50 protein-coding genes (1 of these 50 running past the window's edge) are annotated in these 57,671 nt (G+C 49.3%); 17 read left to right on the top strand and 33 right to left on the bottom strand.

The genetic code is table 11. The features are described from left to right. On the bottom strand, nt 1-2,305 hold the 5' portion of the coding sequence (locus tag OYT88_RS08385; RefSeq protein WP_274399275.1) for a heavy metal translocating P-type ATPase. It extends 95 nt beyond the left edge of the window; only the first 2,305 of its 2,400 coding nucleotides appear in the window; the start codon lies at nt 2,303-2,305; its stop codon lies beyond the left edge, outside the window. 512 nt (nt 2,306-2,817) lie between these two features. On the opposite strand from OYT88_RS08385, the gene OYT88_RS08380 reads away from it, so the two are divergent. Then, entirely contained in the window at nt 2,818-4,422 is a 1,605-nt protein-coding gene (locus OYT88_RS08380) for a multicopper oxidase family protein (protein ID WP_274399274.1), read from the top strand. 188 nt (nt 4,423-4,610) lie between these two features. Here the strand turns inward: OYT88_RS08380 and OYT88_RS08375 are convergent, their stop codons facing one another. Both OYT88_RS08375 and OYT88_RS08370 read right to left on the bottom strand, forming a co-directional pair. After that, nucleotides 4,611-4,856 (bottom strand): SHOCT domain-containing protein, encoded by a 246-nt coding sequence (locus tag OYT88_RS08375; protein WP_274399632.1) that lies wholly within the window; start codon nt 4,854-4,856, stop codon nt 4,611-4,613. A gap of 279 nt (nt 4,857-5,135) precedes the next feature. Continuing rightward, entirely contained in the window at nt 5,136-5,657 is a 522-nt protein-coding gene (locus OYT88_RS08370; RefSeq protein WP_274399272.1) for a hypothetical protein, read from the bottom strand. Between the two features lie 375 nt (nt 5,658-6,032). Here OYT88_RS08370 and OYT88_RS08365 point away from each other — a divergent pair, with 375 nt between their 5' ends. Beyond that, nucleotides 6,033-7,277 carry a type II restriction enzyme NmeDI-related protein gene (locus OYT88_RS08365; protein ID WP_274399271.1) on the top strand — a complete coding sequence of 415 codons (1,245 nt, stop codon included), beginning with the start codon at nt 6,033-6,035 and terminating at the stop codon, nt 7,275-7,277. 339 nt (nt 7,278-7,616) lie between these two features. Next, on the top strand, nt 7,617-8,891 hold the full coding sequence (locus tag OYT88_RS08360) for an ammonium transporter (protein ID WP_274399269.1): 1,275 nt from the start codon (nt 7,617-7,619) through the stop codon (nt 8,889-8,891). Nucleotides 8,892-9,035: 144 nt separating this feature from the next. Here the strand turns inward: OYT88_RS08360 and rnz are convergent, their stop codons facing one another. From rnz to OYT88_RS08345, 3 genes are all read right to left on the bottom strand, one after another. Further along, on the bottom strand, nt 9,036-9,968 hold the full coding sequence (rnz, locus tag OYT88_RS08355; RefSeq protein ID WP_274399267.1) for a ribonuclease Z: 933 nt from the start codon (nt 9,966-9,968) through the stop codon (nt 9,036-9,038). 93 nt (nt 9,969-10,061) lie between these two features. Next, the gene (locus OYT88_RS08350) at nt 10,062-11,279 is read right to left on the bottom strand and encodes a DNA polymerase IV (RefSeq protein WP_274399265.1); all 1,218 of its coding nucleotides are present in this window, start codon (nt 11,277-11,279) and stop codon (nt 10,062-10,064) included. A 29-nt stretch (nt 11,280-11,308) separates the two neighbouring features. Beyond that, nucleotides 11,309-12,439: a M20/M25/M40 family metallo-hydrolase gene (locus OYT88_RS08345; protein WP_274399631.1), complete on the bottom strand. Its 1,131-nt coding sequence runs from the start codon at nt 12,437-12,439 to the stop codon at nt 11,309-11,311. 186 nt (nt 12,440-12,625) lie between these two features. Between OYT88_RS08345 and prli42 the strand changes: the two genes are divergently transcribed. Next, the gene (gene prli42, locus OYT88_RS08340) at nt 12,626-12,721 is read left to right on the top strand and encodes a stressosome-associated protein Prli42 (RefSeq protein ID WP_274399263.1); all 96 of its coding nucleotides are present in this window, start codon (nt 12,626-12,628) and stop codon (nt 12,719-12,721) included. A 17-nt stretch (nt 12,722-12,738) separates the two neighbouring features. On the opposite strand, the gene OYT88_RS08335 is transcribed toward prli42, so the two are convergent. Continuing rightward, the gene (locus OYT88_RS08335; RefSeq protein ID WP_274399629.1) at nt 12,739-13,497 is read right to left on the bottom strand and encodes a sulfite exporter TauE/SafE family protein; all 759 of its coding nucleotides are present in this window, start codon (nt 13,495-13,497) and stop codon (nt 12,739-12,741) included. Nucleotides 13,498-14,125: 628 nt separating this feature from the next. On the opposite strand from OYT88_RS08335, the gene OYT88_RS08330 reads away from it, so the two are divergent. After that, nucleotides 14,126-14,848, top strand: a complete 723-nt coding sequence (locus OYT88_RS08330; RefSeq protein ID WP_274399261.1) for a phosphatase PAP2 family protein — start codon at nt 14,126-14,128, stop codon at nt 14,846-14,848. A 206-nt stretch (nt 14,849-15,054) separates the two neighbouring features. Here the strand turns inward: OYT88_RS08330 and OYT88_RS08325 are convergent, their stop codons facing one another. The 4 genes from OYT88_RS08325 to lpdA are packed head-to-tail and all read right to left on the bottom strand — an operon-like array spanning nt 15,055 to nt 19,817. Continuing rightward, nucleotides 15,055-16,362: a dihydrolipoamide acetyltransferase family protein gene (locus OYT88_RS08325; protein ID WP_274399259.1), complete on the bottom strand. Its 1,308-nt coding sequence runs from the start codon at nt 16,360-16,362 to the stop codon at nt 15,055-15,057. A gap of 17 nt (nt 16,363-16,379) precedes the next feature. After that, the gene (locus tag OYT88_RS08320; RefSeq protein ID WP_274399258.1) at nt 16,380-17,363 is read right to left on the bottom strand and encodes an alpha-ketoacid dehydrogenase subunit beta; all 984 of its coding nucleotides are present in this window, start codon (nt 17,361-17,363) and stop codon (nt 16,380-16,382) included. Between the two features lie 13 nt (nt 17,364-17,376). Then, nucleotides 17,377-18,402 (bottom strand): thiamine pyrophosphate-dependent dehydrogenase E1 component subunit alpha, encoded by a 1,026-nt coding sequence (locus OYT88_RS08315; protein ID WP_274399257.1) that lies wholly within the window; start codon nt 18,400-18,402, stop codon nt 17,377-17,379. Beyond that, nucleotides 18,399-19,817: a dihydrolipoyl dehydrogenase gene (gene lpdA / locus OYT88_RS08310; RefSeq protein WP_274399256.1), complete on the bottom strand. Its 1,419-nt coding sequence runs from the start codon at nt 19,815-19,817 to the stop codon at nt 18,399-18,401. The genes OYT88_RS08315 and lpdA overlap by 4 nt, the downstream gene beginning before the upstream one ends. A 257-nt stretch (nt 19,818-20,074) precedes the next feature. On the opposite strand from lpdA, the gene relB reads away from it, so the two are divergent. Next, entirely contained in the window at nt 20,075-20,296 is a 222-nt protein-coding gene (relB, locus tag OYT88_RS08305) for a type II toxin-antitoxin system RelB family anti-toxin (protein ID WP_443029692.1), read from the top strand. Continuing rightward, nucleotides 20,277-20,771 carry a hypothetical protein gene (locus tag OYT88_RS08300; RefSeq protein ID WP_274399253.1) on the top strand — a complete coding sequence of 165 codons (495 nt, stop codon included), beginning with the start codon at nt 20,277-20,279 and terminating at the stop codon, nt 20,769-20,771. The genes relB and OYT88_RS08300 overlap by 20 nt, the downstream gene beginning before the upstream one ends. On the opposite strand, the gene OYT88_RS08295 is transcribed toward OYT88_RS08300, so the two are convergent. Beyond that, on the bottom strand, nt 20,740-21,741 hold the full coding sequence (locus OYT88_RS08295) for a DUF4003 family protein (RefSeq protein ID WP_274399252.1): 1,002 nt from the start codon (nt 21,739-21,741) through the stop codon (nt 20,740-20,742). The genes OYT88_RS08300 and OYT88_RS08295 overlap by 32 nt on opposite strands. 482 nt (nt 21,742-22,223) lie before the next feature. On the opposite strand from OYT88_RS08295, the gene OYT88_RS08290 reads away from it, so the two are divergent. Both OYT88_RS08290 and OYT88_RS08285 read left to right on the top strand, forming a co-directional pair. Further along, nucleotides 22,224-22,649, top strand: a complete 426-nt coding sequence (locus tag OYT88_RS08290) for a VOC family protein (protein ID WP_274399251.1) — start codon at nt 22,224-22,226, stop codon at nt 22,647-22,649. Between the two features lie 757 nt (nt 22,650-23,406). Continuing rightward, nucleotides 23,407-24,555, top strand: a complete 1,149-nt coding sequence (locus OYT88_RS08285) for a mechanosensitive ion channel family protein (RefSeq protein ID WP_274399250.1) — start codon at nt 23,407-23,409, stop codon at nt 24,553-24,555. 450 nt (nt 24,556-25,005) lie between these two features. Here the strand turns inward: OYT88_RS08285 and OYT88_RS08280 are convergent, their stop codons facing one another. Beyond that, nucleotides 25,006-25,404 (bottom strand): hypothetical protein, encoded by a 399-nt coding sequence (locus OYT88_RS08280; RefSeq protein ID WP_274399249.1) that lies wholly within the window; start codon nt 25,402-25,404, stop codon nt 25,006-25,008. Between the two features lie 656 nt (nt 25,405-26,060). Between OYT88_RS08280 and OYT88_RS08275 the strand changes: the two genes are divergently transcribed. After that, on the top strand, nt 26,061-26,354 hold the full coding sequence (locus OYT88_RS08275; protein WP_274399248.1) for a hypothetical protein: 294 nt from the start codon (nt 26,061-26,063) through the stop codon (nt 26,352-26,354). 270 nt (nt 26,355-26,624) lie between these two features. On the opposite strand, the gene OYT88_RS08270 is transcribed toward OYT88_RS08275, so the two are convergent. From OYT88_RS08270 to OYT88_RS08250, 5 genes are all read right to left on the bottom strand, one after another. Further along, nucleotides 26,625-26,936 (bottom strand): hypothetical protein, encoded by a 312-nt coding sequence (locus OYT88_RS08270; RefSeq protein WP_274399247.1) that lies wholly within the window; start codon nt 26,934-26,936, stop codon nt 26,625-26,627. Nucleotides 26,937-27,083: 147 nt separating this feature from the next. Beyond that, nucleotides 27,084-28,901, bottom strand: coding sequence for an ABC transporter ATP-binding protein (locus OYT88_RS08265; RefSeq protein WP_443029693.1), 1,818 nt, complete (start codon nt 28,899-28,901; stop codon nt 27,084-27,086). Next, nucleotides 28,898-30,655, bottom strand: coding sequence for an ABC transporter transmembrane domain-containing protein (locus tag OYT88_RS08260; RefSeq protein ID WP_274399245.1), 1,758 nt, complete (start codon nt 30,653-30,655; stop codon nt 28,898-28,900). The genes OYT88_RS08265 and OYT88_RS08260 overlap by 4 nt, the downstream gene beginning before the upstream one ends. Nucleotides 30,656-31,023: 368 nt before the next feature. Further along, a complete protein-coding gene (locus tag OYT88_RS08255; RefSeq protein ID WP_274399243.1) occupies nt 31,024-31,458 on the bottom strand; it encodes an Hsp20/alpha crystallin family protein in 435 nt (144 codons plus the stop codon). Nucleotides 31,459-31,601: 143 nt separating this feature from the next. Further along, nucleotides 31,602-32,873: an APC family permease gene (locus OYT88_RS08250; protein WP_274399241.1), complete on the bottom strand. Its 1,272-nt coding sequence runs from the start codon at nt 32,871-32,873 to the stop codon at nt 31,602-31,604. Nucleotides 32,874-32,994: 121 nt separating this feature from the next. Here OYT88_RS08250 and OYT88_RS08245 point away from each other — a divergent pair, with 121 nt between their 5' ends. Together OYT88_RS08245 and OYT88_RS08240 are read left to right on the top strand one after the other, a co-directional pair. Then, the gene (locus OYT88_RS08245) at nt 32,995-33,885 is read left to right on the top strand and encodes a LysR family transcriptional regulator (RefSeq protein WP_274399239.1); all 891 of its coding nucleotides are present in this window, start codon (nt 32,995-32,997) and stop codon (nt 33,883-33,885) included. 124 nt (nt 33,886-34,009) lie between these two features. Continuing rightward, entirely contained in the window at nt 34,010-36,118 is a 2,109-nt protein-coding gene (locus OYT88_RS08240) for a DNA topoisomerase III (protein ID WP_274399237.1), read from the top strand. A 106-nt stretch (nt 36,119-36,224) separates the two neighbouring features. On the opposite strand, the gene OYT88_RS08235 is transcribed toward OYT88_RS08240, so the two are convergent. The 4 genes from OYT88_RS08235 to OYT88_RS08220 form a co-directional block, all read right to left on the bottom strand. After that, nucleotides 36,225-36,917 (bottom strand): SGNH/GDSL hydrolase family protein, encoded by a 693-nt coding sequence (locus OYT88_RS08235; protein ID WP_274399235.1) that lies wholly within the window; start codon nt 36,915-36,917, stop codon nt 36,225-36,227. A 418-nt stretch (nt 36,918-37,335) separates the two neighbouring features. Continuing rightward, nucleotides 37,336-38,043: an acyl-[acyl-carrier-protein] thioesterase gene (locus OYT88_RS08230; protein WP_274399234.1), complete on the bottom strand. Its 708-nt coding sequence runs from the start codon at nt 38,041-38,043 to the stop codon at nt 37,336-37,338. Nucleotides 38,044-38,449: 406 nt separating this feature from the next. Continuing rightward, nucleotides 38,450-38,929: a threonine/serine exporter family protein gene (locus OYT88_RS08225; RefSeq protein WP_274399233.1), complete on the bottom strand. Its 480-nt coding sequence runs from the start codon at nt 38,927-38,929 to the stop codon at nt 38,450-38,452. A 12-nt stretch (nt 38,930-38,941) separates the two neighbouring features. Further along, nucleotides 38,942-39,727, bottom strand: coding sequence for a threonine/serine exporter family protein (locus OYT88_RS08220; RefSeq protein ID WP_274399232.1), 786 nt, complete (start codon nt 39,725-39,727; stop codon nt 38,942-38,944). 420 nt (nt 39,728-40,147) lie between these two features. Between OYT88_RS08220 and gpmA the strand changes: the two genes are divergently transcribed. After that, nucleotides 40,148-40,891: a 2,3-diphosphoglycerate-dependent phosphoglycerate mutase gene (gene gpmA / locus OYT88_RS08215; protein WP_274399230.1), complete on the top strand. Its 744-nt coding sequence runs from the start codon at nt 40,148-40,150 to the stop codon at nt 40,889-40,891. Between the two features lie 395 nt (nt 40,892-41,286). Here the strand turns inward: gpmA and OYT88_RS08210 are convergent, their stop codons facing one another. Continuing rightward, nucleotides 41,287-42,681 (bottom strand): amidase, encoded by a 1,395-nt coding sequence (locus OYT88_RS08210; protein ID WP_274399229.1) that lies wholly within the window; start codon nt 42,679-42,681, stop codon nt 41,287-41,289. A gap of 468 nt (nt 42,682-43,149) precedes the next feature. Between OYT88_RS08210 and OYT88_RS08205 the strand changes: the two genes are divergently transcribed. Next, entirely contained in the window at nt 43,150-44,208 is a 1,059-nt protein-coding gene (locus OYT88_RS08205) for an ATP-binding protein (RefSeq protein WP_274399228.1), read from the top strand. A 398-nt stretch (nt 44,209-44,606) separates the two neighbouring features. Here OYT88_RS08205 and OYT88_RS08200 read toward each other — a convergent pair whose 3' ends face one another. The 3 genes from OYT88_RS08200 to OYT88_RS08190 all read right to left on the bottom strand — a co-directional run bounded on the left by OYT88_RS08200 (nt 44,607) and on the right by OYT88_RS08190 (nt 46,883). Further along, entirely contained in the window at nt 44,607-44,900 is a 294-nt protein-coding gene (locus OYT88_RS08200; RefSeq protein ID WP_274399227.1) for a YxcD family protein, read from the bottom strand. Further along, on the bottom strand, nt 44,888-45,337 hold the full coding sequence (locus OYT88_RS08195) for a hypothetical protein (protein WP_274399226.1): 450 nt from the start codon (nt 45,335-45,337) through the stop codon (nt 44,888-44,890). Before OYT88_RS08195 ends, OYT88_RS08200 begins: the two co-directional genes overlap by 13 nt. A gap of 355 nt (nt 45,338-45,692) precedes the next feature. Beyond that, on the bottom strand, nt 45,693-46,883 hold the full coding sequence (locus tag OYT88_RS08190) for an MFS transporter (protein WP_274399224.1): 1,191 nt from the start codon (nt 46,881-46,883) through the stop codon (nt 45,693-45,695). Nucleotides 46,884-47,056: 173 nt separating this feature from the next. On the opposite strand from OYT88_RS08190, the gene OYT88_RS08185 reads away from it, so the two are divergent. After that, the gene (locus tag OYT88_RS08185) at nt 47,057-47,698 is read left to right on the top strand and encodes a hypothetical protein (RefSeq protein ID WP_274399223.1); all 642 of its coding nucleotides are present in this window, start codon (nt 47,057-47,059) and stop codon (nt 47,696-47,698) included. Nucleotides 47,699-47,753: 55 nt separating this feature from the next. Here OYT88_RS08185 and OYT88_RS08180 read toward each other — a convergent pair whose 3' ends face one another. The 3 genes from OYT88_RS08180 to OYT88_RS08170 all read right to left on the bottom strand — a co-directional run bounded on the left by OYT88_RS08180 (nt 47,754) and on the right by OYT88_RS08170 (nt 50,186). Continuing rightward, nucleotides 47,754-48,938 (bottom strand): MalY/PatB family protein, encoded by a 1,185-nt coding sequence (locus tag OYT88_RS08180; protein WP_274399221.1) that lies wholly within the window; start codon nt 48,936-48,938, stop codon nt 47,754-47,756. Between the two features lie 158 nt (nt 48,939-49,096). Then, complete coding sequence (locus OYT88_RS08175) at nt 49,097-49,702, bottom strand: thioredoxin family protein (RefSeq protein ID WP_274399219.1); 606 nt, start codon at nt 49,700-49,702, stop codon at nt 49,097-49,099. Between the two features lie 241 nt (nt 49,703-49,943). Continuing rightward, nucleotides 49,944-50,186 (bottom strand): hypothetical protein, encoded by a 243-nt coding sequence (locus OYT88_RS08170; protein WP_274399217.1) that lies wholly within the window; start codon nt 50,184-50,186, stop codon nt 49,944-49,946. Between the two features lie 347 nt (nt 50,187-50,533). On the opposite strand from OYT88_RS08170, the gene proB reads away from it, so the two are divergent. Together proB and OYT88_RS08160 are read left to right on the top strand one after the other, a co-directional pair. After that, nucleotides 50,534-51,676, top strand: coding sequence for a glutamate 5-kinase (gene proB, locus OYT88_RS08165; RefSeq protein ID WP_274399625.1), 1,143 nt, complete (start codon nt 50,534-50,536; stop codon nt 51,674-51,676). Further along, entirely contained in the window at nt 51,676-52,941 is a 1,266-nt protein-coding gene (locus OYT88_RS08160) for a glutamate-5-semialdehyde dehydrogenase (RefSeq protein WP_274399216.1), read from the top strand. The genes proB and OYT88_RS08160 overlap by 1 nt, the downstream gene beginning before the upstream one ends. An 86-nt stretch (nt 52,942-53,027) precedes the next feature. On the opposite strand, the gene pheA is transcribed toward OYT88_RS08160, so the two are convergent. The 4 genes from pheA to OYT88_RS08140 form a co-directional block, all read right to left on the bottom strand. Beyond that, nucleotides 53,028-53,846, bottom strand: a complete 819-nt coding sequence (gene pheA, locus OYT88_RS08155; RefSeq protein WP_274399214.1) for a prephenate dehydratase — start codon at nt 53,844-53,846, stop codon at nt 53,028-53,030. Nucleotides 53,847-54,006: 160 nt separating this feature from the next. Continuing rightward, entirely contained in the window at nt 54,007-54,705 is a 699-nt protein-coding gene (locus tag OYT88_RS08150; RefSeq protein WP_274399213.1) for a LutC/YkgG family protein, read from the bottom strand. Then, the gene (locus OYT88_RS08145) at nt 54,702-56,171 is read right to left on the bottom strand and encodes a LutB/LldF family L-lactate oxidation iron-sulfur protein (RefSeq protein WP_274399212.1); all 1,470 of its coding nucleotides are present in this window, start codon (nt 56,169-56,171) and stop codon (nt 54,702-54,704) included. The genes OYT88_RS08150 and OYT88_RS08145 overlap by 4 nt, the downstream gene beginning before the upstream one ends. After that, nucleotides 56,162-56,908: a (Fe-S)-binding protein gene (locus tag OYT88_RS08140; RefSeq protein WP_274399211.1), complete on the bottom strand. Its 747-nt coding sequence runs from the start codon at nt 56,906-56,908 to the stop codon at nt 56,162-56,164. The genes OYT88_RS08145 and OYT88_RS08140 overlap by 10 nt, the downstream gene beginning before the upstream one ends. Nucleotides 56,909-57,671: the final 763 nt, after the last annotated feature.

The following is a 57,671-nucleotide window of genomic DNA, read 5'->3' as shown; positions in this document are numbered from 1 at the left end:
CGAGAGCGGCCACCGGGATGCCGACCGTGTTATAAAACAGCGCCCAGAACAAGTTCTGGCGAATATTCCGCATCGTTTTCCGGCTGAGATCAATCGCCTTCGGAATATGCATCAGATCGCCGCCGACCAGCGTGATATCGGCTGCTTCAATCGCAACGTCCGTACCCGTGCCGATCGCCATGCCGATGTCTGCTGTAGCTAACGCCGGGGCGTCATTGATGCCGTCGCCGACCATGGCTACCTTCAGCCCTTCATTCTGTAAAACTTTAACTTTTGCCGCTTTCTCCTCGGGAAGAACCTCGGCAAAAACATGGTCGATACCGGCCTGCCGGGCGATCGCCCGGGCCGTGCGTTCATTGTCGCCCGTAATCATGTAAACGGAGAGACCGCGCGCTTTCAATTTTTCAATCGCCTGTTTCGAAGAGTTCTTAATCGTGTCCGCTACGGCAATGATTCCCTGAAGCTTGCCGTCATAGGCGACAAGCATCGCCGTTTTCCCATCGGATTCAAGCCGATGCATCTGTTCTTCCGTGTCCAGATAAGGAATACCCTCTTCTTTCATGAGCCGGCGCGTGCCGATCGCCAGTTCTTTACCGGAAACAGCTGCCTTGATCCCATAGCCGGCGAGCGCATGAAATTGATTCGGAACAGCGATATCCGTACTGCCTGTCTTTCCGTAGGCAACGATCGCCTGGGCGAGCGGATGTTCACTCGCAGATTCGGCAGAAGCGGCAAGGGCCACTAATTGCTTACGGTCAGCCCCATTGAGCGGGATGACGTCGGTGACTTCCGGTTTCCCGTTAGTGACGGTCCCCGTCTTATCGAAGAGAATCGCCTGCAGATTTTGCGTCGTTTCCAGATACTCACCTCCTTTAAAGAGAATACCGTTCTCCGCTCCTTTGCCCGTGCCGACCATAATCGATGTCGGTGTCGCAAGGCCGAGCGCACACGGGCAGGCGATGACCAGTACGCTGATCGCCGCGATGAGAGCCGGGGCAAACTGGCCGGGCGTGACTAAGAAAATCCAGGTCAGAAAAGCAAGGACAGAGATGCCGATAACAATCGGGACAAAAATACCCGAGATGCTGTCGGCCAGACGCTGGATCGGCGCCTTCGATCCCTGTGCTTCCTCGACAATTTTAACGATGCCGGCCAAGGCCGTCTCTTTGCCGACTTTTTCAGCCTTCATCGCCAACATGCCGTTGGCGTTCACAGTCGCACCGATCAGTTTGTCACCTTTCTGTTTCTCGACGGGAATCGATTCTCCCGTAATCATCGATTCATCGACCGATGAATGGCCATCTACAACCTTGCCGTCCACCGGTATTTTTTCGCCGGGCTTCACTCTTAACAAATCACCGACGGCCACCTGATCAATCGGCACCTTGCGCTCCTTCCCGTCTTCTATAAGGGTCGCTTCCTTTGCCTGAAGGCCCATGAGCTGGGTAATCGCCGCAGTGGTCTGCCGCTTTGCCCGGGTTTCAAGATATTTGCCCAAGAGGACGAGCGTAATTAAGATCGCACTGGTTTCAAAATAAAGATCAGGGCTGGCCAGTCCGCCGAACTGATAACGGAACGTCTCAAACGCACTGTAAAAATAGGCGGCGCTCGTTCCCAATGCGACCAGCACATCCATATTGGCGCTCTTGTTTACTAACGCTTTTGTCCCGCCGACATAAAATTGCCCGCCGATGTAGAATTGAACGATGCCGGCCAGCACGAGCTGGAACCACGGATTCATCAGCAGCTGCGGAATCGGCAGCCCCGTATTAAAAGGAAGATGAGCAATCATTGTGTAAAGAAGGGGCAAAGAGAGAATAACGGACGCGATCAATTTTTGCCGCTTTCTCCTCAGTTCCTTGTCCTTTTCATCTTCCGCCTCTGTCCGTTTCGGAACGGCTTTATAGCCGAGCTTCTTGACTCGATCGTAAATTGCCTCCGGTTCTGTGATCCCCGGCTGGAAAATCACGGTACCCGATTCAGTCGCCAGATTAACCTGTGCGGACACGACGCCGGCCATCCGCTTCAGCCCTTTTTCGATACGCGCGGCGCAGGAAGCGCAGGTCATCCCGAGAATATCGGCGTCCAGTCGCTGCGTCCGTACCCCGTACCCCAACTTCTCAATCTTCTGCACAATATCCGTGGGTTTTGCCTTTTCTTCGTCTATCGTTACTTTCGCTTTCTCCAGAGCGAGATTGACGTTTGCTTGGACGCCGTCCATCCTATTCAGAGATTTTTCTATTCTTGTCGAGCAGGAAGCACAGGTCATTCCTGTAATCCCGATCTGCAAGGCCTTTGCATTCATAAGCCTCATCCCCCTATATCAAACTCACATGGAAAACATGTGAACGATAAGAAAAGTAGTCGGACTTGCCGTCCGCAAATCCAGTTGCTGCCCAGAAGCCCGTGTGGAAGCTATTACCATCTCCCTTCTTCAGCTTTGATTATACCCATAGGGGGTATAATTGTCAAATTTAAAATCGCACTATTTGCTTTAAGAAATGATTGCCGCGCTTTTCGCTCTTTATTCTAATAAGGAAATGTGTTGTTTCTATGTTGAAAATGAAAAAGGTCATATCTTTCTTGAAAACATTTTCAGACAGGCTTAAATAAAACAGGACAAAGATTGATCCGTTCTGTCCCTGCATGTTTTTGGAGTTAAAGTATTCTTCATTCATTTCACGTTGGTCCGGCGTTTGCTTACTTTTGAATTGTCCATTCATTAACCATGATCTCTTTTTCCCATCCGGTTATTCTTCACAGTTTCTTCACATTTGTCTTATACACTTGTGAAAATCAGATAAGGAGAGTGCTTAAATGAAAAGAGTCTTTTTTGCCGCAATGACTGTTTCGGCATTATTGCTGATCACAGCATGTTCTGCAGCAACAAAAAGTAACAGCCGTTCAGGAGACAACACGGCGGCTGCGGGCAGCGAATCTGCCGTATCATCATCTGCCGGAATATTAAGGGGACCCAATATTACACTCGTTGCTGAAAAAGGTACTCAAAAGCTCGGCAACGGGACAACCGTCCCTGTCTGGACATTTAACGGCTCGGTTCTGGGGCCTGAGATCCGTGTGAGCAAGGGGCAAAAAATCCGTGTCACACTGAAAAACAATCTATCGGCTCCGGTATCGATCCACTGGCACGGCTATCCCGTTCCCAATAAAGTTGACGGCGCCCCCGGGGTGACACAAAATGCCGTTGCACCGGGAAAGAGCTATACGTATGAATTTGTTGCCGATAAACCGGGAACTTATTGGTATCATTCCCATCAGGATTCTGTGAATCAGGTGGATCGCGGATTATACGGTGCGTTTATTGTCGAAGACCCGGCAGAAAAATATGATAGGGATTATACTCTGATGCTGGATGAATGGGTAACGGATAAGAATCAGATCACAAATCAGATAAAAACGATGACTTCCGGCGTGCAAAATAATACGAACAGCGGAATGGGAAGCATGTCCGGTATGGATATGGGCGGTTCGGGCAGCGGCAGCAGTATGAATATGGACGGCACGAACCCGCCCGGAAATATGATGAAAGATAACATGAGCATGTACGACCTGTTTACCATCAATGGAAAAAGCGGCAGTTCAGTGAAATCCTTAACGGTCAAAAAGGGCGATAAAGTCCGTCTCCGTTTCATTAACAGCGGCTATCTTGTGCACAATATTCATATCCATGGCCACAGTATTAAGGTCATCGCCGCCGACGGACAGCCCGTCAACAACCCACAGGCCGTTAAGAACCGGGTGATTTCCATTGCTCCCGGAGAGCGGTATGATGTTTCCTTCACTGCCGATAATCCGGGAAAATGGTATATCGAGGATCATGGGACGGTAAAAGGTACGGACGGGATGAGGGCGCTGATTGACTACGAAGGCAGTACGGCCGCAGCCGATCGGTCCGATGCCGGAACGGCGCTGCCTGCGATTGATCTTGCCGATTACGGAACTCAGACCAAACCTGAATTCACGTTAAATCAAAAGTACGATGTCTCCTATACCATGAATCTCAACGCAGGAATGGATCAGAACGGGATGATTTATACAATCAACGGAAAAACCTTCCCGAATACGGATCCAATCCAGGTAAAGACCGGAGATCGAGTGAAAATCAAGATCGTCAATCGCGACCGGGCAAATAATCATCCGATGCATTTGCACGGCCACTTTTTCCAGGTTCTGAGCCGGAACGGAAAGCCTTTTACCGGTTCGCCCATCTATAAAGATACACTGAATGTCAAACCCGGAGAAACATACGAAATTGCTTTTCTGGCAAACAATCCCGGAATCTGGCTGTTTCATTGCCACGATCTTCATCATGCGAACGCCGGCATGGTAACGGAAGTAGAATACACGGACTATCATTCGAACTACGTGCCGAGCAGAACAGAAATGAATAAGCCCGAGTAAATCGGGCGATTGCCAAGAGTTAAGGGGGGATAAGCCGTTCCGGCCTGTCCCCCCTTGCTTTATAATGGATCCGATCAGTTACCCGTGCTCCGATTCCATTCATTCGTTTGTGAAAACATGTCCATGAAACCGGAAATTGACGGTTTCCCCTCAACTGAGAGATTATTTTTTCGTTTGAACGACCGGAATCATTTTTTCAAGATTTCTTTCATTTTTTTGTACTCTTCCGCCGTTATCTCACCTTGGGCAAACCGTTCCCTTAAAATTTCTTCACTGTGATTTTCTCTTCCCGATCCCGGTGCATGATGTAGCCGCCGAATCAGAACAAACGCCAGATAGATAATCGCGATAAAGAAGAGAAGCTGAATCAGCCATCCCGCGACACCCAGTCCGATACTCCAGCCGCCCATCATTCCGTCATTCCATCCCATCATTGCCGTCACGATCCTTTCTTTTTTTATTATCAAGGCCTGCAGCATGCCTCACCGGCCGGCAGACGGAGTGTGTTTTTCCGTCGTCCTCTTCTAAGCATACTCAGCGATTATGAAGAAACTGTTTAGAAAAGCGTTCAAAAATTGGTGCCCGTTCGGATCATAAGCTGCTCTTATTTAACTGGCCGTCGCATCGCGGTGAATCATCCGGACTTTTTCGAAAGCAGTTTTTTTAAACGTTCGCTGCCGCCGTTCTGACCGCCTCCCTTTATGCTATTTAGGTTATATGCGTATCTCTTTAGTTTTTTTCCCTGCTGCGCCGTCAAATGATGACCGACTTTTCCTGAGACCGTCAATCTCTCGAAAGACGAAGAGTATGCCTGCGATCTCTGAACTTCCGCGGCGGGCGATAAAAAGAACGATCGATAAAACAGGCGAGATGACCGATAATTCACGTATAATGACCGATAAACTCCCGACGATGGTCGATAAACCCGGCACGACGACCGATAAACTCCCAGTGAAGATCGATAAACCCGGCATAACGACCGATAAACTCCCGGTGAAGATCGATAAACCCGGCATAACGACCGATAAACTCCCGGTGAAGATCGATAAACCCGGCACGACGACCGATAAACTCCCAGTGAAGATCGATAAACCCGGCATAACGACCGATAAACTCCCAGTGAAGATCGATAAACCCGGCATAACGACCGATAAACTCCCGGTGAAGATCGATAAATTCCCGGACGCGGTTGGTCGATCAGTCAGAAATGATACCCATGTTCTGATTATTCGCACTTATTGATTCCAGTCTGTTTACTGGCGATTCTTTGGTCGTTACTGACGACTTTCTGTTCGTTACTTTTGATATTTTGCACTTTGCTGATGATACGCCAGTGTTTCCCGGCGATTTTAGCCGCGATTCACAGGAATTCGCGGCGGGCCGAAGAAAAAGACCGCACGTTTCCGTCATGCAGCGCCCGCGCAGAATATTTCTTTTTTTCAGCGGGATCAAGCACCGTTCGCCTGAACATTCGAATCGACTGCCGCCCGTGTCAGGCGATCGCTTTTCGCAAGAATCCCGTGCTGTGTCCCTACTGGATACATGGTTTGAGGAGATACCCGTTTAAGTTATAATAAGGGCAAGCCTATTTTTCCGGAGGTAGCGGCCATTTGGACATATCAAGGGTAAACACCATTATAGAGCAATACAGGAAAGACGAAGAATCCGTTTATCACACATGGTTTATCAATAATAATGAACGGCTTAAAGCTTTTCGTACGATAAAAAAAGGAGTCGGGAAGGTCGTTTCCGAAATAGAAAACAGAACGTTCGGGAATGACTTTAAAGGATCCAGTCTTGAAACCGTCGTCACTGCCATATCCGAACAGAAACAAATTTTCGAAGGCGCGGCTCACGCGTTTTTCTGGAAACCCAAGCTCCGCATTCCGGATATCTATGAAAATGCGGAAAATCAGCTGGCTTTCGGTCGATTTTTAAATGCCTGCCTGCAGGCAAAGAACGGGGAACAGATAGAGAATGCAATGATCAGACTCGATCAATTGCATATCAAGGGTCTGGGACCGGCTGTCGCTAATATCATTTATTTCCTGCACCCGACCTTATTCCCTCCGTTCAATACAGCAATTGTCAGGGGATTCAATGCTTTATTCCACAGCAAAACAAAACTCGGTTCCTGGACTGCCTATTTGGAAATGAGAGCTGCCGTCCTTGCGGCAAATAAACAATTTGCTTTGTCGAAAGATCTCGGAGCCGTTGCCGGACTGTTTTTTGAAATCGGCTCGGGTCGGCTTATTATACCGGAAAATGCCGGCAGATTTCTGGAAGATGAAGGAAAAAGAAGAATGAGAGATTTTAACAAAAGGCATCGGCAAGTCCTGGACGATCTGTCCGAGGAGACTACCCACAGCGAAATGCAATATTATCTGGCCAAGCTCGGAAAGGCATTGGGATATTCGATATGGATCGCTCAGAATGATCATCAGCGGGAATGGCGCGGGAAAAAACTGGGCGAGTACTCTCTGCCGAGATTGCCGCTATCGGGCCTTCCCAAAAAAACATTCGATACGATTTCATTAATCGATGTGATCTGGCTCAATCAGGACAGAGAGATCGTCAGCGGATTTGAGGTGGAAAAAAGTACTTCGATTTACTCGGGGATACTCAGGCTTTATGATCTTTCATTATCTTTGAGCAATAAATCGTGCAGACTGTTTCTTGTTGCACCGGATAAACGTGAGCAGGAGATCCGGGCACAGTTGCTGCGCCCTTCTTTTCAAGGAACGACGTCGGCCATGAACTATATTTTATTTTCTGATTTAAAATGTGATTGTGATTCGATGTGCAAGTTCGGCACGGATCTCACGGTCCTTGATCCCGTTTCAAAAACGGTGTGATATTTTCTTACTTGTCCCTATTCCGTTGAAAGCTGCCCGCCGCAAGGGCGGCTCTTTTTTATTAGATCGGCAGCGTGCGGACCGTTCCGACTTTCCCGGGGGAAAGCGCGGCAAATCAATACAAAGATCCCTTTACTTTCTAGTAAATGCACTGTTTTCTTCGCTTTTTTCCTTATCCTAAGTAACCGCGCATTCATCGGACATACTTTAAAAAATGAACCGATCGTCCCGATTGTAAGCCCTTTCAAAAATAAATGAATATTTTTAATATTTAGTTGTAACTTTTACTTACATTATATGTTATAATATCTTCATAATATACGAGAGGAGCATTGGTGCATGAATGTGGTCAATCCTTATGAATTATGGGTATTTATTGCAGCAATCTTAGTTCTTTTAATGCAGGCCGGTTTTGCTTTTCTGGAAGCGGGGTCGTTGCGCAGCAAGAACGCCGGCCATATCACCGGCAAACAAATCATCACTTTAGCCGTTGCCTCCCTTGCTTTTTGGGCTTTCGGTTACGGGATCGCTTTTGGAAACGGGAACGGCTTCATCGGTTTTACTAATTTCTTTCTGAGCGGTCTGCCGACCGGGACCAATTCCATATCCTTCCTTTTCCAGCTTGCTTTTGCCGCCGTATCTCTTGCTATCGTCTGGGGCGGCTTTGCGGAACGGGCGAAACTTTCGGTTTATTTCATTTTCGGTCTCATATTTGTGGCCTTTATTTATCCGGTGGTCGGCCACTGGGTATGGAATTCCGGCGGCTGGCTTGCTCATCTCGGCATGCAGGATTTTGCCGGATCGACCGTCGTCCACCTGCAGGGCGCGACGGCGGCCCTGATTGGCACGCTGCTTCTCGGGCCGAGAATCGGGAAGTTTACAAACAAAAAGCCGAACGCCATTCCGGCGCACAGTATTCCTTTCGTTTATCTCGGTACGTTCATTCTCTGGATCGGCTGGTTTGGTTTTAACCCCGGGAGCATTGCTTCCACTGTCGGGCAGCCGGAATTCTACGGATATGTTGCCCTGACGACGAACCTTGCCGCGGCAGCCGGTGCTTTGGGTGCTTTGTTTACGGCCATGATTCTTTCAAAAAAAGCGGATATCGGCGCCATGTGTAACGGTGTGCTGGCGGCGCTGGTCGCCATTACTGCTTCCTGTGCTTTCGTTGAACCGTGGGCAGCCATTGTTATCGGGGCGGTTGCCGGATCCTTTACTTACTGGACTTCACTATTCTTTGAAAGCAAAGGACTGGACGATCCGATTTATGCTGTTTCGGTACACGGCGTCTCCGGTGTGATCGGGACAATCTCGACCGGTTTCTTTGCCGCTCCGCAGCTTGTAAAAATCGTCGGTGTCGGCCGGCCGGGGCTCTTCTACGGCGGCGGTTTCTACCAGCTCGGCGTTCAGATTTTGGGCGTCGCCAGTGCCTTCGTTTTCGTCGGTATCGTTTCCCTTATCGTTCTGAGCATTATCAAGGCGACGATCGGCATCCGTGTGACTGCTGATCAGGAAACGGCCGGAATCGATATCAGCGAACACGGGGCATACGGTTACGGTGAAACGAACGGCGAATACAGCTATGCGGAAAATGCAGAAAGAGAAGCGAAATGATCGGCATCCGATCTTTATCTCTCAAATAATTTATTAAACGAAACGCAAAAAGAGCCTCCAGCTGAGAGGCTCTTTTTCATATACATATAATAGGTGTACTTGAAAAGCGGCAGAATCAGAATCATTCGGAAACCGCAGTATCCCTCAGCGAGGCCGGCGCTGAAGATGGAAGGTCCACAGATCGGAGGCCAGCAGCGTGTTCGGAAAAATGCTTTTTGCTTCCGAAAGGAGAGACGATTGTTCCTCTTTCTGATATCTGGAGCTGAGATGGGTCAGAATCAGCGTCCCGGCAGATGCCTTTCTGGCAATCGTTGCTGCCTGAACGGAAGTTGAATGATGATAATCATGGGCCATGCTTGCCGCCTCATGGCGGAACGTTGCTTCATGGATCAGAACATCGACACGGTCGGAAAGTTCGACCGTCTGCGCACAGGGGCGCGTATCGCCGATAATAGCGATGCGCCGCCCCTTTCTTTTCTCTCCGACAAAAGGCGCCGTAAGAATCCGTCTGCCATCAGGCAGCACCACTTCCGGTTTCTCTTTAAATTCTCTGTAAATCGGCCCGGGTTCGATTCCCAATTGTCCCAGCTTATCGGCCAGCAGTTCCCCCGGCTGATCTTTTTCCGTAATACGATAACCGTAGCTCATGATCCCATGATCCAGTTCTTTTGCTTTGACGACAAAATGCTCATTCTCGTAAACGATACCCGCACGCTTGATTTCGTGCACGATGACCGGATAATGCAAATGGGTTCCTGAAACGCGCAAAGACGTTTCAATGAACTGGCCGAGTCCTGTCGGGCCGATGATCAGCAGCGGCCCTTCGGCTCCCTGAAACGATCGGCTGCCGAGAATGCCGGGAAGCCCGAACAGATGATCGCCATGGAGATGCGTGATAAAGATAACCGTCAGCCTCGTCAGTTTGACCGAAGAATAAAGAATCTGACGCTGAGTGCCTTCCCCGCAGTCGAAAAGCCAAAGATCGCCGTCATACTCCGGAAAACTTAAAGCGAGCGACGTCACATTCCTTTCTTTTGCGGGCATCCCGGCCCCGGTTCCCAGAAATGTAAAATCCATTGAATTCACCCTTTTTTTCTTGAAAAAATAAACGGAAACAGCCGTCAAGCAGACAGACAGTAAAAGAAGCTGCAAAAAATACATTCTTCCCGTTCAATCATCAGCCGGCAGGCTGTTTTTCCCCTGATCAATCAGGCTGCCAGCCTGACGGATTGCCCCGTCTCCGAACTTTTCGTTAATTCTGTCCATCAGATTGATCAACGTCTCATTTCTGGCGTCGTCCTCGTAAGAAAATAAATCCAGCTGTTTCGTCGAAAGACTGATCGGCTGAAAAGATGAAAGCGTCACGCCAAGGAGGCGCACGGCACCGCCGTTCCAGTTTGCGTGAAAAAGCTCAAGCGCACCGTCCATGATGGCTCTTTTGGAACGGATTGGCTGGATCGACGACCCGTGCCGCGTTACCGTTTTCCAGTCTGAATAACGGATCATTATCGTTAGCTCATAGCAGACGACATGTTCTTTTTTTATCTGACGCTCAAGTTTTTCCGAAAGTTGATCCAATGTCTGACGGATAACGGTGCCTGATTGCGTGTCACGGGCCAATGTGACCGAGTGTCCGATGCTCTTGAACCGATCCCATGCCTCCGGATCGACAGCGCGGTCATCGATACCGTTAGCTCGCTCCTGCAGCCGTTTTCCCGGTATGCCGAACCGTTCGGCGATTTCTCCGGATTCACGTTTGGCCAGATCGCCAATCGTCCGAATGCCCGATTTTCGAAAACGTTCTTCTGATTTCGGTCCGACACCATGCATTTCCCCGATCGGAAGCGGCCATAGTTTTTCAGCCAGCTCCCGTTTCCTCAAAACGGTCAGGCCCATTGGTTTTTTCATATTGGAAGCCGTTTTGGCCAGAAACTTATTCGGTGCAATGCCGATACTGCACGGTAAATGAAGACTGGAATATATTCTTTGCTGTAATTGTCCGGCAAGTTGCAAAGAATCCGTTTGCGGGATCAGCCGGCTGACATCCATATACCCTTCGTCAATCGAAGCCTTCTCAACAAGAGGCGTATAGGTTTTCAGCATGTCGAAAAGCTGCTCGGATACCGCCCTGTAAAGCTCAAAATCCGGATGCTTCACAATCAGTTCCGGGCATTTCATGCGGGCTTCCCGGACAGTCATGGTTGTCCGGACGCCCATTTTTCTCGCCTCGTAGCTGCTCGTCACGATGATGCCGTGACGTTCTTCCGCTTTTCCCGCAATGGCCAGCGGCATGCGTTCCCATTCGGGATGGCGGGCAATTTCAACGGACGCATAAAAACTGTTCATATCGACGTGGAAGATGACGCGCGTTTTTTTCGCGGTGCTCATTTGCATTCCTCTCCCTGTCAAAGATTTGATCACCGGTCAAACGGGCGGCCGGTCACCTGTCGAATGAGCGAAAGAACCAGTTCGCCGGTCTTCTCGAGTTCGGTCACAGGTATCCGTTCCTCGGTTGTATGGATCTTTTCATAGCCGACACCCAGGTTTACGGTCGGGATCCCCTTTTCACAGATCACATTCGCGTCGCTTCCGCCTCCGCTGCTCAGCAGATGCGGTGTCCGGCCGATTGCTGCGGCCGCTTTTGCGGCAATCTGAACAATCGCGTCATTTTCGCCGAAGCGATAGCCGGGATAGATAAGATTGGCCTGCACCACGGCTTTCCCGTTCATTTCCTCCGCCGTTTTTACAAAGGCACCGGTCATCTTTTTCACCTGCGTCTCCATTTTGGCCCGGGTCAGGGAACGCGCTTCCGCAAGGACACGGACATAGTCGCAGACAACATGGGACGCTCTTCCTCCCTTAAAACGGCCGATATTGGCGGTCGTCTCGCTATCGATCCGGCCGAGGGGCATTCTTGCAATCGCTTTTGCCGCCATCGTAATGGCAGAAATCCCTTTTTCCGGGGCAATCCCTGCATGAGAGGTTCTCCCGAACAGACTGACTGCAAGTTTCGTCAGGTAGGGGGCCTCAGTAATAATATCGCCGACCGGACCGTCGCTGTCGAGTACAAATCCGTATTCTGCTTTCACAAGCGATGTGTCCAGCGCTTTGGCTCCGAGCAGCCCCGCCTCCTCGCCGACGGTCACGACGGCCTGCACATCCGGATGGAAAAGCTTTTTCTCCCGAATGACCTTCAGCGCTTCGAGAACGGCGGACAGTCCCGCTTTATCATCCGCACCGAGAATCGTCCTGCCATCCGAAGCGATCCAACCGTCCGAAACGGAAGGCGTGACGTTTCTCCCGGGAAACACGGTATCCATATGCAAGCCGAAATAAATCGGCGTTCCCGGGGCATTCCCCGGCAGCGTGCAAATCAGATTGTTCGCCGCATGGCCGGTCGCCGCTTTCGCATCGTCTTCTTCAACCGTTAAGCCGAGAGCCGCAAATTTCCGCTTCAGGACTTCGGAAATCATCTTCTCTTCGCCGGTTTCCGAGTCTATCTTCACTAGTTCAAGAAATGTATTGACAAGACGTTCTCTGTTGACCAAAACCATCACCCGTTTCCGTTCGCCGGCCGAATGCATGTGCCCCTTAGTCTTTACTTATTTTATCATACTGCCTCCGGGAAAATCAGTCCAATCGTTGTCAATGGACCGCTGCGCCGTCTATAATGGGTAAGTGTAGATCCTTCCCGGATCGCCCGTTCCAATTAAAGTAAAAAGGAAGTTGCAGATATGCCTAAAAAACTCTTTAAATTTGTCATTTACATTATGGTCGGCGCGCTGGTGCTCTCGACAGTTTCAGCACTGATTTTTGCAATGATCAGCTGAGCGGCACTCGTTTCCGGTCAGACGATAAGCAGCAAGGCTCCGAGAATCGGAACGATAATCATCCCCGCCCTGAGAAAAGGCGGAGGAAGCCTTTTTGTAAATTTAGCCCCGAGATAGGCACCGCTCATTGTTCCGGCAATAACCTCAAAGAGCAGGCCCAGATCAAGGTATCCCAGCCGCAGATCATTGATTCCGGCAGACAGAGCTATGGGAATGATCACAAGCATCGTCGTCCCTGCGGCGCGTCTGAAGGAGAAATTCAGCAAGAACATCAGGCCGAGCTGAATAAACGGAGTAGATCCGATGCCGAATAGTCCGGAGAGGACACCGCTGACAAGCCCGACCGCCGCAGCGCGCAGCCAAAAATGAAAACCGGCCGGCAAGTCGTCCTGGCGCAGATCCTTTTTTCTTCTGCCGATTACAATCATTCTCAGCCAGATCAGCAGCGCGGATAAGAACAGTATACCTGCAGTCATCCATTTCAATTCACCTGCAGGGATCCATGCCGACCAGGCTGAACCGAACCACGCTCCGGCGGCCCCGAACAGCCCGACCGGAATCCCCGCTTTCAGAAGCATATTTCCCTCTTTGTAATGGCTGATCGATCCGGAAACCGATGTAAAAATCATCGCAGCCAGCGCCGTGCCAAGCGACGTATGGATGGAAAAGCCAAAAACAGTCGTTAAAATCGAAATAATGAATCCCGATCCTCCTGCTCCGACAAAACCGAGCAGAAGTCCGACAATAAACATAATCGCAATAATTCCGACAATCATCAATCTTTGAACGCTCCTTTTCCGGACGGCATTTCCATGCTCTTTTCATATCTTTTTTTTACAGACAGACAATTTAATCATAGTACAGCAGTGATCGCCTGTCGACAGTATGAATAATATATATGAAACAAGGATCCCTTTGTCCTTTTTAAAATAATTGCGGAGAAAGCCGGTAATACGGAACGGGGCTATTTTTGCTGCTTTCTTTTATTGCAGGGGGAGCGACCGTTCAAGGACGGGTTGAACAAATTCGGAGTTTTTTTCATCGATTTTAAAAGAATGCGTCGGCAAAGTCTTTCCTGCACTATCGGAAAGCATGAGATTTTTAAAGATTCATAGTAAGCGCCCGAACATCCGGACCGTCTCCTGCGGCCTGTCCGCCATGAATGCCCCCGCACTGCTCTTTTTCAGTGTTATCGGTTCAACCGGATCTGTGCGTTGAATATTTGATTTCCAGAGAAAGGAAACCGATTTTCGGACAAATGAGCGAAAGTTTTATTGGCAGAAAAAAAGAAACAAGGCCCGAAATGTTTCAAAGCATCACGCGGCCGAGTGAAACAGGAGTCACGGCAAAAATTTGATTTTCCTCTTCGTTCTGCAACCGTCCGTTTAAGGAAGTGCGCCAAATATGAAAAGAATCAGTCAGACAAAGATCAATGTCCTGTTTATTACAGGGAGCATCGCTCTGCTATTATTTACTCTCGAAAGCGTCACAATTGCCCAGAACGTTCAAAGAATCGGCCGTTTTGACATTTATCTGATCTACTTTGTTCAGCACCCTATCACTTCTCTGAACACAAGGCTGATGATCGGCGTCACAAGGCTCGCCGGTCCGGCGGTCATGATATCCCTGACACTACTCATCGTCATTCTGCTTGCGATCAGGCGTTATTTTGTTGCCGCTCTTTGGTTCGGCACAACACTGCTCCTCAGTGCCGCCATATTAAATCCGTTATTAAAACAACTGATCGGGCGCCCCAGGCCGACTATTGATCGGCTAATCAATGAATCGGGCTATAGTTTTCCGAGCGGGCACGCAATTGCTGCGACGGTATTTTACGGAATGATCGCCACCCTTTCTTCCATTTACTTGCGAAAGCTCTATCAGAAAGTACTGATCGAACTGGCGGCGATGAGTCTTATTTTTATGATTATGCTTTCGAGAGTCTATCTCGGGGTCCATTATCCGACGGATGTTATCGGCGGCTTTTTGCTGGGGACGGCTACGGTCTGCTTCTCAGTCGGCTTCTTTGTTCTGTACGGTCCGGTGCTCCACCGGCTTCTTAATGCAAAAGGCTGGTCCGACCGAAGCATGAGGTCAGCCGAGGATCAAGGGCGTCTGGACGCATAGAGCCCATCCGGCCGGAAAAAATTTTTCGAATGAAAAGGCGCCCTCTGCAAACGAATCGGTGCCCTCTCAGGACTGAACCCGTATGGACTCGACCCGGACGTCTGTTTAAAAGAGATACGGAATGCAGTTAATCATAACGCCGGGCCCCCGCCCGGCGTTGATCATGATGTTTATGCTTCTGTCTCAATCCATAAAGAAAGCCGCACTTAATAAATCGGTGTGTTTTCGGCCGAGATGTTTTCAAGCAGTTCTTTGACACGGGCAAGAAAACGCCCCGTAATCAATCCGTCGAGCACGCGGTGATCGATCGAGATACAAAGATTGACCCTATCCCGGATCGCAATCATGTTGTTGACAACAACAGGCCGCCTGACGATCGATTCCACGGACAGAATGGCTGCCTGAGGATAGTTGATAATCGGCTGCGACTCGATAGAGCCAAAGGAACCGGTATTGTTGACCGTAAAAGTCCCTCCTTGCATATCGTCCGGAGTCAGCCGGTTATGGCGCACTTTCGAGGCCAGATTTTCAACAGCAAGCGCCAGACCTTTAATACTTTTTTCGTCAGCGTTTTTGATCACCGGAACGTAAAGCGCATCCTCCGCCGCGACAGCGAGCGAGATGCCGACGGCTTTTTTCTCAATAATTTTATTTCCGGCCCATGTACTGTTCATCCGCGGATATTCCTTCAATGCTGTTACAATCGCTTTAATAAAGAAGGGCAGATAGGTTAATTTATGCCCTTCTTTTTTCAGAAATGCATCCTTGATCCGATTCCTGTAATTGACCAGGTTTGTAACGTCGACTTCAATCATCATCCAGCCGTGAGGAATCTCGTGCTTGCTGCGCACCATGTTTTTGGCGATCGTCCGCCGCACGCCGGTCAGCGGAACATCAATATCGCCGGCCTCTGTCTGAGAAGGCTGTGCGGGTATTTGAATCGGTGCCGCCTGACGTGCCGCTTCAGAGAAAGATACGGCCCCCGTCGGCACCGGCACCGTCTGAAGGCGGTCGTTTCTTTCTTCCGAAACACCGGCGCCGATTGTCTCTAAACCCGAGGCCGATGCTATAAAACGCTCAACGTCTTTGCGGGTAATCCGGCCTCTTCTTCCCGTTCCCGTCAGTTGATCGAGATCAATATGATGCTCCCGGGCCAGACGGCGGACAGACGGCGAATAGCGTTTTTTCATCGGCGTATTCTGCTCTTCCGCTGCTGAAACAGCTGCCGCCTGATGCTGCTGTTTCTGAGGAGCGCGCTCCCGATCGACGGCGTTTGCCACTTCGATTGCACAGATCGGCCGGCCGACAGGAAGCGTTTCCCCTTCTTCTGCAAGCAATGCGGTTATTTTCCCTGAAAAACTTGACGGAACTTCGGCGTTTACTTTGTCGGTTGTGACCTCGGCAATCGGATCATATTTATTAACGGTATCGCCGGCAGACACAAGCCACTGGCTGATCGTTCCCTCAGTGACACTTTCTCCTAATTGCGGCATCGCCATTTTTTCAATGCTCATTTATTCCGCCTCTTCCCTTAAAATTCCGCCAGATCACGGATTGCCTGTTCCAATTTTTCCGAATCAAGCACAAACTTTTTTTCCAATGGAGCCGCATAAGGCATGGCCGGTGCATCCGGCGCCGCCAGTCTTCGGACCGGTGCATCCAGATCAAACAGGCAGCTCTCGGCAATAATTGCCGCAACCTCGCTGATGACACTGCCTTCCTTCGTGTCTTCAGTCACGAGCAGCACTTTTCCGGTTTTTTTGGCCGCGGCAATGATCGCTTCTTTATCAAGCGGATAGACCGTGCGCAGATCAAGGATGTGAGCGGAGATGCCTTCGCCGGCAAGTTTTTCGGCGGCCTGAAGGGCCAGATGAACGGCAAGGCCGTAGGTAATGACCGTTACGTCCTCTCCCTCCCGTTTTACATCCGCCTTTCCGATCGGCAGTACGTACTCGTTATCGGGCACTTCACCCTTGATCAGCCGGTAAGCGCGCTTATGCTCAAAAAAAAGCACCGGATCGTTGGCGCGGATCGAAGCCTTCAGAAGCCCTTTGACGTCATACGGAGTCGACGGCATGACAATTTTAAGTCCGGGAACATGGGCGAAAACCGCCTCCATCGACTGTGAATGGTAGAGGCCGCCGTGCACTCCGCCGCCGTATGGAGCGCGGACGGTCAGCGGCACAGACCAGTCATTGTCGGAACGGTAGCGCATCTTGGCCGCCTCGGAAATAATCTGATTGGTTGCCGGAAGCATGAAGTCGGCAAATTGCATCTCGGCGACCGGACGCAGGCCGTACATAGCCGCACCGATGGCGACGCCGACGATCGCCGATTCGGCAAGAGGCGTGTCCATCACACGTTTTTCTCCGAACCGATCATATAGACCCTTGGTCGCCTGGAAAACACCGCCTCGCCTGCCGACATCTTCTCCCAGAACAAAAACATTTTCGTCGCGTTCCATTTCTTCCTTCAACGCCTGATTAACGGCTTCGATATATGAAATGATTGCCATGGTCCACTCCCCCTTAATCCTTTTCCTCGTATACATAACGAAGGACGGTTTCCGGATCGGCAAAGGGCGCCTTCTCGGCGTAGTCCGTCGCCTCGTCGATTTCTTTTCTGATCCGTTCTTCGATTATTTTTTCTCTTTCCGGCGTTAAAATGTCCAGCTCACGTAAATAGGCGGCAAATGCCGGTACGCCGTCGCGCTTCTTCGCTTCATCGACTTCCGCCTTCGTCCGATAGGTCATGTCGTTGTCATCGCTTGTATGCGGCGTCAGGCGGTAACAATCGGCCTCAAGCAGAGAAGGCCCCTCACCGCGATGTGCCCGGTCCGCAGCTTCTTTGACAGCCGAGTATGCGGCGAGCGGATCATTTCCGTCAAACGTCCTGCCGAACATACCGTAGCCCTTTGCCCGGTCGGATATATGTTCACAGGAGAGCTGGTGGTTCAATCCGACCGATATGGCATAATGATTATTTTCACACATAAAGATCACGGGCAGTTTGTGTACGCCGGCAAAATTAGCCGCCTCATGAAAATCGCCCTGATTGGACGACCCTTCGCCGAACGTTACGAAACTTACAATATCGTCGCCCTTTAATTTGGCGGCAAGAGCAATGCCGACCGCGTGCGGATTCTGTGTCGTGACCGGGGACGAATGACTCAGCATCCGGAGCTTTTTATAGCCGAAATGGCCCGGCATCTGGCGCCCGGCTGAATTCGGATCTTCCGCCCTGGCAAAATTGTTCAGCATCATTTCGCGGACCGTCATCCCCCAGGCAAGCACAAATCCGTAATCGCGATAGTAAGGGGCAACATAATCTCTTTCACGATTCAAAGCGAAGGCTGCGCCGACCTGCGCCGCCTCCTGGCCCTGACAGGAAACGACGAACGGAATTTTTCCCGCCCGGTTCAAAAGCCAGAGACGCTCATCGACCCTTCTGGCCTTCAGCATGATTTCATACATTTTTAAGACATCCTGATCCGAAAAACCTAAAGCATGATGACGATTTTCCATTATGTTCTCCCCCTCATTCGCTGGTCTCATATGTGAATCGCTTTCCCGTCTGCGGCCAGTGCTGCTTCGCCGATGACCTCGGCCAGCGTCGGATGCGGATGAACCGCTTCCGCGACCTCCCACGGAGTTGCGTCAAGCAGCTTGGCCAGTGCCGCTTCGCCGATCAGATCCGTTGCATGCGGCCCGAAAAGATGAATACCGAGAAGATCGTTGTTTGATTTATCGGCAATGATTTGCGCGAAGCCTTCGGAATCGCCGTACACCAGCGACTTGCCGATCGCCCGGAAGGGCACTTTGCCGACCTTCACGACGTGCCCCTTTTTCGCCTCCGCTTCCGTCATGCCGATCGAAGCCGCCTCAGGCCGGGTGTAAATGCAGCGGGGAACCAGCTCCGGGTCAAGCGGTTCAACAGAAAGGCCGGCAAGATGCTCCACCGCCTTTATCCCTTCACGCGCCGCCACATGGGCGAGCTGCAGCCCGCCGATCACATCGCCGATCGCATAAATATTCGCTTCTTTTGTCTGTCCGAACGCATTGGTCTTAATAAATCCTTTTTCCGTTTCAATCGACGTATTCGAAAGCCCGATGTCTTCCGTATTCGGCTGCCTGCCGACCGAAACGAGCAGCCTCTCAGCAGAAAAAACTTTCTTTTCCCCTGAAAAATCAGCTTCGATCCGCACATCTCCGGATTTCTCCACCGTCTCCGGCAGGATCCTGGCCCTCGTGTATATCTTTATACCGCGCCTCTGAAAATTCTTTGTCAGGGCCTGCGAAATGGCCCGATCTTCCGAAGGAACGATTCGATCGCTGTATTCGGCGATGGTCACCTTTGAGCCGAAATCGGACAGCATCGATGCCCATTCGACGCCGATCACTCCGCCGCCGACAATTAGGATCGAGTCCGGGCATTCATTTAGATCCAGTGCCTCGTCTGAAGTCAGGATCCGGTCGCCGTCAATCGTCAGACCGGCAAGCGAACGCGGCCTCGATCCGGTGGCGATGATCACATTCTTTGCGGTCAGAATATCATTTTCACGATCATCACCGTATTCAACCGACACAGAACCCGGAAGCGGCGAGAAAATCGACGGACCGAGAAGCCGCCCCAAGCCGTGATAGATATCTATTTTCCCTTTTTTCATTAATTGTTTGACTCCTTGATGGAGCGTTTCGACAATTCTCTGCTTTCGTTCCTGAATCTTATCGAAATGAAGCGCCGCCTGAGCGATTCCGATACCGAATGTATCGCTCTCCTTCACCGTCGAGAAAACTTCGGCGCTCCTCAGCAGCGCTTTCGTCGGGATACAGCCCTTATGGAGACAGGTGCCGCCTAAAGCCTCTTTTTCGACGACAGCCGTCTTCAAACCGAGCTGGCCGGCACGGATCGCCGCTACATACCCGCCTGTTCCACCTCCTAATAGGACCAGGTCATAATTTTTGGCCATAAAAAAATCACTCCTTCTGTGCACGCTACAAAGTACGCAAACACCCCAAAAAAGTTTCGCCGGATTCCGGGACCTGAATCATTTCACGAAACAACAGCGGCTTGAATCTGTCCGCTCTTCATATTCTATCTTATCTTACTCTTATTTAAGTCATGACACAATTTTAACTTTAAAAAACACTTTGACTAGATGCAATTTATAAAGTGCATTATGTAATCTATATGTTGCGATATGAGTAATGAGGTGTTGAACAATTGATGAATGACTTAAAAATCGCCCGCGTCGAGGCAGGGCTGACACAGCAGCAGTTAGCGGAAAAAAGCGGTGTGACGCGGCAGACCATCAGCCTGATTGAAAAAGGAAAATATAATCCGACGCTGAAACTGTGTCTCGCGATTTGTCATGCGACCGGCAAAACACTGGATGACATTTTTTGGATTGAAAAGAGGCAGAACAAAAATGAAACGAGTGACAGATGAACGGCTGAAAATAGAATTACTGAAAAATATCCGCATTGTTTTTATCTTTCAAACGCTGGGAATATTGGCTGTTTTGATTTATACAGGAATTTCAAGAGGAGCGGATGCGGCATTCCAGTCGCCCCTTTTTCTTGTATTTACCGGGACCGGCGTTATTATAAGCTTTTTGCAAATGCGGGTTTCTGCCGATATGGATGAAATGAGCAAACACAGGCGCAGAAAACCGATGCCGTATTACGGACTGTTCCTGATCGCGCTGGCCGTCGGTCTGGGGGTCGGTTTGCTGAATTTCGTTGTCGATCCGCTGCATAAACAGTTTGCATGGATCTCACGGGCGGCGTCTTTTTCATTTGTTTTCTCACCGTTTATTCAGTCGGATACTTCAACAGCAAAAAACGCGGCGAACAGGATCGGGATGAATGAAGACGGCGTTCATCCGCTCCTCAGTTTGCCCCGCTGCTGTTTGCGGCAATGACGGCGCTTGCGGATGCGGCCATTGCCGCTGCCTGGGCAGCCTCCTGTGCCCGGATCAGCAGATCGGTCATGCTCACGATGCCCGGATCCGCCGCCCTTTCCTGTCCCTCCGCTTGGAGCCGGCTTCCGATACAGAGATGGGCAGCTGTCTGAAAGTAAAAATCTTTGTCGATAAACAGACTCATTTTTTCTTCGCGCATCGCCTGATAAAAATTCGCAATCTCCTGAACGGCATGATCTTCATCCTGTAATAAGGCAATCATTCCATATATAGGATAACAGTTCGAATGAAGTCTGATGCGATTCGCCGCGATCGAATTTTTGACCGCGGCACACTTCTCAATCAGAGAGCGGGATGGCTGATCGGACAGAAAGGCCAGCACGCAGGCGAGCGTCTGTAAATCATTATTTTTGCGAAAGCCGTATTTCTGCAGCCCTTCAAAATAGTATTCTTCACGTTCGATAAGCACCGGTGCCTCGGCATCTAATTGCGCGAGAAGAATGATCAGCGACACATCGCCGCCGTTCGTCAGTACGAAATGCCGTTTTTTCAAAAGCTTGTACATCTCATTGGCTTTAGCCATAATAGCGTCCAGGCCGTTTTCCTCAGCTCCGGCCAGCATCGCCGCCGCAATATAGGTTTGCTGCTGCCGTAAAAAACCGCTTTTTACCAATTTCCTGTATCGGTCAAAAAGCAGCTCGGCGCTGCCGGATGTCTGCTTTTTGTCGATTAAGAGCATAGCGTCCAGGCAGAAGCGGATATCCCGGCTTAATACGGAAAACCAGCCGGCTCCTTTTTTCAGCCTCTGATCTATATCGCGAAAGGCTGTTTCATCGGCTGCTTCCCCTGCCGCCGTATACTGGGCGGCGACAATCATGCGCGTATTCGCCGAAGCCATTTTCAAAATCCTGCTCAATATTTTCATGTTGTGAACCAGCAATCCAATCTTATCGCTTTGAGAGAAAGACATCACGGCACCTCCGGCCGGCACGATGGGAAACGGCGGCAGACAGATTCCGCCGCTTGGAAGGGATTAAATAAGAGCCGGCTGCTTTTTTCTGTTCTGTCTTTTATTTTAACATACTTAACGGACCTTCAGTTCGGCCGATTGGTTTGTGAACAATCTGGACGCTTTCAGCTTAATCCCGATTTAAGTTCATAATGGCAATGACACAGGGTATACCGGAGTCATCCCCTGCAATTATTTTACTGCCCGGACGGAGTAAGCAGCCATATGCTGACTCGGGCTGTTTTCACAGTCTTCCGCACAGCATGTTTCATTTATCTGCCGGATCGGCAAACGGCCGTTCAGACATCCGTCTGTTTTAAAGATTCTGTAAAGGTGTTGAATTCGGCACCCGCACGATTGCAAACGTATGTTCCTTCTTGTATAATCATTCTATGCAATAAGACAGATGACCTTTAAAAAGTATAAAAAGGAGCGGATTGATCATGCCGTTGCGATTAAGTCCCTATTTGATGATGAACGGAAACACTGAGGAAGCGATTCAGTTTTATGAAAAAGCACTGGATGCAAAAGTCGTCTTCAAACAGACTTTCGGAGAAATGCCGGGAAATCCGAATGCTCCTCTTCCGGAAGCAGCCAAGAAGCTTGTTTCTCATGCCCTGGTAAAAATCGGCGATTCCGATTTAATGTTTTCCGACAATTTTCCCGGGCAGTCCAGCAAGCCCGGCGATCAGATAACCATCTGCATCACGGTCGATGACAAGGAACGGTCAGGCCGGATTTTCGAGGCGCTGAGCGAGGGCGGTGCGGTCAAAATGCCGCTTCAGAAAACTTTTTTCAGCCCGGCTTACGCCATTGTAACGGATCGGTTCGGCGTGACTTTCCAGATCTTCACGGAAGGCAACAAGTGAGAAAAGGATTTCAGTTTATATTTGCAGGATACAGAAAAACGGCTCCGTCGCCCCCTTGTGTGACAGAACCGTTTTTCTGCTTTTAAGGGTACGGCCGCTGTTCTTTTTTCCTGTCATTTTTCAAAACCTCCCCCCTTAAAATCCGCGATGGGTACGGACAGCTTATTGAGGCGCCGGCTTCCTGACCAAAGCCATGATTCCTGCAATGATATAGAGAATGCCCGGAACGATTTCGAGCAGGCTCGCCGCACCGGACAAGATCAAGAGCCATCCCCCGAGTTTCGGATGGCTGCGCTTTAGAAGAATGAGGGCAATCCCTGCCGGAATGATGCTGACAATTGACAGAATGATGAGAACGGATCCGCCAGTATGAAACAAGTGGATTGCGTTATTAATATTCTGTGAATCCGGAGCGGATCCTGCGGCTTTGAGCTGCTGTTTCAGGACGACGGATTCACCGTCAGGGCACGGGCCCCGTAGAACAGCGCCAGGAGATTAATAGCGGCTGCTAGAATAGATTGAACAAATTCGCCGGTTCTTTTCATTATAAAAGCCTCCTCGATTCATCAATTCAAAAATATCTCCGTAAATAAACCGCCTGCCCTATTCGGCCGCGGCTTCACGCTCATATAAAGTATAAAGGCAGAAGTCAATTGTCTGCTGTCAATCAAGAGGTTTTATTCTGCACATGCGCTCCGAACTCTAACATGTTATGATAATAAATAACTAGTAAATTCTTTCGCGGAGTGAAATCATCTTGAACAATTTTGTTTGGCTGACAAATATTACATGGATTGACGGAACGATCGCCGTCGCCATTTTTCTTATGTTTATTCTGGCAGGAAAACTGTTTTCCAAGTACTTTCTGAAGTTCACTGCAAAAATTGCGAAGATGAGCAAAAGCCGGATCGACGAAGCGCTGTTCTCAGCGTTTCGCAAGCCGATTATATTCATTCTCGTCATGACCGGCATCTATTTATCTCTCTCCTACTTGCCGATGCCGGCCCATTGGAAAGCAGCCCTCTCGCTCTTGTACAAATCGGCCGCCACTTTCTCGATTGGCTGGGGCTTCTTTCTTTTTTCCGACGCGATCGGGATATTTTTCAACAGGATGGGCGACCGTTTCGACCTGCAGTTTAATAATATCATCATTCCGTTTCTTTCCAAGCTGACCAAGTTCATCGTTGTCGTGCTGACAGCCGCGTTGATTCTGGAACAGTGGAATTATCATGTGACCGGGCTGATCACCGGACTTGGAATCGGCGGGCTTGCCATTGCGATGGCGGCAAAGGACACTTTAAGCAATCTGTTCGGCGGTTTTGTGATTATCACCGACGCGCCGTTTACGATAGGCGATCTGATCCAGACCGGAACCATTGAGGGGGTCGTTGAAGATATTAACTTCCGATCGACAAGGATCCGCACGCCGGAGCAGGCGCTTGTTACCGTACCGAATTCCACCCTTGCCAATCAGCCGATCACCAATCTGTCGAAAATGGAAAAACGACGGATTTCGCTGAACGTTCAGCTTGATCTTGAGACGACGAATGAACAGCTGACGATCTGTATTCAGGCTGTCCGCCGCCTTCTTTCCGACGATCCGCAGATCCTTAAGGACGGACTGATGGTCTATCTCGACCGGATCACTTCATCCAGCAAGAATTTAATCGTGCAATTTTTTATTCCAACCACCGAATATGAAGAGTGGATGAAAGTGAAAGAAAAGTACAATCTGGCTATTCTCGGCCTGTTGGAAAAACAAGGCATTAGCCTGGCAAAAGTTTTCCCGCGAACGATTTCAGACGCCGATCAGAGCAAACCGAAACAGAAACTTGTGCTTCCGGTCAAACCGGCTTCAGATGACAAAAATCTGACCGAAACGGTACAGCTCAGATCCAGAAAATAGGCCGTCCGGTTTTTGGACAGGCAAAAAGCGCATCCGTCTGCAGCTGATCTCCTGCAAACGGGTGCGTGATCTTTTTATACAGGACGCCGGTTGAGTTGAGAAAACCCGGTACTTGAGTGCCGGAATGAATCAACGTCTCGGGCATCCGTTGTTGTATTCAGTTAACTGATTTTCAATATATCCGGCTCCCTCTCCTTCGACACATCGCCCGGGGGGCTCATGAAATAACCGGGTGACCGGAGATGGCCCCAAGGTTTCTGCCTGGTTTCAGGATATTGCCTGAACCAGTGCCCCTTTAAAATGATTTAACCACGGATGACGGCGTCCTGTTAGGTGGAAAACTCATCATCATGTGCACGTGGTCGGGCAGGCTCTCTAACTATTGAATGACAATCTTGTTTTTCCCGGTTTCCAGCAGCCCGGCATTTTAATGCCGATGCAGTTCGCGCCCTATTCAGTACCCGTCCTTCTGAGCAAGGCAATCATTCCTGCAGCCATCAGAACCAGTCCGGCCGGAAGACCCGCGGCAAAAAGGACCACACTATTTTCTGCCCCTGCAAGGATCAGCATCATGCCCGTCAGTGTCCCTTTTTTATCATTCAAAATAAAAAGCGCGGCTGCGGCGACGGCGAATGAGACGGTACCCGCAATTACAGCCTGCACGCTGAATGCGTTCAGGCTGTCCGACGCTCCGAAAACATTCGCCATGCCGGCGCTTCTTACAACACCCGCTTGCGTCGCCGGGAACCTGAGGGCAATCAGCAGGAAAAGCCCGAAAAATGCCTGAAGAGCTGCAAGAACGGTACCCATGGTTCCTATGATTTTTTCAGCAAGTTTCCGATCGCTCATGACTTCCTCCTTTGCCGCGGATCATGCTTATCGGAAAAAGCCGTATTGTCCGATGATCCGGCCGCCGATGGCATCGATCAGAAAGAACGCCGTTTTGCACGATGGAAAAATCGCTTATTCTTTCTGCAGACGACAGTCTTTTCACTTCGAATGTATGCTTATTAAAAGGGGAACATGCCTTCAATAAGAAGAGCATTCGGCCGTCTGCAAAAAACACGGGACTATTTTTTGCATGATAAATACAAATAAAGCTGTTTACTCAGGACAGCGCAAAATAGCATTCTCACACTGAAATACAAATCGATTAGAGAAAATAGTTGTTTACTCAGGCAGCAATTCTTTTGTTCGCCCACAGATTTCGTGACAAAAAAGTCTTTTACTACTCTATAATTAAGAAAGCAGACTGTTGTGCAGTTGACGAATTCCGTGCACAGTCCGATCGGATTTAGAGAACTGCACCCAATCAAAAAAGGTAGAGTCGGAACTGAAAAAAACTATCAGTCGCACCGAATCGAGTTTGAGTCGCACCGAAATGAGAGAAAGCCGCACCGAATCACTAAAATGTCGCTCCGAAATGCCAGAAACTCGCGCCGAATTTTCGAAGTCGCGCCCAATCGATCAGAACTCGCTCCGAATCGGAAGAAAGCCGATCCGAAATGCTGAAAAGACGCACCGAAACGTTAAAAGAGAGGTTTATCGGTCAGCACGGCAATTTCATCGGTCAGCGAACTTCATTTATCGGTCGGCACAGCAACTTTATCGGTCAGCGCACCTCGTTTATCGGTCGTTGTGCCCCAAAGGCGCCGGACTCACCTCCTAATTCGGCTGAATCATGGCAAAAAATTCATTTGTTCCATATTTCTACAGCCTTTCACTTCATTCCTATTAATGTCAGCAGGACGGCCCTACTGCGCAACAACACTTTTTCAGGAAACAACTTTTTTATATAACAGTTATTCCAGCATTTTTTCAAATGAAAAAATCACCATGAATCCTTACTTTTAGCCATCTCCCACCTCTGATAAATGGTAATAAAAAACACGCCATGAGTTACCTTAGGTAAGGTATACTTTATGACGTGAATTTTTGAAACAACTTTATTAAGCGCATACATTTCATCCATAAAAACCAAAAAAGCGGGACCCTTCCGTCTCCGCTTTTCGATCGTTCCTTTACTAATAGACCGGAAACTGCCTCCGGCCGCGTCTTTTATCCAGTGGTCATTCCTGACGATATAGGCCGGGATTCTCGCGTGCATTTTCTCTCAGGAGTTTGATTGAATCCAGAATTCTCCGGTACAGTGCATCCGCGTCTTCGCCTTCTATAATAAGCAGTATCTCCTTCCCTTGAAGAGAGGAAAGAAATTTTATCGTCTCCGGCAAATCATTTATACAAAAAGTTTTTTCATTAGCAGAGAAATACGCAGTACTGCGGCTTTTTTTAATTGTCTCATATAGGCGCAAGGCACGTTTTAATGTCAGGGCACTGACCGACTTGATCGGGACTTTGATCGATACGATTTGTTTTGCCATTATAAAAAACCACCTCTTGCTCAATTTCTTCGCAGGTTTTCTATCACTATCCTTATTATATGTCATATTCTCATGGATACGGAAGAGCCAGCCGTTCCGGCCGTTTATACATTGAGAAGCCGTTTTCCCTGCTCTTCTCCGGCAAAGTTAACGATCGGACGATGAGCGGACGACAATCGATTCGTTCGGCTTTTCTTTTCCATGCTGAAGCTGATACATATTGAAATAAAGCCCTTTTTCTTTCAGAAGCGACTGATGCGTTCCCCGTTCAACAATTTCGCCGTGATGAAGCACAAGGATCTGATCCGCATCCTGAACAGTCGACAGACGGTGGGCGATCGCAATCGTCGTCCTTCCCTCTCTCATCTTTTTCAAAGCTGCCTGAATTGCTTCTTCTGTTTCGGTATCTACATTAGCGGTGGCCTCATCGAGCACCAGAATTTTCGGATTGAGCGCCATGGTCCGTGCAAATGACAGAAGCTGGCGCTGCCCGCTTGAAAAAGTCGCCCCGCGCTCTCCGACCGGTTCGTGATATTTGCGGGGCAGCTGCTCAATGAACGGGTCGGCCTGAACGAATTCCGCCGCTTTTTTCACTTCTGCATCGCTGACCTGGCGACGGCTGAGGCGGATATTGTCTGCCACATCACCGACAAACAGGAATGAATCCTGCAGGACAAGTCCCAATTTTCGGCGCAGCTCTTCGTCCGAGAAAGTCTTCAGCGGTTTCCCGTCTATGTAAACTGCGCCCCGCTCAACCGGATAAAAGCGCATCAGCAGGTTGATGATCGAACTCTTGCCGCTTCCCGTGTGCCCGACCAGCGCCACGGTCTTTCCTGGCTCGGCGACAAACGAAATATGTTTGAGTACGTCGGTCTTGCTGTCATAAGAAAACGATACATCTCTGAATTCGACACGCCCGTTGACGACAGCGGGCCGCTCCGTCCCCTGGCGGGCGGGAGCCGTCCGCTCTTCGTCCAGCAATCCGAACACGCGCTCCGCCGAAACCATGGCCTGCTGATAGAACGTCAGCTGCTGCATGATCTGGTTAATCGGGTCAAAAAAGCGATCCAGATAGTTGACAAAGGCATAGAGCACCCCTATTTGCACGACACCGCCGAGAGACTGTATGCCGAAAAAGCTAAGAATCATAATCAGTCCAAGTAAATATACGGAATAGACAGCAGAACGCAGCATTAGGCTGTTCAGCCGCACGCTTTTCATCAACGCCTTTTTATGTTCATTGTTGATTTTGCCGAATTCTTCGCGCATGCGCCGCTCCTGACGCATGGCCTGAATCATCGCCATCCCTTGAAGCGACTCATTCAGCTTCGCATTGAGCTGACTCAGTTTGACACGGGTTACCCGGTAGACCTTAGAACTGAGTTTTCTGTAGGCCCACATCAGAATAAGAATGAACGGCATCAGAACGAGACAGATCAGCGCAAGCCGGCCATCAAGAAAAAACATGCCCGTAAAAATGCCGATCATCGTGATTCCGCTGCTGATGAAGGTCGAGAGTACGCTCACGTAAAGATCTTTTATCGCTTCGGTATCATTCGTGATTCTGGAAACGAGGCTGCCGCCGGGTGTCCGGTCAAAGAAAGTCAGGCCAAGGTGCTGGACCTTGCTGAAAACTTCGACGCGCATTTTCTGAATAACATGCAAAGCGATTTTCTGAAAAGACAGCGCCTGCAAATAATGAAAAATGGCCGATACAGCATATAAAACAATAAAAAGTGCCGCCAGCAGTGTCAGTGCCTGCCATGGAAATTTCCGCGGCGTTAAATAATTATCTATAAAAATTTTCATGACAATCGGTCCGAGGACGTCGGCTACGGTCGCGATAACCAGCATGATAAAGGCAAGACCGAGACTTTTCCTGAAATGCTTGAGGTACGTCATCAGCCGCAGCAGCACATGATCTTCTGAGATCTTTTCACGATTCTGCTTTATTTTTTCTTTCACAGACGGTTTCCTCCTTCCATCACGAGCGATTCCAGCTGCTGGTGTGCATACATTTCGGCATACCACCCGTTCCCTTTCAGCAATTCCCGGTGCGTTCCCTGTTCCGCAATCCGTCCGTCCTCAATAACGATGATTAAATCGGCATGTTCCACCGCGCTGAGCCGATGAGCCGAAATCAATGTTGTTTTATGGCGCCTTTCGCTTTTCAGGGCCTGCAGAATAGCGACTTCGGTGCGCGCATCGACGGCAGACAGCGAGTCGTCGAAGATCAGGATTTCAGGATCGGCGAGCAGGGCGCGGGCGATAGATACACGCTGTTTCTGACCGCCGGACAGCGTGACGCCCCGTTCTCCGACGACGGTGTCGTAGCCGTCTTTAAAATCCAGTATCTCCTCATGAATATTGGCGAGTCTGGCCGCTCTTTCAATCTCTTCCCGCGATGCACCGGCGCGGGCAAACGCAATATTTTCCGCAATAGTCGCCGAAAAAAGGATATGATCCTGAGGAACATAACCGATGGCGCTTCTCAGAGCCCCCAAAGTGAACCGTTTAATCGGCGTTCCGCCTATCTCTATCTCCCCGTCCCGCACATCGAACTCTCTGAGCAGCAGCCTGAGCAAGGTTGTCTTCCCAGCTCCTGTCTTCCCGACGATGCCCAGCGTCTGTCCTTTTTTCAGCGTAAGGGAAATATTCGATAAAACCGCTGTTTCACTGCCCGGATAGCAAAATGAGCCGATGCGATAATCAATGTCGCCGCTCGGGATGACGTCCAGAGCGGCTTTACTGTCGACAATCTCGGGTTTCACGGAGAGGAGCCGCCGGATCCGGTCGTACGAAGCTCTGCCGCGCTCAACCGTGTTGAAAAGGAATCCGAAAGCGAGCATCGGCCAGACAAGCTGACCGAGATAAAGCGTGAAGCTGGTCAGGCGTCCAATCGTCAGTGAACCGTTCACGACATAAATGGAACCGAAAGCAAGCGCGAGAAAATAGCAGACTCCGACGATCAGCGTAATCGTCGGATCGAACAGGGAATCAATTTTCGCAACAGCGATATTTTTATTAACGACGTCCTGAGAGGCTCTGCTGAATCGATCGATCTGGGCATTCTCTTCGCCAAACGCCTTGATTACGCGAACGCCGGCTATATTTTCCTGAACCTTGTCATTCAGATCGGAGAAAGCTGCCTGGGCCTTGCCGAATCGTTTATGAAGGAGCGAGCCGTAGTGCATCGTCAGAATTGCCATGACCGGCATCGGGAGAAGAGCGATCAGCGTTAATTTCCAGCTGATCAGCGCCGCCATGCTGACAATCACCATAGCGCCCATTGTTATCGAATCGACCAGCGTCAGAATGCCTTCGCCCGCAGCATTCTGTACAGCATTTATATCATTTGTCGCATGCGCCATCATGTCTCCGACCCGCGTTTTCTGGTAGAAATTAGGCGACAGCCGCGTAAAATGCGTATAGAGTGTATCTCGAAGCTGTTTTGCAAGAATGACGGATGATCCGAAAATAAGCTGACGCCATAAATATCCTGTACAATAATAAATAATACCGATCAGGACAAGAAACAAAATCCATTCTGCCAGCAGAAACGGTGTCAGCGTCCTCCCCTTGATTGCGTCCACCAGTATGCCGACGACGTAAGGCGGGATCAGCGAAAGAAAACTGGAAAGCATCAGAAAAGCAATACCGAACAGATATCTGAATTTTTCCTGTTTGAAAAACCACCACAAATCGTAAAAAATACGCACCGTATTCCCTCCCTTGATGCAGCCGCTTTCCGGCAGTAAAAAGCCACAGGAGAAAATCACCATCTCTTCTCCTGTGGCTCATAGGAAATAAACAAACGAATCATTTATTAGACAAGAAAATAAATGATCAGCCGTTATCCGTGCCGGAAAAAGGAGCCGGGCGTCGGCAGTCCGCTAATAGCGGCAAACATTCTGATCCGCTGTGTCCAATCAGCCGTAATAGGGGTCAACTTCATGACGCCCGCCTCCTTCTCGATTATTAATTATTGAAATCATTATATCTTGATTTATCAGCCAAGTAAATATGAAAAGGCAAAAAAATGGAAACCGCTGCAATACGGTCCCCATTTTTACTGACTGTTTCATGTTTAATCGATCGAAATGGATTTACTCGGTTTCTGCGCTTCTTCTCTCTTAGGAAGTGTAACCTGAAGAACGCCGTCTTTGAATGAGGCTTTGATTTCGTCTTCTTTGATCCCGTCAAGCATAAATCTGCGCGTATAAGATCCGGATGCGCGCTCCTTGCGGATGAAACTGCCGTCTTCCGCCTTTTCATTCGTTTCCTGTTCACGGGTCGCATCGATTGTCAGCACGCCCTGATCAAAGTCCAGGTGAATATTATCCCTGCTGAAACCCGGCAGATCGACCTTCACCTCATAAGCATTGCTCTTTTCCTGAACGTCTGCCGCAAAAGGCTGAATGCCCGTGTTGCGGAAGAAATTGTGCCCCCATTCATCAAACCAGGAAGGCAGGAAATCAAAAAACCCGTCGCGATCTTTTTTAGTTGGATACAGATTTGCCATAAAGCATTCCTCCTCGAATGTTATAAGGGTATTTTTTGCATGTCTGTTTTTTTGTATCCCTATCTCCTACAGCTTTTATTATAGACCTTTGGTCAAATAAGGTCAAACTATTTTGTGGAAATTTTGACCTTTTTTTGTGCCCTTCAGCCAATCCGTCTCATGAAGCGGGCAATCGCTCCGGGGACCAGCCTGAAGATCAGCATAACCGCCAGGATGATTGCCGGATAGACGAGCGCCCGGCCGATAAAGAAGATCATAATGAAGGTGGCTGCCGCAGCGGTCAGACTGATCAGCCGTTTTTTCCGTTCGTTTCTGAACAGAACGACACCGGCCGCGCAGCCGCCAAAGTACGTTAATAGAAATGCCGCATTCGGCAACTGGATTAGATCAGTCAGTGTCACGATCTTCAATCCGAAAAATATCATGACGAAGATAAAGCACAGGCTCAAAAAAAGCAGCCCGCCGAGCGGTGTTCCGTACTTCTTTGAAATGAGGCCCAGCCAGCCTGGTGCGCTGCCGGTTTCAGATAAGGCACGTCCAAGCCTTGACGCCGCACCGATATAAGCCACAACGGTTGCCAGACAGATGAGCAGACCGGATAGACCGATCAGGACGCCGCCGGTTTGGCCGAAAGCCAGCCTGGCGACAGCAACCAGAGCCGCCTGCGACTGCTGCCGATAACTGTCTGTTCCGATAACCGCTGCCGCTGTCATAAAATAAATGGTTCCGACCAGCCCGGCGGAAAGGATCGTAGCCCGCATGACGTCCCTTTCAGGACGGACAAATTCTGCTGACAGATGAGAGACGGCTTCCCAGCCGATAAAACACCAGAAAAGGATTGTTGAAGCGCTGCCCACCGCGGCCGCACCGTGAGGCATAAAGGGCTCAAAATTGACAACTTTCATATGGGGGACGGCACCAAGAATCGCCGCAATCAGAATGCCGAGGATTCCGGCAACCACAGCGATCTGAATCTTCCCCGCCAGACTCATGCCTAAATAATTCAGGGCAACGGCGGCAAATAAAATCAGGCAGGCGATAAAAATCGTGAAAGTTTCAGTCTGTCCAAGCGCTGCGCTTAAATAACCGGATCCTGTCAATGCGGCAACCGGAGCCCCGATCGGTACCGACATCAGGAAAAACCAGCCGACGATCGATCCTGCCCGTTCACCGAAGGCCAGCCGAACAAAATGCGCTACTCCGCCGGAGCTTGGATATTCCTGTGCGAGATAAGCCATGGACACAGAGAGCGGCAAAGCCAGAACCATGAGAAAGCCCCAGTCGATTAATGAAGCAGGACCGGCCATTCGTGCAGCCAGGCCCGGAACAATTAATATACCGGATCCAAGCACCGCACCAATATAGAGAGCAACAGCCTGCGGCAGCCGAATCGTTGCTTTGATCTCTTTTTTCATCTTCTTGCCTCCTGTTCTTTGCAAACGGCAGCTTTTCCTGTATCATATGAGTGATCAGGCAATCGGTAAAGATGATTATTTCGATAAAAACGATCGGAAATTTTGATAGAGGGGGGATATTATGGAGATCAAACAGCTGATCACTTTTCAGAAGGCTGCTGAAAAATTAAATTTTACCCATACGGCTGAGCAATTGAACTTCGCCCAATCGAGTGTCACCGCTCATATTAAGTCGCTCGAGGATGAGCTCGGCGTTCAGCTCTTCGACAGATTGGGAAAAAGTCTGGCACTGACAGATGCCGGCAGAAAACTGCAGATCTATGCCAATCAGATTCTTTCTTTAACAAATGAAGCCAGAAAAGCCGTTATGTCAGAAAAAGAACCGTCCGGTACATTGGTCATCGGCGCTACCGAAAGCCTGTGCACCTACCGGCTCCCTCCGATCCTGTCCGATTTCAGGCACCGCTATCCCAAAGTCCGCTTTCATTTCTCTCCGGGCATTTCCGACCGCGACATTCTTGACCGGCTTGAGAAAGGCAGCCTGGATGCCGCAATTCTGATGGACGTCGATCTCATTCCGGACGTGTTTGTTATTGAAAAGTTAAAAAAAGAAACGATCGGCGTCGTCGCTGCGCCGGATCATCCTCTGTTCAGGAAAAAGACCGTTGTTCCGGCCGATTTATACGAAGAGTCCTTGCTGCTGACCGAAAAAAACTGCAGTTACCGCCGTCAGTTCGATCGTGATTTTTCGAACTGCGGTTTAGTCCCCGAACATGTTTTTGAGTTTGCCAGTGTGGAGGCGATCAAACAATGCGTCATAGCCGGACTGGGCATTGCCGTTCTCCCGGAAATAACCTTCCGGAAAGAACTTGGGAATGGAGAGATCGCCCTGCTCCCCTGGGGAGGGACTCCTTTATCTGTTCACTCGCATCTTGTCCGCCACAAAGACAAGTGGCTCTCCCCGGCGCTTGCCGCATTTCTGAACCTGACCCGGGAAAGCTTGAAAGACTAGATTGCGGACTAATATCGTTTTTCTCCGCTCCGGTGTTCCTGTATAATGATCATTGTGCAGCTGCCGATCGGCCGATTTTTATTGCCGCCGGCCGTGAAGACGCTGCCTGAAAGGAAGTCACGATATGACCAAATCTCTTATTTTGGCGGAAAAACCAAGCGTCGCCAGAGAAATCGCCCGCGTGCTCGGCTGTCGCAATAACAGTCGAAATTACATTGAAGGCGACCGTTACGTTGTCACGTGGGCACTCGGCCATCTGATTGAACTCAAGATGCCCGAAGACTACGACAATCGCTACAAGACATGGCGGATGGATGATCTGCCGATTATACCGAAGAAAATGGAGATAAAAACGATCAAACAGACGAGCGCACAATTTCATGCGATCCGCCGGCTGGCTCAGCGCAAAGATCTCGGTACGTTTGTGATCGCAACAGATGCCGGACGGGAAGGCGAACTCGTCGCCCGCTGGATTATTGAAAAAATCGGCTGGCGGAAACCGGTCCAACGGCTGTGGATCTCTTCGCAGACTGACCGGGCGATCCGTGATGGATTCAGCCGCCTGAAACCTGCCGGAGATTATGATAAACTTTATCAGTCGGCCGTATGCCGTTCACAGGCCGACTGGCTGATCGGATTGAATGTTTCGCGAGCGCTTACGACAAAATACGAGGACTCTTTATCCGCCGGACGCGTCCAGACGCCGACACTTTCTATGATCATCGACCAAGAGGAGACGATCCAGTCCTTTCGTCCGCAGCCCTACTGGACGATCGACGCCCGGATCGGAGGATATACGGCGGCATGGCGGCACGGGGAACAATCCCGCCTTTTTGATCCGCAGCAAGCTGAAACCATCGTTAAAGAACTGAAGGGACAACAGGCGGTCGTCGACAAATTAGAGATCAGGCGGAAAAAAGAGCATCAGCCGCTTCCCTATGATCTGACGGAACTGCAGCGCGATGCCAACAGGCACCTCGGTTTTTCCGCGAAGAAAACATTGAACGTGCTGCAGGCGCTTTATGAACGGCACAAAATTGTCACTTACCCGCGCACGGATTCACGCTATCTGACCTGGGACATTGCCGCGACCATGCCTGAGCGTCTAAAAGCGATTTCGTCCGTTTACGGGGAGGAAACACGGCCGATTCTTCACAAACAAAAAGGCAAGGTACTGGCAGCCAATGTGTTCAATGACGCAAAAGTAGGCGATCACCATGCGCTGATTCCGACCGAACAGCCCGTTTACATCGGCGATCTGTCTGCGGATGAACGAAAACTTTACGATATGGTCATACGCCGCTTCCTGGCGCTGTTTTATCCGGAGCATCAATATGAATCCGTCCGTGCCCTTCTATCGGCCGGCAACCAGCATCTGGTCATACAGGACACCGTTGAGATTGATCCGGGATTCAGGCGGATCGTGGGAACAGGCGAAGAACGGGCGCCTCAGACCCACGGGTCCCTGCGGGAAGGGCAGGCGCTTCCCATCGGTAAGGTTTCGCTGCAGCAGAAAATGACGGAACCTCCCGCACGCCTTTCTGAAGCCGATCTGCTGACAAAAATGGAAAAATACGGACTCGGCACACCGGCGACACGCGCCGATATTATCGAGAAGCTGCTTCAATCCGAAGCAATCGAACGGAATGCGGGCGGAAGGCTTCATCCGACACCCAAAGGCAGACAGCTGATCGATCTCGTCAATCCCACCCTTAAATCGCCGGAACTGACGGCAAAATGGGAGAATCAGCTGGAGGATATTGCTAAGGGGACAGGCAGCCCGGATCGTTTTATTAAAAATATACGCGAGCAGACCGTCCGGCTCGTTCAGGAAATTAAAGAAAGCGAACAATCTTACAAAATTCAGAATCTGACCGGAACAAAATGCCCGGAATGCGGCTCGCCGATGAAAGAAGGCAAGGACCGCGACGGCGGCCGGGTGCTTGTGTGCATTAACCGCGCCTGCGGTTACCGAAAACGCAAAGATCCGAAACTGTCCAACCGCAGATGCCCGACGTGCCATAAGAAGATGGAAATCCATCAGGGCAAGGCCGGAGTCTATTTTCAGTGCAGAACATGCGGCATCGTAGAAAAGGCGGAGCACGCCAAAAAGCATGCGGACAAACGTGAAACGCGGCAGCTGATGCAGAAGATAAACAGCAGCAGTGAACCATTGGGGAACAGTCTGGCGGACGCACTAAAGTCGGCTCTTGAAAAAAGAACGGATCATTGACCGACAGAGTTCTGCGGGGAAAAATTCAAACAATGACTGATAAAAGGGACCGCGGAAGACCGCAGTCCCTTATTTTAGCGACGTTTTCCTGCCTTTGAAAATAAGATCAGGCATGCTGCTTCACCCGGGTCCGCAATTCAGGAATGTACGTCGAAACGATTTCGGCGAGCGCCCGGTACCCTTTGGCAGACGGATGCAGCCCGTCTTCATTAATTAATTCCGAAAAGCTGCCCTTCCGTTTGAATGCTGATCTGATATCGATCGTGGGTACACCTGTCCTGCGGACAAAATCTTTCAACGCGCGATTGTACATGCCGTGCCAATGTTCAATACCGCCGCAGTAGCTGATCCAGTGTCCGATCGAGTGGCTGTACCGTTTCATTAAAGACTGATAGTAGCGGACAGGATCAAGCGGCAGCAAACTGAGAACGACAGGAACTGCCCCGATCGAATTGACTTTTTCAATCAATATCTTCATATTTTCAAGATAACGGCTGAGCGGCACAATCGGCACATGTTCCTCTTCAGGAAGAAGCGCCACCTGATCCCAGTGAAAATTACAGTCGTTTCCTCCGATACCGATCAGAACCAGATCCGGATGAAGCTGCAGAACGTCTTTGTCAACGCGCTCCACAAGCAGATCGGAATTATCGTTAAAAACACCTTTGTTGATCACTTTATCGCCGCTGCCGAGAAGACGCTGCAGCAGTACGGGATAATTTTCCCGAATAATTTTGAATCTTCCGCCGGTAAAAGTGACCCCCCGAGTCACGCTGTCTCCAAAACATATGATTTTCAATTCGCTCACCTCTTGAATTTCTCTGCCGGGAACGTCAGCGAAAATTGATCGCCCGATTCAGACTGACTTCTTTACCTTCATACTAACAAAACCAGCGGCCGTTTCCCAGCATTCAACAGAAGATTATAAGAAATTTATTTTTTTAACGCGGAAAATTTCTTGGCGGCCGGCAACATATTCGGGATGGGTCCCCTATGGAACAACATTTTTCCAGAGACATTCGGACGATCAGGCATTGATCCTGCCGCATGGTTATGAGAAGGAGGAAGACAGCGATCTGCTGTCTCCGTGCTCTCCCTTTTTTCATACGGGCCGGGCCGCCTGCCTGATTCATTGGTGCCCTCCGCCATTTTCCTTTTTAAAAACGGTTTCCCCCTGAGACAAGCAAACAAGCAGAATAGTACGGATAAGGATAATATCAATAAAATTCCAGGATGGCATACGGCCTGTTTTTTGCATTTTGAAGCAAAATGTACCATTTCCCGGATGAAGTCCGGATTCGTCCCGGATAGATTGTATATCCTGCCTTTGCCGGCATTTTATACTCAATCCGCATTCGGTGAATCGTAAAATTTTTCGGCAGGAACTCTATCGCCTTCTCAATATACTTTGCATTATTCATATGGTGATACATATCAATATCGCTGCGTTTAACGATAAAGGGATCAAAGCTCTGTTCGTGAATATCCGGTACTGCAATTCGTTTAGGCAGATAATCCATGTTTACTTTACGATCGATCGTAATTTTATCCTGTTCCTCTTCAGGAACTTTTGCCATTTTTCCTGTGTTTAAACCGACAAATGCACCAATGCACCAGGTTAAAACACAAGGTTGATCATCTTCACCGTACAGCAGGGTATTTCGATAGCCGGAAAATTTATCGCAATCAAAGACACTTGTTCTGACGGTTATCTTTTCTCCGTAAGCCGGCAAACGCAGAACGTCTGCTTGCCGGGATACTAAAAACATACCGAGATCGTTTGCTTTCAAGAAATTACGGAAAGAAGGTTCCGATTCCAACCACAACATCGAACAATCCTGAATCACTTCGATGGCATCCGAGAATCTTAAGCGACCATCATCGCCCGTTCGACTGGCGCAAACACGATCTTTGAGAGTATACAAAAAAATTCACCTCTTGCAAGTTAATTAGATGGTAGTCCAGTGAATTTCAAAATTCTCAATCCTTACGGGTTAGAGTTTTGGCGTACAAAAAAAAGAAATTCTTCCCTAACCCGAAAAAGTGAATAATGATACCCTCAGATAAGAGGAAAAATTTTCTTTATCTACTATTATACTATACCTCAATAAAGTCTTTTTGACCCGCAAAATCCTTATTATTCAGATACTGCTCAACTTATGCAACCATTCTTTCAGCGGTGGGCCGGGGCGAATTTTCTCACACGGTGGCTAAAGATCCTGTCACAGTGCGCCTATTAAACTGGGCCCGGCGAACTCCGTCCGTCCCGGTTTCTTTTCCGGCCATCCGGCGAATTTGATCCCACAAAGGAGATGGAAGAAATTTATTTTTTCAATGCGGAAAATTCCTTGGCAGACGGTTCATGGCCGGTGAGATGCCCTTCTTAAAAATCTGATAGAGCACCTCGGCAAAAATCAGCCCCATGGCTATCGCGCCGGAAAGAACAAAGGTCTTTTCCGCCAGATGGAGAGCCAGACTGTACTGATCCACCACAGCCTGACTCATGACCGTATAGGTAAGTCCGCCGGGGACAAGGGGGATGATTCCCGAAACGCTGTAAACGATCACAGGGTTCTTATATCTTCTGGCAAAAATCTGACTGAGCAGGGCGATAGCGAAAGAAGCCGCGAACGTTGCCGCAAAAGCATTGCCGCTCCATTTATACAGGAAAAAATAAATCAGCCAGCCGGCCATTCCGATTAATCCGCCGTGAATCAGCGGTTTCCACGATATGTTATAAATAATGCCGAATGCTGCAGTCGCCAGGAAACTGGTAACGGACTGCACGATAAGTATTGAAATAAGGTTCACTGTGATCCACCCTCAATCAAGAGATAGAGCGAGCGCTATTCCGATGCCGACGGCAAAAGCAGTCAGCCCTGCTTCCGCACTTTTCGACAGGCCGGAGACAAGATCTCCGGCCATCATATCGCGAACCGCATTGGTAATAGCAACCCCTGGAACCAGCGGCATGACGGCACCGATAATGATTTTATTCAATTCAGAACCGACGCCGGTCTTTACACTGAGTACGGCGATTAATCCGATTAAAATAGAGGACATAAATTCAGAAAAAAATTTGACTTTAGTTAAACGATGAAAGTAAATAGTCCCGGCCTGACCAACGCCGCCGGCGATAAATGCCGGCAGCACGTCTCCCCATTTACCGAGAAACATCAGTAAAAAACAGCCGCTTGCCGCAGCGGCAGCCATAATCTGCAACCCATTCGAATAGACATGTCCGGACTGTTCGATTTCCTTTAATTTTTGATAAGCCTCGGCAGGACTGAGTGCTCCTTCGGCAATCAGCCGTGAAAGACTGTTCACCTGAGTCACTTTTCGAAGATTGGTGCCGCGCCGGGTAATGCGGACAAGCTTTGTCACGTCCCTGTCCTCAATCGAAAAGATAATGCCTGTCGGCGTGACAAAGCTTTGTGCTTCATTTACGGAAAAACTTCTGGCGATTCGGTTCATCGTGTCTTCGACGCGAAAAGTCTCGGCTCCGTTTTGCAGCAATATCTTGCCGGCAAGCATACAGATTGCCGCTACTTCATGAGCAGGACCCATCTTGTTTCCGTCCCTGCTGAACGATTCGTGGAAACCATTCATTTTTAAAGACTTCTCTCTTTTTACAGAATAAAAGTACAGAGAAACGGATCTGTCACGAAATCAGGCAGCGGATGTTTTTCGCCCTTTCGGCTGCCTTTTTAAGCATGATCATTATAATATGACAGCCGCAGGAATAACAAGACATTCACATTGTTTTAATAGATGAAAATGTTAAATTAAAAAAAGCATGCTATAATTAAATGATGTTGGGGATCACGCATTCGTCATTATGCCGCTTGACGCAAGTGATCGGAGTAAAAAAGTCCGGTGTCGCCGATACTTTAAATGTGTATAAAAATGCACGAAAAGATGGAGCGGATTGGAGTGGCTTAAAACCCCAGCTTCGCCCGTCATTTCCGTATTGGATGCGGCGCCGAAAATTTCATGGTGTTTTTCAAAATGAGAGGAGTGACACACTCGATGATCAAGCTTGTACTGATCCGTCACGGACAAAGTGAATGGAATCTCGAAAACAGATTTACGGGATGGACGGATGTAGATCTGACGGAAAAAGGAGAACAGGAAGCAACGGAAGCCGGTCAGATTCTGAAAAAGAACGGCTATACATTTGATCTTGCCTACACGTCGGTGCTGACAAGAGCCAATCATACGCTTTGGAATGTTCTTCATGAACTGAATCTGACTTGGATTCCGGTTAAGCATACATGGCGGTTAAACGAACGTCATTACGGCGCCCTGCAGGGCCTGAACAAGGCGAAAACCGCCGAAAAATACGGAGCGGAACAGGTGCATATCTGGAGGCGTTCCGCTGATGTCCGTCCGCCTGCTCTTACTAAAGACGACGAGCGCTATATTGCACAGTTGCATGATCCGAGATATGCCGGCCTGTCGGAAGCCGCACAGCCGCTCACGGAAGACCTGCTGGACACGGTCGACCGCGCTCTGGTTTACTGGAATCAGGAAATTGTTCCTCAGCTGAAAGCCGGCAAAAAGGTCGTCATCGTGGCTCACGGCAACTCAATTCGTGCTCTCGTGAAACATCTCGATAATGTTTCAGCCGAAACAATTGTCGGACTCAATATCCCGACCGGCACGCCGCTTATTTATGAACTGGATGATAATCTTAAGCCGCTCAACCGTTACTATCTGGGTGAAAACGGACCTCTCGACAAGGACGTACTGCCTTCTGCCGAAACGAAATAAACGTGCACGGCACATTGCCGGACACTTCTGCTTTTGCGGAGGTGTCTTTTTGTATCTAAGACAGATCTTGCTGTCCGTCATCCGATATAAAGTTATTTCACTTATTCTTATCAAAGAAAAAGTCTCCTGAATCCAGGAGACACATCATGGTAACCGGAAGAATTTAATCTCCAATCCGCAAGCCTCAGGCAGCACATTCAGTCACCGGATGAGGCTTTTTCAGCCGGAGTGGGCAATCCGGCTTTACGGAACGGGAACCATAAAAGCTGGGTAACATGCTAGGTGCAAAGTATTGTGATGGGCATAAAATTAAACCTGCAACGTTTACATTGTAACCCCTTTCTTAAAAAATGTAAAGGCTATCATTTTGTATTTTTCAATTAATGAATCAATTTTCAATAATTAAGCGAACTCAAAGTGTTCGTTTTGAGCACGCTCTGTGCCCACTCTGCAAACTGCATCAGACCGATATCATTCAGTTTGCGGGCTATGCACTGTATACCGACGGGGATCCCCGAAGCGGTAAAACCGGCCGGCAACGAACAGGCCGGCTGCCCTGTAAGATTGATCGGGCTGGTCATCATCCAATCAGATTCCGGATCGATCCTATGGCCGTTTACTGTTTCAGGCCCTTCCCGATCGTAGGCATAGTCGGCCGCAGCAAGTGTCGGCGAAATGAGTACGTCAAACTTTTGAAACAGGCCCTGAAACATCTGCCAGACATAGGACCGGTACCGGTTCATCTCAATATATTCATCCGCGCTTGCTCCTTCGCCGCGGTGAATCATCGATATCAGCGTGCCGGATAATTCTTCACGATGTTCGGCCATCAATTCCTTTGTTCCGGCTGCAAGTCCGATCATCCACAATCTGTTAAAAAAATGAACGTATTGCTGTAAATCTTTGCCCATCCGGACATCTGCCGGCACTACGATTGCGCCATGCCGGCGCAGCTTCTCCAGTACCCCCATAAAGATATCGCGGATTTCGGCATCCACCTCGTAGATACCGAAATCAAGGGTATAGCCGACCCGATAGTCTGTTTTGTGCCGATTCAGCATCTGTCTTGCGGACAGATATAAAGGATCGAGAGAATAAGGATCGTTATCCGAGGCCCCCTGAATGACATCAAACATCAACGCCGCATCGGAAACCGTCCGGGCAATCGGGCCGTGGCTGACGAACGGAACGGAATGGGCGAATGCATCGTCCGGATGATCGTCGGACGGCACACGTCCGAAACTCGGCTTAAATCCGAATACGCCGCACAGACTGGAAGGGATGCGGATCGATCCTCCTCCGTCGCTTCCCTCGGCCAGCGGACAGAATCCGGCTGCAACTGCCGCCGCCGAACCGCCGCTTGAGCCGCCTGTGCCATTTGATACTTTCCATGGATTTTTTGAAGGACCGAAGAGGCGATTGTCGGTCGTTCCCTTATGGCCGAATTCAGGTGTATTGGTCTTTCCCATGATGACGGCGCCCGCCTTTTTTAAACGTTTGACAACGGCGGCGTCACGTGACGGGATATAATCTTTATAAACCAGGCAGCCAAAGGTTGTACGTAGTCCCTTCGTATGCGTCAGGTCCTTTATTGCGACCGGAACACCTTCGAGCGGCCTGGCGGTTCCCCTTGCAAAATTCCGTTCCGATACTTCCGCCTGTTCAAGAGCAGCCTCCCGGTTCAATGTCACAAAAGCGTTCAGCTCGGGATTCAGCCGGTTTATGCGGCGGAACAGAGATTCTACGGCTTCGACAGGTGAGAACATTTTTGCCCGATAATGGTGAAGCAATTCTTCGGCCGTTAACTGATAAATTTCCGTCTTCTTTTCCCCCTCTCAACTGTTTGAGCCTTCCGGCTCGCCTTTCCATGCAACATCTTTAATTCCCGAATCCTTTGTTTCTTCCCGACGCCGGCGGCCGATAATCGCTGCATCTCTTTATCCGCCCGGCGTATGCTTTATCCGGAAAATGAATCCGCCGGTGCTTCGATGTATTTTTTTGTTAACCATTGTAGAAAAAAGTTAACTTTTATTATTATAATATAACAACCCGATAAACGGCAGCCGATTTTTATCCATATAAAAAAATAAAAAAACAATGACAAAATGCAAAAATTTGTACTTTCATGAATCAAAAACTTTGCCTTTCAATCAATTACTGACATAAGAAAATGAATTTCGCATAAATTATTACCAAATTAACCATATTTGTTTACAAACTATGTAATTAAACCTATGATTTTCTTGGGAGGCAAGGAAATGGATGGTAATGGTAAATCAGTAGTCTCACAGCTTGATTTTGAACAAATTTTGGAAAATATTCTGGACGCCGTCGTCATTCTTCAGGAAGATAAAATAATTTTTGCCAATCAGGCGGCCAACGAACTATTTTCGAACGATGTTCAGGCATCTCTTGATGGACTGTCCATTGCTCTTTTCATACGTCCTGAAGATCTGACACTTCTGCATGAGAACATCCGCCAAAATATGTACAAAGATCCGGATCATCCAATAACCAGCATGTCGATTATTCCGGAAAACGGCAATCCGAAACCGGTGGAGATCGCCGTCAGCACCCTTTATGACGATTTGCAAACACCGCTGGTTCAGCTGACGCTCCGTGATATCAGCAGCCGGAAAGCCGCAGAAAGAAGCATGATGCAGTCTGAAAAGCTTTCGGTGATCGGTAAACTTTCTGCCGGCATTCTTCATGAAGTCAGAAATCCTCTGACCTCTATCAAGGGATTTCTGCAGCTGCTTCAAAAAGAACCTGTCCTCAATAAAGAATACGTAAATATCATTATGGGTGAAGTGGAACAGATCGAGCGGATTGCCAATGAACTCTTATACTTTACCAGACCGAATGCCGAACGTTTTGTTACACAGGATCTGCTGACGATCGCCAAGGAGACACTTTTTCTCTTTGAAACACAGGCCGCCAAGAAAAATGTAAAACTGGAAGTACAGACGAACGGCGGACCTCACCAAATAAACGGCGATAAGACTCAGTTGAAACAAGTGTTTGTCAATCTGATCAAGAATGCGATCGAGGCGAATTCGGAAAACGGGAAAGTGACGGTTGTCCTTTCAAGAGCGGGACGGCAGGAGCAAGTATTTATCAAAGATAGGGGGCACGGAATTCCGAAAGACATTCTCGGAAAGCTGGGAAAATCGTTTTTCACAACCAAAGAATCCGGCACCGGCCTTGGACTGATGATTACATACACGATCATCAGAAATCACAACGGGAAAATACAGGTCGAAAGCAAGGAAAATGACGGCACCTGCTTCACTTTAACTTTCCCGTGTGCCGGGTAAATAGAGAATGGACAAGAAAACCGTTCCCGCAAAAACAGACATTCGATCCCTTTATCATATATAGACAAGACACGGGTATCCTGAAATGAAGACCAAAACAGACAAAAATCGAGAGGCATTTTTATGATCCTCTCGATTTTCGTTATCAGACAGCCTGTTGAGACTGTTTTTCCAGCGATAAAAAGCAATGAAATTTAAGCGGCCCCGAAGCGGAAAAACATCGCTGCCCGCATCCGGCTTATTGCCGTCCGGACGGAAAATATCCTTTTCTGCAAAAATACAAGCCGCTCAGCGGAACACAGTGACCTTCATAAAAATATAGTGCCGTTACCCCGCCGGTACAAACAAGCGGCCCCCGGGAATTGCCTCCTTTTCCCCTAAAGACCGACAGCCGGCATTTATTCCCGATAAGCAACAACGATGCCCTGCTCATCATCCAATAGCAGACGCAGCGACGCCGCAAACGGATCTTTCTGCATTTCCGTGTCGAGCCAGAAACGCACCGCCTCAATCATGTTTGATTCAACGAGAACCTGCTTTCTCCCCTGTACGTAAGCCTCGGCTGAGAATCCGTAATCATCGTCATACATCAGTTCCACCTGAATATTTTCAGGAGCCATTCCTTTTTTATCAGCCAGGTACAGACAAATCGCATTCACAACATCCTGCTCGGGAATGATTATCTCTTCCATGGATCAGACCTCTCGGCTCTTTTTTTCCTGGAACGGCTGAACAAAGCGGCAAGCAGATAGCGGATCAGAACAATGGCGGCAACGATCACAAGCACATTAAACAAGAAGCCGGCTATCATTCCAAGTCCGCCGAAATGTGAGATCAGGCTTCCGAACAGGAGACCGGACAAACCGCCGAAAATCATGCCGCGCATGAATCCGCCGCCTGTAAAACTTTTCGTTGCGGGTGCGGTTGTCGCAGAATTTTGCTTTGTCCCCTGCTGCTTGTTTTGAAAGAGCGACTTGGTTCCCCCGCTTTTACTTGTATTGAATGATTTGACACCCGAGTGATAGCCCTTGGCACTGACCGGATTGTCGGCAAAGTGAAAAGCAAAGTTCCCTGCCGGAGTAAAGATCAGCGCTAAAGCAAGAAGCGCAGCCATCATTTTTTTCATCATCTGTTCTCATGTCTCCCTGTTTTTTTGTTTTAATGCTCAGAATAATAAATGTACGAAAAGGAGATCGAAAAGTTCCCAATGAATCTCAAATAAACATGATTTCTGTCACATAAAAAATAGTCGTTTTCCCTTTCTTTTTCAGCCGTTCACGAAAAAATACGCGATGATTTAGAGTTATATTCTGTACTGTGCCTTGATTTTCGCATCAAAACTTTCTCTGCTTTTATTCCTTAATTTCAGCGCCCGTCGTGAGCCAATTCAGTTTTTTTGCTTTTCGCCGCTGCTAAGGGAGACATCCGGTTCTTTTGCAGCCGCTGCAAAATCATATCTGAAATTCAGCGGTAAGCCCGGCAATTTATCGGCTGCGATTTTCCGAACTCAGGAGCAAGGTTTCCAGACCGAAAGCAAGGAGGATGCAAAGCACAATCATAGAGACAATTCCGGTCCAGTGAATGTAATGCCAGACAACCCCGCCGAAAGTCCCGAGAATGCTCGAACCCGCGTAATAAAAAAACAAATATAAGGAAGCAGCCTGTGCCCTGTCACGCAGCGCAACGCTTCCGACCCAGCCGCTGGCAATGGAGTGGCTCCCGAAAAAACCAAAAGTAAAAAGAGCTACACCCAGCACTTTAATCGGCAATAACGGAACCAGCGTACATAACACCCCGATCATCATGATGCTCATGCTGACTGTTAAAATGAACCCTTTTCCCTTTGTATCGGCTAATTTTCCCATCCACGTCGAACTGAACGTGCCGCAGACATAGACGGCAAAAATCCAGCTGACCTCTGCCTGAGTCAGATTGAATGGCGCAGCCGTCAGCAGAAAACCAATATAATTGAATAACGTAACAAATCCGCCCATCAATAAAAACCCGATTCCAAAAAGGCAAACCAGCCGGATCCTTTTTAGATGGCTGATAAAAGGCCGAAAAATCTTTGAAAAGGAAACGCTCTTTTTTTCAAAGTGCATCGATTCCGGCAGCCCCGCCCAGAACCACAAACTGCACAGAAGACTGATTAATCCCAGAGAGACAAGGGCAACCCTCCAGGAAAAGAAATCCGAGACCATGCCGACAACAATCCTTCCGAACATTCCGCCTACCGTCGTTCCGCTGACATAGAGCCCCATGGCCGTACCCAGGCTTCTCGCATGGAATTCTTCACTGACATAGGTCATGGCAATAGAAGGCAGCCCTGCCAGAACGAGTCCCTGCAAGGCACGAAGCACAAGCAGCGAAAAGAAGCTGGGGCAGAATGCCGTCGCAATCGCGGCAACGGAAGATAAGACAAGCGAACAACTCATCATATTTTTTCGGCCAAAGCGGTCGGAGACAACAGCTGCGATTAATAAAGAAAAAGACAGCACTCCGGTTGTCAGCGATAATGCCAGGCTGGAATATTCCGGAGACGCACGGAATTTCCGGGAGAAAATCGGAAGCAGCGGCTGAGTGCTGTAAAGAATGGCAAAGGTGACCAATCCGCCGGCGAAAAGAGCGCTGTTCGCCATCCAGTATTTCTTTGTCCGTGCTTCTATGTAATCCACATCTGCTCCTCCTCTATTTCTATCAGGCACTCCCATTTGTGAGTCCTGTTTATCCATTTTAGCACCGTGAAAGCGTTTTATTAAGCAAACAGTCCTGTATCCGGCAGTGCTTCGGCTTATAAAATATACCATCAGTGGTCAGAATAATAGAAATGAAAAAAAGAGGGTGCAGCATGTCGGCGAAAAATGTCTCTTGTTTTTTACTGATCGGTGCTTTACTGACCGGAATCACAACCGTATTGCATCCGGTCATTTATAATCCGTGGAACGGCCGGACCGCCATGCAGCAAATGGCCCGCTGTCCGATATGGCTATGGGATCATGCATGGATGATCGTCGCTGTCATTCTCTGGATCGGCGGGCTCATTGAATTTGAAAGGATTATAGGGGCAGAATCACGTGCGGCCCTCGTTCTGTTTATTACTGCTCTCTCATTGTGGGTGCTCTTTCTGACGGCCGAACTGAGCGCTCTCCCCTACTTGATGCATGTGTTCGCCGGGCACCCTGATTTTTCCGTGCAAACCGTCATTCAATCACTTTTCATATTTAACCTGTTATTAGGTTACATAACGATCATGCTTGTCTGGCTGGGCATTTTCTTTCTCGGCCTGTTTATGAGGCAAAAAAAATACGGCCCTTCATGGCTTGGGTGTCTGGGAATGGCAGGCGGCCTGATCGGTGCCGCCGGCTCTCTTTACACGACCCTTTATCCCGAAAAAGGGGGGCTGAGCGTTATGATTTTTTCGTCAGCGATTCCTTATATCTGGACAATAGTCCTTTCCGTGTACACCTTGATCAAAAGGCAGCCGTCTTGAGCGAAGGATCGGCAAAATGTCTCTTCTTATTGTGAAAAATACTTTTCTGTCAGCCTTAAAGATTTTGAATTGCCTGCAGCATCCGGCCCATCGCCTGTTTAATCAAAGAGCGCGGACAGGCAAGGTTGACACGGACAAATCCTCCACCTTCATCGCCGAATGTATAGCCTTGATTGAAGGCAATTTTCGCTTTTTTCAGCATCAGATTCTGCAGCTGTATCTTGTCGAGTCCGAGTTTCCGGCAGTCGATCCAGCCGAGATATGTCCCTTCAAGCGGAACCATCGTCAGTTCGGGAATGCGGCTCCGCAGAAAATCGGCGACATAATCAGCGTTTCTTTTTATGTAATCCAGACACTGATCGAGCCACTCGCCGCCTCCACGATAGGCAGCTTCCGCCGCAACGGCACCCAGAGCGTTCGGTTCATTCAAACTGAAGCGCTGCAGCTGGTCAAGGTAGATCCGTCTCAGTGCGGGATCGGGGATGATGATATTCGAGATCTGCAGGCCGGCGATATTGAACGTTTTGCTCGGCGCCGTACAGATGATAGAATGGCTTGCCGCTTCCTCGGACAGGCCTGCAAAAGGGATCTGCTTCTTACCGCTGAATACCAGATCGCCATGAATTTCATCACAAACGACCAAAACGTGATGTTTAAGAGAAAGCTGGGATACTTGAGAAAGTTCGGCCTTTGTCCAGACGCGGCCGACCGGATTGTGCGGCGAGCATAGGATCATCATTTTGACCGATGGATCGGACATTTTTCGCTCCAGATCGGCAAAATCCATTGTATATTTTCCTTGATCGTACACCAGCGGGTTTGTGACCAGATCCCGTGCCTGATTTCGGGCCGATTTTCTGAACGGCGGATAGACCGGCGGCTGAATCAGCACCTTATCCCCGGGTTCAGTGAAACCATCCACGATCAGATTCAGTGCCGTGACCACGCCGGGGCTGTGACAGATCCATTCCCTTTCAATCTCCCAGCCATGACGCGCGCTCATCCATCTTTGCACGGCAGCAAGATAGCTTTCCGAGCGGAGCGAATAGCCATAAATGCCGTGATCTACTCTGTTTCTCAGTGCAGCGGTCACTTCATCGGGCACGCGAAAATCCATGTCGGCCACCCACATCGGAAGCAGACCTTCCGTATGAAAAATCCGATCAGCCTCATCCCATTTGACCGATGCGCTCCCTTTTCGCTCAATTATTTCATCAAAATCGTATTCTTTAGAATTCATCACGCCATCTCCTCGCGTTATAAGAGTTGAACCTAATAGTAAATCCTTATTCAGCTCGGCGGCTGTATCTCCGGCTGAGAAGTTTTTTCTTCCTGAAATGAAACAAAGCGTTTTCCCCTGTCAAAAAGGAAGACGCTTCGAAGAAAAGGCCCATCATATTAAACAAGATCGCATGCTTCGGCCGGCATCCAGTGCGCGTCTTTGCCTTCCCATTTAATATTGCAGCCAACCGGATTGGTCAGGGGGATGGAGACGGCCTTTCCGCTTGTTATCTCGGCCAAAGCCGCATCCAGATTATTAACGGTCGCTTTCTCCGGTATTCGCGGATTGTCCAGCTCGCGGCCGGTATAGACCAGCTTACGCTCTCCATCAAAGACAAAGAAATGCGGCGTCCTCAGCGCACCATAGGCCTTCGCGGTCTCCTGCGACTGATCTCTCAGATACGGCCACGGAAATTTCTTCTCGTCCATCTGTTCGACCATATGTTCAAAAGAATCGGCCGGATGCGTATGCTCGCTGTTCGAGTTGACGGCAGCAAACTGTACACCCCTGCTTCGATATTTTTCGGCCAATTTTCGGGTCGTTTCGTTTGAGCCGAGAACAAACGGACAATGGTTGCATGTAAAAAAGACGACCAGCGTCTTCGCTGTTGAAAAGTCTGCGAGTGAATAAGTCTTGCCATTGGTTGCCGGAAGCGTAAATGACGGCGCTTTGTCTCCGATCTGCAAAGTAAATGCAGACTGATGTTTCAGGTTATCTGTCATAATTTGAAACGCTCCTTTTCCTGATTATATTAATGACTCACACATTATACATTTTACAACCTTATTTATGATTGTCTATTATTGTACAACTCGGCGGGGCCGGCAGGAGACAATAAATAATGGAATAAAGTTATGTTTTGTCAGCTTCTAATATAAAAAAGTGATTTTACGGCACATTTTCATTCAATCACACACACCTGCCGATAATTAAAAATTTTTCTTTCGAACGGACACCCTGAAATTAGACGGAAAGCAGCCGGTCTTCGGGGGAAGCTTTCTTTGGAGAAAAGCTGACAAAGACTCCCTTAGCAGTTGAAAAACTGCTTCTGACGAGATAAAACAGCCGTAACGACCGATAAATTTCCTGCGACAGCTGATAGATCCGGCGCAACGACCGATAAACAGCTTCTAACGACCGAAAAGCCCTTTGCGACGGCCGATGAACGCTTCCGCCGCATCCTCTCCCCCTTATTTCAGGCCGCATCGGATGCTTGCGCCTTTTCCATAAAGAGGTAAACTATTGACTTCTGTCTTGATTTCGAATATAATTTATTCACTTATAAAGAGCGTTGATAGGGATTAGTAAGCAAAGAAGGAGCGCAAGAGAACGGCATCCGTTGGCTGAAAGATGCCGCCGCTTTCTTCCTGCCGAACCTGCCCCCGGAGCTGTCCGGCCAATAATCGGACCGTTTTCCTCACGTTACGGAGGTCTGAGAGAGCGCAGCGCAGAACAGAGCGCACGCTAATGAAGGTGGTACCGCGGGTAAAGCCACTCCCCGTCCTTTTAGAAAGGACGGAGAGCGGCTTTTTAAATTCGAAAGGACCTGGATGATGGAAGCGAAACGGATTGTCGTCAAAATCGGCAGCAGCTCGCTGACTGATCTGCACGGAAAATTAGATCAGGAAAAACTCAATGATCATGTAGACGCGCTGGCCCGGCTGAAAAGCAGCGGCCGCGAGATTGTTCTTGTTTCTTCGGGAGCCGTAGCAGCCGGCTACCAGCAACTCGGCTACCCCGCACGGCCGGTCACAATCGCCGGCAAGCAGGCGGCAGCAGCGGTCGGACAGGTGATGCTGCTGAATCATTATGCCGAGGCTTTCCGCAGGCACGGAATGACGGTTGCCCAGCTGCTTCTTGCCCGCCAGGATTTCGAGCGGCGGGAACAAATGAGCCACGCCGCCTCAACACTTTCCGAATTATTGAAACGGTCCGTGATTCCGATTATTAACGAAAACGATTCGATCTCCCTGGAGGAGCTGACGTTCGGCGACAACGACATGCTTTCCGCGTTAGTCAGCGGACTGATTCATGCCGATTTTCTCACTATTCTCACGGACGTCAACGGGCTTTATAATAAAAATCCGCATAAGTATCCCGATGCCAGACGCTATGATTTTCTGGCAGAGTTGCCCGATGAGCTTCTGCGCGAGATCAGCGGCATCTCAGGATCGAAGGTCGGCACAGGCGGTATGAAATCAAAAATTATGGCCGCTAAAACCGCTCTATCGCTTGGGGTCCGGACGTTTATCGGAAAAGGAAGCGGCGCCGACAAACTGGTGCAGATTATTAAAGGAAACGGGAACGGCAGCTACATCGGTTCCGCAAGGCTGAAGCCGTCGCTTAATATTTCCGAACAATGGATCGCTCTCCACTCTCCGGTTTCCGGAAAAATTGAGATTGACGACGGTGCCGCCCGCGCCCTGATGAACGATGGAAAGAGCCTGCTCCCCGCCGGCGTCAGACAGATCAGCGGGCATTTTCTTTCCGGAGAGGTGATTCAGGTGGTCGATCGGCATCATCATATTCTTGGCAAGGGACAGGTCAATTATTCGGCCGATCAATTAAATGAAATAAAACGCATGCCGAGCAGCCGGGCGATGAACCTGGTTCACAGCGATCGGCCGGAAGTCGTTCATCGCGATAACTGGGTCCCGTGGACAGCTGCAATACGACAGAAAGGAAGAGATAGATAATGAGTCAGATAATTGAAAAGGATGAGCTGCTGCTTAAAGCCGAAAAAGCCAGACGGGCTTCAGGAATACTTGCCGTGAAGGCAACGGAGCAAAAAAATCGGGCATTGCACACTATTTCCGCCGAAATTCGCGATAACTGCCCGATCATTCTTGCGGCAAACAGAGAGGACGTCGAGCGGGCAAAAGAAAGCGGCATGTCAGATTCGCTGCTTGACCGGCTCTTTCTGAATAAAGAGCGGATCGAGTCTATGGCGGACGCACTTGATCATCTTGCCGGGCTTCATGACCCGATCGGCGACTGTATCGATGAATGGGATCGGCCGAACGGTCTGCACATTCAAAAAATACGCGTGCCTCTCGGAGTCGTCGGTATGGTTTATGAAGCACGGCCTAATGTAACTGCCGACGCGGCCGGGCTCTGCCTGAAAACAGGAAATGCCGTCTATCTGCGGGGCAGTGCATCCGCTCTTGAATCCAACAAAGCTCTTGTTTCAGTGATCCGGCATGCTCTGATCGAGACGGATCTTCCCGAAGACAGCGTCCAGCTGCTTGAAGACGTCCGTCATGAGACAGCCGATCGTTTTTTCAGGCTGCACGGACTGATCGATGTGCTGATCCCGCGCGGCAGTAAAAAAATGATCCAGACGGTCGTCAGCCGGTCGACGATTCCCGTTCTTGAAACCGGGGCCGGCAATTGCCACCTGTTTATTGATGAAAGCGCCGATCCGAACATGGCGATTACGATTGCGCTCAATGCGAAAACGCAACGGCCGTCCGTCTGCAATGCGATAGAAACGATTATTGTGCATCAAAAATGGATGGCAGGCTATGGCAGCCTGCTGATCGAGGCGCTGCGGAACGCGGGGGTCGAATGCCGCATAGATCCTTCTCTGGCGTCTCAATACCCGGATCTTCCTTTGGCAAGTGAGAATGACTGGTCAACAGAATACCTCGATAAGATCGTAGCTGTAAAAGCTGTCAAAAACGTGGATGAAGCCATTACTCACATTAATCGGTTCGGAACGAAACATTCGGAGGCCATTGTTTCCGAATCGCCGGATCATGTTCAACGGTTTTTTCAATATGTGGATGCGTCGACGCTTTATCACAATGCATCGACCCGATTTACCGACGGTGAAGAGTTCGGCTTCGGCGCAGAAATCGGCATCAGCACGCAGAAGCTTCATGCACGCGGGCCGATGGGGCTGCCTGCGCTGACAACCATTAAATATATTGTGAAAGGCAGCGGGCAGATTCGTCAATGAACCTGCCCGTTTTTTTATGTTTCATTTTCATAAAATTCCGTAAAAAATAATAACTATACAAAAAGCGTGATAAGATAACAGCGGAATCAAAGAGTCATTGTGCTGTAGCTGCCCAATATGGCAACCTGGTGTCCAAACATGCGGAGAATATTGATCGCTTTGCTCATCGGATCGCTTCCGTATCCCGCTTCCGTTTCAATAAAAAAACGGTACTCCCCCAGCTTCTCTCCCGTCGGCCGCGACTCGATCCATGATAAATTGATCGAAAGTGCGGCAAAAACATTAAGTATGGAAGCAAGCATCCCGACATGTTCCCGCGCCGGCGTCACAAGAAGCATCGTTTTTTCCTGATGCGGATCAAGACGGCTGCTGCGGCTGATGACGATGAACCGCGTGTGATTCCTTTTGCTGTCCTGAATATCCGATGCAATTAACTTCAGCCCGTAAATGTCTGCCGCGCATTTTGACGCGATGGCGGCCCATTCGGGTTGGTTACGTTCCCTAACCGCCTTGGCGGCGGCAGCCGTACTCCCCACTCGATCGCACACCCAGCTTTTATCTCTGATCAAGGCACGGCACTGTTCGAGGGCCGGTGTAATCGACACGACGTGCTGAATAGTGTCGAGGCCGCAATTCTCCGTGCCGAAAAGATAAAGCGAAATGGGAAAAATGACGTCCGCTTCGATGAACAAACGGTAAGTAAGCAAACCGTCAATGCTTGTATCAATCGTTCCGGCGATTGAATTTTCGATCGGCACCACGCCCTTGTCAACGGCCGCGCTGCTTACAGCCTGCAGCACATCGTCCATCGATTCCTGCGGCAGAAGCGTGTCCGTATCACTGAATAAACGTATGGCCGCTTCCTCTGAAAATGTCCCGCTTGGCCCTAAATAAGCAATTCTCATTGACACACCCCTTATCAAAGTACGGTTCCCTGCTTTTTCGACACATTTTCGCATTGACTCAACTATAACAGACTTATCACCCGTTTTGTAGAAAGTTTCACGCGCCGTCTTTCCTGAAAGAGAGGCAGTTCCGGCCGGAACTGCCTCTCTCCAGACACGATTAAAGATCTTCGACGACAATATAGGCAACTTTGACCGGCCCGTGAACGCCGACAACAAGCCTCATTTCAATGTCCGCGCTGTTGCTCGGTCCCGAAATGAAATTGATATAAGTCGAGATCTCTTCACCGGCTCTCACTCTTTCCTCAACCATCTGCATCGCCTGCGTAATCCGGGGCACAATCAGACTTCCTGGAACAATCACAATGGAAGTGATCGGAAGAAGGCTGACGCTTCTGGCCTTGTCCTTATCGTTAAATAGGCCGGCGGTTGCCGATTCCGCCAGCATCACATCACAAATGGACAGGCCGATATTCGCCTGAGCAGCGATCTCGATATTCCGCTGCCCTTCTGAAACATCCCAAATATGAACATGATTTTTTTTCATCACATCTTCAAGACCGAACTGGGAAAATCGGTCATCATGAGTGGCAACGACGGAGCTGGAACCATAATCTTCGATCGCTTTTTCCAGAGACTCCGGCAAATGAGCCGAGTCCGTTTCATAAATTTTCGTATGAATCGATTCGCATGCCTTTTTCATCACGGATATGAGCTGATCCTTCGAATAGCCCTTATAAACGTCCCATTGCGGCTGATGTGCCCACTCCGGTGTGACAGCCCTTTCGCCTGTTGTGTGATGGAGCCTGTCCGCAATATGACGCAGAAATGCGTCGCGATTCTCAATCGTTCCTTTCATGAACGTTCACCTGTTCCTTTATCCTTTGCTGATTTCTGCAGGAGCCTGGCTGTTTGGTGGTCCTTAAACCATTTCCGGAAATTTTCACGGCTCGGAGCCGGTAAATTACGGCCGCCGGTCCACGGTTTCATCGGGCCGGGACCTTTGCTGATTTCACCGTCATGAACGATTGGTTTAAGCATAATCGGAGCCGTTTTCATGCCCGCCTTATAGATGAACGGCGACTTCGCCGCGATTCCGAATCCCTTCATCGCCATTTTTTCGCTTATCGGCGGCTTGCCTTCGCTTTCCACGTATTTCTGCCGATGTTTGATCAGCAATTCATGAAGCGGAATCCTGACCGGACAGGCCTCGGTACAGGCCGCGCACAGACTGGAGGCATAAGGAAGCATTCCGTACTCTTTATAGCCGCCTAAGATAGGAGAAAGGACGGCTCCGATCGGCCCGGGGTAGATTGACCCGTAGGCGTGACCGCCGATATGGCGATAGACCGGACAGACGTTAATACAAGCCGCACAGCGAATGCAGTGCAGCACCGCCTGAAAATCCGTGCCGAGTGCATTCGAACGGCCCGCGTTCACGATCACCAAATGATAATCTTTCGGACTATCCACCGTCTCGGTCTGATCTCCGGGCGTAATATCCGTCACATAGGTCGTCAGACGCTGACCGACGGAACTGCGGCAAAGCAGGGTGACCAGTATATCCAGTTCCTTCCGGGTGGGCACCAGCCGTTCCATGCCCATCACCGTAATCTGTGTCTGCGGGAATGTGGTCACCATATTGGCATTGCCTTCATTGGTCACAAGACAGAGACTCCCCGTATCAGCGACGGCAAAATTGCAGCCGGTTATGCCGACCTCCGCATTCAGAAACTTGCTTCGCAGTGTTTTTCGCGCAAACCCGGCCAGTTCTTTCGGATCGTCTGTGCCTGTATATCCCAGTTTGCGAAATGCGTCACGGATCTGCCGCCGGTTTTTATGCACGGACGGAACAACAATATGTGACGGCCTGTCCTGATCGACCTGCAAAATGAATTCCGCCAGATCGGTTTCCAGAACATCGCAGCCTTCCGCTTCCAGTGCATCATTAAGACTGATCTCCTCCGTGACCATGGATTTTGATTTGACGATGTGCTTAGCATTTTTCAGTCTGACGATCTTTTTTATATATTCACGCGCTTCTTCCGCAGTTTCCGCAAAGAAAACGTGACCGCCTCTTGCCGCAAAATTGTCGCTCAATTGTTTGAGATAGAAATCCAGATGATTCAGCGTATGGGCGCGTATCTCCTCGCCGGCCTTCCGCCAGTCTTCCCAGTCGCCAAGTGTTTTATCTCCGACCGTCGCCTGAAGCTTCTTGTTACGGAGCCCGTCCTGAGCGGAAGAAACTGCGTTGACCATAAAAGAATTATGAATCGCCTGATCGACGGATTCAAAAAACGGTCGATTTCCGATTTTCATCGGCATGGTTTTTCTCCCCCCTCCTCACTCCGACTGTTCAAAATTTGTGCAATATGCATGACTTTAATTTTCTTGCCTTCCCGGCTGATCCGTCCGCCGATATTCATCAGACAGCTGGCGTCGGCCCCGATCACAACTTCCGCTCCGGTTTCCTCGATATGACGGATTTTTTCATCAACCATCTGTTCGGATATCGGTGCCATTTTTACGGAAAAAGTTCCTCCGAAACCGCAGCAATCATAATTGTTCGGCAGATTGACCAATTCGAGCCCTTTTACATGGCGAAGCAATGCATCGTGCGATTCCCGTTCTCCGAGAAGCCGGGTCATGTGGCACGATGTATGAAGGGTTGCTCTTGCGTGATACTCGGCTCCCACATCGACAACTCCGAGCACACGGACAATAAATTGAGTGAATTCATACGTTTTTTCAGCTATTTTTTCCGCCTTATCATGCCATTCCGGCTCATTCTTAAAAAATTGCGGATATTCATGAAACATAGCGGCACACGAACCCGACGGGCATACGACGTAATCCGCATGCTCAAATGCCCGGATCATTTGTTTTGCCGGTCCGGCGGTATCGGCCTTGTAACCGCTGTTATATGCCGGCTGTCCGCAGCAGACCTGGCTGTCCGGAACATCTACTTCGCAACCTAACCGCTCAAGAACCTCCGTCACGTCCTTAAGTACATCGACGTAAAAAAGTTCGCCCAGACAAGTAGTAAAAAGCGATACTCTCAAAATGATCCCCTTCTCCTTCTGCTGCAACTACGCAACCCTATTTTTCTCCAACCCTTTTATCGATCCCGGGCCTGTTCGCGGCTTAGGGGATAGCCATTAAATCCGAAAATCCCGCAAACATGAATATGTAACAAGTTTAACACCCAATATCCACATTATCACATTTTATACACATTAAAAAAGATATCAACCCCCTGACCTTTATAGAGATTATCAAAAAATTACAGCGCGGACGCACGCTTTATCCTTACTATCAAACTTTTCAGAGATCTGTCCCGATAATAGAGGAGACCGTACCAAAGCAAGACTCTTTTAAAAAATATGTACCCTTTTATCTATGCTCTGTGCAACGTCTAAAAACTATAAACATGAATCCTACTCAACTGAAATCATGCGGGGATTGAAATAGATCAGACTGTCGGAAATGACCGGATCCAGCTTTTTTAACCGCCATGACGGCAGCTGAATGATTGAGCGGGGTGCTTAACTCTCAAAGTCACCATACAGATATTTCCTACAGCTACTCTCACTTTCTTCTAAAACAGCCGTTTTTTTATCTTTCAAGATTAGGCGAACAGTGGATGTGTCCAGTGCGGGTGACTGCAGCTGCGCGCAATATGCATTCACAGCGCAAAACCGCAGCACTCAATGCTTTGTACGCTAACAAAAAGAGAGGTGCTTCTCACTAACCGAGAAGTGCCTCTCTCTTTCTGCTTGTTCCATATTGCCTGGCAGCGACCTACTCTCACGGGGGGACAGCCCC

It is taken from the genome of Sporolactobacillus sp. CQH2019 (assembly GCF_028765345.1).
Taxonomy (GTDB): Bacteria; Bacillota; Bacilli; order Bacillales; family Sporolactobacillaceae; genus Sporolactobacillus.
The sequence above is the reverse complement of the archived record's forward strand: the minus strand, read 5'-3'. Positions and strand labels throughout refer to the sequence as shown.

Excerpts from the sequence above, each read along its gene's own strand:
- OYT88_RS08380 (WP_274399274.1), top strand. The coding sequence starts at position 2,818 with ATGAAAAGAGTCTTTTTTGCCGCAATGACTGTTTCGGCATTATTGCTG.
- OYT88_RS08375 (WP_274399632.1), bottom strand. The coding sequence starts at position 4,856 with ATGATGGGATGGAATGACGGAATGATGGGCGGCTGGAGTATCGGACTG.
- OYT88_RS08360 (WP_274399269.1), top strand. The coding sequence starts at position 7,617 with ATGAATGTGGTCAATCCTTATGAATTATGGGTATTTATTGCAGCAATC.
- rnz (WP_274399267.1), bottom strand. The coding sequence starts at position 9,968 with ATGGATTTTACATTTCTGGGAACCGGGGCCGGGATGCCCGCAAAAGAA.
- OYT88_RS08350 (WP_274399265.1), bottom strand. The coding sequence starts at position 11,279 with ATGAGCACCGCGAAAAAAACGCGCGTCATCTTCCACGTCGATATGAAC.
- prli42 (WP_274399263.1), top strand. The coding sequence starts at position 12,626 with ATGCCTAAAAAACTCTTTAAATTTGTCATTTACATTATGGTCGGCGCG.
- OYT88_RS08335 (WP_274399629.1), bottom strand. The coding sequence starts at position 13,497 with ATGATTGTCGGAATTATTGCGATTATGTTTATTGTCGGACTTCTGCTC.
- OYT88_RS08330 (WP_274399261.1), top strand. The coding sequence starts at position 14,126 with ATGAAAAGAATCAGTCAGACAAAGATCAATGTCCTGTTTATTACAGGG.
- OYT88_RS08325 (WP_274399259.1), bottom strand. The coding sequence starts at position 16,362 with ATGAGCATTGAAAAAATGGCGATGCCGCAATTAGGAGAAAGTGTCACT.
- OYT88_RS08320 (WP_274399258.1), bottom strand. The coding sequence starts at position 17,363 with ATGGCAATCATTTCATATATCGAAGCCGTTAATCAGGCGTTGAAGGAA.
- OYT88_RS08315 (WP_274399257.1), bottom strand. The coding sequence starts at position 18,402 with ATGAGACCAGCGAATGAGGGGGAGAACATAATGGAAAATCGTCATCAT.
- lpdA (WP_274399256.1), bottom strand. The coding sequence starts at position 19,817 with ATGGCCAAAAATTATGACCTGGTCCTATTAGGAGGTGGAACAGGCGGG.
- relB (WP_443029692.1), top strand. The coding sequence starts at position 20,075 with ATGAATGACTTAAAAATCGCCCGCGTCGAGGCAGGGCTGACACAGCAG.
- OYT88_RS08300 (WP_274399253.1), top strand. The coding sequence starts at position 20,277 with ATGAAACGAGTGACAGATGAACGGCTGAAAATAGAATTACTGAAAAAT.
- OYT88_RS08295 (WP_274399252.1), bottom strand. The coding sequence starts at position 21,741 with ATGTCTTTCTCTCAAAGCGATAAGATTGGATTGCTGGTTCACAACATG.
- OYT88_RS08290 (WP_274399251.1), top strand. The coding sequence starts at position 22,224 with ATGCCGTTGCGATTAAGTCCCTATTTGATGATGAACGGAAACACTGAG.
- OYT88_RS08280 (WP_274399249.1), bottom strand. The coding sequence starts at position 25,404 with ATGAGCGATCGGAAACTTGCTGAAAAAATCATAGGAACCATGGGTACC.
- OYT88_RS08275 (WP_274399248.1), top strand. The coding sequence starts at position 26,061 with ATGCTGAAAAGACGCACCGAAACGTTAAAAGAGAGGTTTATCGGTCAG.
- OYT88_RS08270 (WP_274399247.1), bottom strand. The coding sequence starts at position 26,936 with ATGGCAAAACAAATCGTATCGATCAAAGTCCCGATCAAGTCGGTCAGT.
- OYT88_RS08255 (WP_274399243.1), bottom strand. The coding sequence starts at position 31,458 with ATGGCAAATCTGTATCCAACTAAAAAAGATCGCGACGGGTTTTTTGAT.
- OYT88_RS08250 (WP_274399241.1), bottom strand. The coding sequence starts at position 32,873 with ATGAAAAAAGAGATCAAAGCAACGATTCGGCTGCCGCAGGCTGTTGCT.
- OYT88_RS08245 (WP_274399239.1), top strand. The coding sequence starts at position 32,995 with ATGGAGATCAAACAGCTGATCACTTTTCAGAAGGCTGCTGAAAAATTA.
- OYT88_RS08240 (WP_274399237.1), top strand. The coding sequence starts at position 34,010 with ATGACCAAATCTCTTATTTTGGCGGAAAAACCAAGCGTCGCCAGAGAA.
- OYT88_RS08220 (WP_274399232.1), bottom strand. The coding sequence starts at position 39,727 with ATGAATGGTTTCCACGAATCGTTCAGCAGGGACGGAAACAAGATGGGT.
- gpmA (WP_274399230.1), top strand. The coding sequence starts at position 40,148 with ATGATCAAGCTTGTACTGATCCGTCACGGACAAAGTGAATGGAATCTC.
- OYT88_RS08205 (WP_274399228.1), top strand. The coding sequence starts at position 43,150 with ATGGATGGTAATGGTAAATCAGTAGTCTCACAGCTTGATTTTGAACAA.
- OYT88_RS08200 (WP_274399227.1), bottom strand. The coding sequence starts at position 44,900 with ATGGAAGAGATAATCATTCCCGAGCAGGATGTTGTGAATGCGATTTGT.
- OYT88_RS08195 (WP_274399226.1), bottom strand. The coding sequence starts at position 45,337 with ATGATGAAAAAAATGATGGCTGCGCTTCTTGCTTTAGCGCTGATCTTT.
- OYT88_RS08185 (WP_274399223.1), top strand. The coding sequence starts at position 47,057 with ATGTCGGCGAAAAATGTCTCTTGTTTTTTACTGATCGGTGCTTTACTG.
- OYT88_RS08180 (WP_274399221.1), bottom strand. The coding sequence starts at position 48,938 with ATGAATTCTAAAGAATACGATTTTGATGAAATAATTGAGCGAAAAGGG.
- OYT88_RS08175 (WP_274399219.1), bottom strand. The coding sequence starts at position 49,702 with ATGACAGATAACCTGAAACATCAGTCTGCATTTACTTTGCAGATCGGA.
- OYT88_RS08170 (WP_274399217.1), bottom strand. The coding sequence starts at position 50,186 with ATGCGGCCTGAAATAAGGGGGAGAGGATGCGGCGGAAGCGTTCATCGG.
- proB (WP_274399625.1), top strand. The coding sequence starts at position 50,534 with ATGGAAGCGAAACGGATTGTCGTCAAAATCGGCAGCAGCTCGCTGACT.
- OYT88_RS08160 (WP_274399216.1), top strand. The coding sequence starts at position 51,676 with ATGAGTCAGATAATTGAAAAGGATGAGCTGCTGCTTAAAGCCGAAAAA.
- pheA (WP_274399214.1), bottom strand. The coding sequence starts at position 53,846 with ATGAGAATTGCTTATTTAGGGCCAAGCGGGACATTTTCAGAGGAAGCG.
- OYT88_RS08150 (WP_274399213.1), bottom strand. The coding sequence starts at position 54,705 with ATGAAAGGAACGATTGAGAATCGCGACGCATTTCTGCGTCATATTGCG.
- OYT88_RS08145 (WP_274399212.1), bottom strand. The coding sequence starts at position 56,171 with ATGCCGATGAAAATCGGAAATCGACCGTTTTTTGAATCCGTCGATCAG.